Annotated in this window: 41 protein-coding genes and 4 pseudogenes (1 of these 45 running past the window's edge); 21 read left to right on the top strand and 24 right to left on the bottom strand. The window is 69.8% G+C overall.

The window, feature by feature from the left end:
• Positions 1–504, bottom strand: the 5' portion of a protein-coding gene (locus MTF65_RS22345) for a TIGR02678 family protein (RefSeq protein ID WP_243630682.1). Its footprint begins 822 nt before the window's first position; only the first 504 of its 1,326 coding nucleotides appear in the window; the start codon lies at positions 502–504; the stop codon falls past the left edge of the window.
• Positions 501–2,123 (bottom strand): TIGR02677 family protein, encoded by a 1,623-nt coding sequence (locus tag MTF65_RS22340; RefSeq protein WP_243630681.1) that lies wholly within the window; start codon positions 2,121–2,123, stop codon positions 501–503. Before MTF65_RS22340 ends, MTF65_RS22345 begins: the two co-directional genes overlap by 4 nt.
• 372 nt (positions 2,124–2,495) lie before the next feature.
• On the opposite strand from MTF65_RS22340, the gene MTF65_RS22335 reads away from it, so the two are divergent.
• Positions 2,496–4,781 (top strand): hypothetical protein, encoded by a 2,286-nt coding sequence (locus MTF65_RS22335; RefSeq protein WP_243630680.1) that lies wholly within the window; start codon positions 2,496–2,498, stop codon positions 4,779–4,781.
• Between the two features lie 107 nt (positions 4,782–4,888).
• Entirely contained in the window at positions 4,889–10,972 is a 6,084-nt protein-coding gene (locus tag MTF65_RS22330) for a hypothetical protein (protein ID WP_243630679.1), read from the top strand.
• Between the two features lie 109 nt (positions 10,973–11,081).
• On the opposite strand, the gene MTF65_RS22325 is transcribed toward MTF65_RS22330, so the two are convergent.
• Together MTF65_RS22325 and MTF65_RS22320 are read right to left on the bottom strand one after the other, a co-directional pair.
• Positions 11,082–11,891 (bottom strand): class I SAM-dependent methyltransferase, encoded by an 810-nt coding sequence (locus MTF65_RS22325; RefSeq protein ID WP_243630812.1) that lies wholly within the window; start codon positions 11,889–11,891, stop codon positions 11,082–11,084.
• A gap of 219 nt (positions 11,892–12,110) precedes the next feature.
• Positions 12,111–12,317, bottom strand: a pseudogene (locus tag MTF65_RS22320) (helix-turn-helix domain-containing protein); the annotation flags it as partial.
• A gap of 135 nt (positions 12,318–12,452) precedes the next feature.
• On the opposite strand from MTF65_RS22320, the pseudogene MTF65_RS22315 reads away from it, so the two are divergent.
• Positions 12,453–12,623: pseudogene (locus MTF65_RS22315) on the top strand (helix-turn-helix domain-containing protein); the annotation flags it as partial.
• 698 nt (positions 12,624–13,321) lie between these two features.
• Positions 13,322–14,440 carry a site-specific integrase gene (locus MTF65_RS22310; RefSeq protein WP_308407202.1) on the top strand — a complete coding sequence of 373 codons (1,119 nt, stop codon included), beginning with the start codon at positions 13,322–13,324 and terminating at the stop codon, positions 14,438–14,440.
• A gap of 280 nt (positions 14,441–14,720) precedes the next feature.
• Here MTF65_RS22310 and MTF65_RS22305 read toward each other — a convergent pair.
• Positions 14,721–15,340 (bottom strand): annotated as a pseudogene (locus MTF65_RS22305) (LysE family translocator).
• A 111-nt stretch (positions 15,341–15,451) separates the two neighbouring features.
• On the opposite strand from MTF65_RS22305, the gene MTF65_RS22300 reads away from it, so the two are divergent.
• Positions 15,452–15,865, top strand: coding sequence for an Lrp/AsnC family transcriptional regulator (locus MTF65_RS22300; RefSeq protein ID WP_243630676.1), 414 nt, complete (start codon positions 15,452–15,454; stop codon positions 15,863–15,865).
• A gap of 365 nt (positions 15,866–16,230) precedes the next feature.
• Positions 16,231–16,671, top strand: a complete 441-nt coding sequence (locus MTF65_RS22295) for a hypothetical protein (protein ID WP_243630675.1) — start codon at positions 16,231–16,233, stop codon at positions 16,669–16,671.
• A gap of 485 nt (positions 16,672–17,156) precedes the next feature.
• Here the strand turns inward: MTF65_RS22295 and MTF65_RS22285 are convergent, their stop codons facing one another.
• From MTF65_RS22285 to MTF65_RS22270, 4 genes are all read right to left on the bottom strand, one after another.
• Positions 17,157–17,684, bottom strand: a complete 528-nt coding sequence (locus MTF65_RS22285) for a 2'-5' RNA ligase family protein (RefSeq protein ID WP_243630674.1) — start codon at positions 17,682–17,684, stop codon at positions 17,157–17,159.
• 555 nt (positions 17,685–18,239) lie between these two features.
• Positions 18,240–19,391, bottom strand: coding sequence for a hypothetical protein (locus MTF65_RS22280; protein ID WP_243630673.1), 1,152 nt, complete (start codon positions 19,389–19,391; stop codon positions 18,240–18,242).
• Positions 19,392–20,354: 963 nt separating this feature from the next.
• Complete coding sequence (locus MTF65_RS22275; RefSeq protein ID WP_243630672.1) at positions 20,355–21,308, bottom strand: hypothetical protein; 954 nt, start codon at positions 21,306–21,308, stop codon at positions 20,355–20,357.
• 380 nt (positions 21,309–21,688) lie between these two features.
• Entirely contained in the window at positions 21,689–22,858 is a 1,170-nt protein-coding gene (locus MTF65_RS22270; RefSeq protein ID WP_243630671.1) for a magnesium and cobalt transport protein CorA, read from the bottom strand.
• A 152-nt stretch (positions 22,859–23,010) separates the two neighbouring features.
• On the opposite strand from MTF65_RS22270, the gene MTF65_RS22265 reads away from it, so the two are divergent.
• On the top strand, positions 23,011–24,201 hold the full coding sequence (locus tag MTF65_RS22265) for a winged helix DNA-binding domain-containing protein (RefSeq protein ID WP_243630670.1): 1,191 nt from the start codon (positions 23,011–23,013) through the stop codon (positions 24,199–24,201).
• A 45-nt stretch (positions 24,202–24,246) separates the two neighbouring features.
• Positions 24,247–25,926 carry an AMP-binding protein gene (locus MTF65_RS22260; RefSeq protein WP_243630669.1) on the top strand — a complete coding sequence of 560 codons (1,680 nt, stop codon included), beginning with the start codon at positions 24,247–24,249 and terminating at the stop codon, positions 25,924–25,926.
• Between the two features lie 7 nt (positions 25,927–25,933).
• Here MTF65_RS22260 and MTF65_RS22255 read toward each other — a convergent pair whose 3' ends face one another.
• Positions 25,934–26,422, bottom strand: coding sequence for a glutathione peroxidase (locus tag MTF65_RS22255; protein ID WP_243630810.1), 489 nt, complete (start codon positions 26,420–26,422; stop codon positions 25,934–25,936).
• Positions 26,423–26,646: 224 nt separating this feature from the next.
• On the opposite strand from MTF65_RS22255, the gene MTF65_RS22250 reads away from it, so the two are divergent.
• Positions 26,647–27,390: a hypothetical protein gene (locus MTF65_RS22250; protein WP_243630668.1), complete on the top strand. Its 744-nt coding sequence runs from the start codon at positions 26,647–26,649 to the stop codon at positions 27,388–27,390.
• A 37-nt stretch (positions 27,391–27,427) separates the two neighbouring features.
• Here MTF65_RS22250 and MTF65_RS22245 read toward each other — a convergent pair whose 3' ends face one another.
• Together MTF65_RS22245 and MTF65_RS22240 are read right to left on the bottom strand one after the other, a co-directional pair.
• A complete protein-coding gene (locus tag MTF65_RS22245; RefSeq protein ID WP_243630667.1) occupies positions 27,428–28,624 on the bottom strand; it encodes a tyrosine/phenylalanine carboxypeptidase domain-containing protein in 1,197 nt (398 codons plus the stop codon).
• The gene (locus tag MTF65_RS22240) at positions 28,624–29,520 is read right to left on the bottom strand and encodes a hypothetical protein (protein ID WP_243630666.1); all 897 of its coding nucleotides are present in this window, start codon (positions 29,518–29,520) and stop codon (positions 28,624–28,626) included. Before MTF65_RS22240 ends, MTF65_RS22245 begins: the two co-directional genes overlap by 1 nt.
• A gap of 258 nt (positions 29,521–29,778) precedes the next feature.
• On the opposite strand from MTF65_RS22240, the gene gcl reads away from it, so the two are divergent.
• Positions 29,779–31,566 (top strand): glyoxylate carboligase, encoded by a 1,788-nt coding sequence (gene gcl / locus MTF65_RS22235; protein ID WP_243630665.1) that lies wholly within the window; start codon positions 29,779–29,781, stop codon positions 31,564–31,566.
• Between the two features lie 96 nt (positions 31,567–31,662).
• On the opposite strand, the pseudogene MTF65_RS22230 reads toward gcl, so the two are convergent.
• The 5 genes and pseudogenes from MTF65_RS22230 to MTF65_RS22210 form a co-directional block, all read right to left on the bottom strand.
• Positions 31,663–33,330: pseudogene (locus tag MTF65_RS22230) on the bottom strand (IS1182 family transposase).
• Between the two features lie 140 nt (positions 33,331–33,470).
• A complete protein-coding gene (locus MTF65_RS22225) occupies positions 33,471–34,052 on the bottom strand; it encodes a TetR/AcrR family transcriptional regulator (RefSeq protein WP_374207281.1) in 582 nt (193 codons plus the stop codon).
• A gap of 615 nt (positions 34,053–34,667) precedes the next feature.
• Positions 34,668–36,125 carry a catalase gene (locus MTF65_RS22220; protein WP_243630809.1) on the bottom strand — a complete coding sequence of 486 codons (1,458 nt, stop codon included), beginning with the start codon at positions 36,123–36,125 and terminating at the stop codon, positions 34,668–34,670.
• Positions 36,126–36,339: 214 nt separating this feature from the next.
• A complete protein-coding gene (locus MTF65_RS22215) occupies positions 36,340–37,230 on the bottom strand; it encodes a 2-hydroxy-3-oxopropionate reductase (protein WP_243630663.1) in 891 nt (296 codons plus the stop codon).
• A gap of 75 nt (positions 37,231–37,305) precedes the next feature.
• On the bottom strand, positions 37,306–38,157 hold the full coding sequence (locus MTF65_RS22210) for a TIM barrel protein (RefSeq protein ID WP_243630662.1): 852 nt from the start codon (positions 38,155–38,157) through the stop codon (positions 37,306–37,308).
• 124 nt (positions 38,158–38,281) lie between these two features.
• On the opposite strand from MTF65_RS22210, the gene MTF65_RS22205 reads away from it, so the two are divergent.
• The 7 genes from MTF65_RS22205 to MTF65_RS22175 all read left to right on the top strand — a co-directional run bounded on the left by MTF65_RS22205 (position 38,282) and on the right by MTF65_RS22175 (position 44,338).
• Entirely contained in the window at positions 38,282–38,533 is a 252-nt protein-coding gene (locus MTF65_RS22205; RefSeq protein ID WP_243630661.1) for a hypothetical protein, read from the top strand.
• On the top strand, positions 38,530–38,928 hold the full coding sequence (locus MTF65_RS22200) for a helix-turn-helix domain-containing protein (protein ID WP_243630660.1): 399 nt from the start codon (positions 38,530–38,532) through the stop codon (positions 38,926–38,928). Before MTF65_RS22205 ends, MTF65_RS22200 begins: the two co-directional genes overlap by 4 nt.
• Before the next feature lie 155 nt (positions 38,929–39,083).
• Positions 39,084–39,590 (top strand): 2-oxo-4-hydroxy-4-carboxy-5-ureidoimidazoline decarboxylase, encoded by a 507-nt coding sequence (uraD, locus tag MTF65_RS22195; RefSeq protein ID WP_243630659.1) that lies wholly within the window; start codon positions 39,084–39,086, stop codon positions 39,588–39,590.
• Between the two features lie 9 nt (positions 39,591–39,599).
• Positions 39,600–40,004, top strand: coding sequence for a hydroxyisourate hydrolase (gene uraH, locus MTF65_RS22190; RefSeq protein ID WP_243630658.1), 405 nt, complete (start codon positions 39,600–39,602; stop codon positions 40,002–40,004).
• A gap of 1 nt (position 40,005) precedes the next feature.
• On the top strand, positions 40,006–40,929 hold the full coding sequence (gene pucL / locus MTF65_RS22185; protein WP_243630657.1) for a factor-independent urate hydroxylase: 924 nt from the start codon (positions 40,006–40,008) through the stop codon (positions 40,927–40,929).
• 214 nt (positions 40,930–41,143) lie between these two features.
• Positions 41,144–42,547, top strand: a complete 1,404-nt coding sequence (locus MTF65_RS22180) for an 8-oxoguanine deaminase (protein ID WP_243630656.1) — start codon at positions 41,144–41,146, stop codon at positions 42,545–42,547.
• A gap of 384 nt (positions 42,548–42,931) precedes the next feature.
• Positions 42,932–44,338 (top strand): nucleobase:cation symporter-2 family protein, encoded by a 1,407-nt coding sequence (locus MTF65_RS22175; RefSeq protein WP_374207285.1) that lies wholly within the window; start codon positions 42,932–42,934, stop codon positions 44,336–44,338.
• A gap of 135 nt (positions 44,339–44,473) precedes the next feature.
• On the opposite strand, the gene MTF65_RS22170 is transcribed toward MTF65_RS22175, so the two are convergent.
• A complete protein-coding gene (locus MTF65_RS22170; protein WP_243630654.1) occupies positions 44,474–45,664 on the bottom strand; it encodes a GDSL-type esterase/lipase family protein in 1,191 nt (396 codons plus the stop codon).
• A 295-nt stretch (positions 45,665–45,959) separates the two neighbouring features.
• Between MTF65_RS22170 and MTF65_RS22165 the strand changes: the two genes are divergently transcribed.
• Complete coding sequence (locus tag MTF65_RS22165) at positions 45,960–47,507, top strand: NnrS multi-domain protein (RefSeq protein ID WP_243630653.1); 1,548 nt, start codon at positions 45,960–45,962, stop codon at positions 47,505–47,507.
• A 112-nt stretch (positions 47,508–47,619) separates the two neighbouring features.
• On the opposite strand, the gene aceB is transcribed toward MTF65_RS22165, so the two are convergent.
• From aceB to MTF65_RS22150, 3 genes are all read right to left on the bottom strand, one after another.
• On the bottom strand, positions 47,620–49,239 hold the full coding sequence (aceB, locus tag MTF65_RS22160; protein WP_243630652.1) for a malate synthase A: 1,620 nt from the start codon (positions 49,237–49,239) through the stop codon (positions 47,620–47,622).
• 251 nt (positions 49,240–49,490) lie between these two features.
• Positions 49,491–50,120 carry an NTP transferase domain-containing protein gene (locus tag MTF65_RS22155; RefSeq protein WP_243630651.1) on the bottom strand — a complete coding sequence of 210 codons (630 nt, stop codon included), beginning with the start codon at positions 50,118–50,120 and terminating at the stop codon, positions 49,491–49,493.
• On the bottom strand, positions 50,069–50,299 hold the full coding sequence (locus MTF65_RS22150) for a hypothetical protein (protein ID WP_243630650.1): 231 nt from the start codon (positions 50,297–50,299) through the stop codon (positions 50,069–50,071). Before MTF65_RS22150 ends, MTF65_RS22155 begins: the two co-directional genes overlap by 52 nt.
• Before the next feature lie 88 nt (positions 50,300–50,387).
• On the opposite strand from MTF65_RS22150, the gene MTF65_RS22145 reads away from it, so the two are divergent.
• Positions 50,388–51,875, top strand: coding sequence for a PLP-dependent aminotransferase family protein (locus tag MTF65_RS22145; protein WP_243630649.1), 1,488 nt, complete (start codon positions 50,388–50,390; stop codon positions 51,873–51,875).
• Positions 51,876–51,954: 79 nt separating this feature from the next.
• Here the strand turns inward: MTF65_RS22145 and MTF65_RS22140 are convergent, their stop codons facing one another.
• Positions 51,955–52,584 (bottom strand): response regulator transcription factor, encoded by a 630-nt coding sequence (locus MTF65_RS22140; protein ID WP_243630648.1) that lies wholly within the window; start codon positions 52,582–52,584, stop codon positions 51,955–51,957.
• Entirely contained in the window at positions 52,584–53,894 is a 1,311-nt protein-coding gene (locus MTF65_RS22135; RefSeq protein ID WP_243630647.1) for a sensor histidine kinase, read from the bottom strand. Before MTF65_RS22135 ends, MTF65_RS22140 begins: the two co-directional genes overlap by 1 nt.
• Before the next feature lie 134 nt (positions 53,895–54,028).
• Between MTF65_RS22135 and MTF65_RS22130 the strand changes: the two genes are divergently transcribed.
• Complete coding sequence (locus MTF65_RS22130) at positions 54,029–55,117, top strand: ABC transporter permease (RefSeq protein ID WP_243630646.1); 1,089 nt, start codon at positions 54,029–54,031, stop codon at positions 55,115–55,117.
• Positions 55,114–55,818, top strand: a complete 705-nt coding sequence (locus MTF65_RS22125; protein ID WP_243630645.1) for an ABC transporter ATP-binding protein — start codon at positions 55,114–55,116, stop codon at positions 55,816–55,818. Before MTF65_RS22130 ends, MTF65_RS22125 begins: the two co-directional genes overlap by 4 nt.
• Before the next feature lies 1 nt (position 55,819).
• Here the strand turns inward: MTF65_RS22125 and MTF65_RS22120 are convergent, their stop codons facing one another.
• Positions 55,820–57,340 (bottom strand): hypothetical protein, encoded by a 1,521-nt coding sequence (locus tag MTF65_RS22120; protein ID WP_243630644.1) that lies wholly within the window; start codon positions 57,338–57,340, stop codon positions 55,820–55,822.
• Positions 57,341–57,671 lie beyond the last annotated feature (331 nt).

The raw sequence follows: 57,671 nt of genomic DNA, 5'->3' as shown, positions 1-57,671 counted from the left end.
CACGAGCGAGCCCACACTGCCGTGGGTTTCCGTCAGGACACCCCAGTTGATCAACTGGCGTAGGGCGGCGACCAGAGTCCGCTTCTCCACGGCCCGATTTGTTTCCTCCAGCATCACGCCTGCGTCGGCCGCTGCGGCCCTGATGTCGGCGACCAGGTGGGAAAGCAGCATCTGTTCCGGGGCGGTCACCAGCACGGAAAGCGCGAGCGCGAGACACGAGTAGGTACGTGGTGTGAAGGCGGTACCGGTGGATCGCTCCAGTCGGTGCCCTGCGCCGGCACCCAATCCGGCCTTGAACAGCCGGGCATAGGAGGTGTCGACCAGGAGCCGGTAGCCGAGCACCTGCTGGAACCGCTTAACCAACCAGTCGGCGTGCCGTCGTATCAGGGGGAACAAGTCTGCGTAGGGGCCGACCGACGTCACCAAAGGGTGGGAAAGTAGCAGCCGTCCAGCAGCACGGCGTTCGGTGGCCAGGGCCACGTCGTGTGCCGAAGGAAGCGTCACGACACACTCACCTCGACCTCACGTCCGGCCGTGCCGGCCGCACGTCCGATCTCCAGCTCCAGGTCGTCCAGCACGAGGTCGCCGTCGACGGAGTGCAGCACGGTCTTCGCACCGGAGGAACGACGTACGGTGAGTCGAATGCCGAGCTCGGCATCCTCGCTCTGTGCGGACTCCAGGCCGAACTCCTGTGCCTCGTCCAGGTCTCCAGCTCCAGTGCGCCGCAGCCGAGCGTTCCCCAGTGCTGTCGCCAGCAGTTCCAGTAGCAGGCCGAGGGCGGCCGAGGTGAGGCGTACGTCTGCGAAGCGATCCGCAGCGCTACGCAGTTCGTCTGCGGCCGCCCCTCTGGCCTCGGCCTGTGCACGGGCGACTTCCTGAAGGTGCCGCTTCTGCGCCGAGTGGTTCTCCATGGCCGACGCCCGGCCTCGCTGAGCGCGACTGCCCCGCTCGCGAAGCGCCACCGGCACCTCGACGACCGGGCCGTTCCACCAACTGGTGTACGCGGGAACCGCCTCGTCAGAGGCCGGCGGGACACCCAGGTGACGGGCGCCGTAGAGGCCGAAGGCAGCGACCGCGATGTCGTGTGCTTCTTCCGGAGCTGCCTCGTCGAACCATCGGGCGAGCCGAAGGAGGTCCTTGCGCCTCGACATCTCCCCCGAGGCCGAGCGCAGCATCCGCTTGGCGTTGGTCAGCAAGGACTGCAGCGCGCGCATGGTGGCATCACGCAGCTGATCGACCTGGCTTCCCTGCCCGTCGACGTCGGTGAACCAGCCGCGGAGCCCCTCCCAGTCGGCCTTCTCCCGGCCCCGGCTGCGCTGCACCCGGACCTGGGGTCGGCCACTGCCCCTCGGAACCCCTGACAAACCGAGGGCGTGGGCGTCGAGGCGTTCCAAGAGGCCAGGGAGGTGCGGCCACAGAAGGTCGAGGACCGATGCGATTCGAGGAGCGCGGAAGGCCACGTCCTCCCTGATCGCCTCGACGTAGTCAAGCAGCAGTTCCTTGAAGCCCTGGTACTCGGCGCTGTCCAGGTCGTAGCGCGCCAGTACCTGACCGAGGTAGGCGTAGAAGTCCCGCACGGAGTCCGCGAACTCGGTGAACTGAACGAACAGCGTGCTGACTCGTTCCAGCGCGTCCTGCGGCTCTACCCCTCCGGGTCGTTGGACCAGCTCGTTCAGTTCGCGCAGTCCGCGCTCAACCAGCGCCAGCAGCTCGCTGCTCACTTCGCGGGCCGCATCCGCCCCGGCCAGGACCTCGTCGGCGTCCCGCTGGATGCGCTCGCCCAGCTTCGACAGCTGGTACCGGGACCGGGATCGCTGGTACTCGGTGATGCTCGACGCCTTTACCGAGTGACTGCTTCGAAGCAGGGCACCCCAGTGCACCAGTCGCTCTAGCCGGGCGGTAAGCGTCTCCGCGTCTAACGGGGCTGCCGGCCCGCCGGATCCCGCCAGTTTCGCCAGTACGTCCGGCACCGCGAGGTCGGCGAGAAGGGTGCCGCAGAAGACGCGCATGACGGCGACGTACTCAAGTCGCTCCGGCGCACTGAGGTAGGCGTATGCGTTCAGCCGCTGCCACGCATCGTCACGGTCGGTCTCCGGTAATGATTCCTGTGCAGTTGCCCCCATGGCATCGAGGTTACGCAGTGACACCGACTGCTTGCGGGGGTTCGGCGATGTTCTGGAGGGACACGCGCCGCACAGAGTCGGGGCTGTGGCTCCGAACACGCCGGTCGGGATCGGCGACGCGCGTTGCGAGGCTCAAGCTGGTGATCTGCTGCTGAGTGGGATGAGGCAGGTGGCCGCGGCGAGGTCGTTGAGGCCTTCGGATGGTGCAACCGTAAGCGGCCAGGCTCTCGCGCTTACGCCGGATCGATCCCAGCTCTTCACTTTCCTCCAGTGCCACGTCAACATAGGCGACATATGCGATTGACGAATGACAGCGGAGCTTCCTCTCGGGTCTGGCGGCCATACGTGGATCCTCCTTTGCTCAGTCCCGAGATGATCCACACGTCGGACGTGTGCCCTCATCCGGACTTTGAACGGCTCCGCCGCTATCTGTCCGAGTTCGTCGAGCGCCGAATCGCGCCAGTGCACACCGCGGTTGCCTTCAATGCTGTCTACTTCGGCTTCGACACGGAAGCTGGCGGCTACGCCGGGGGACCCCTGGATATCGGGGAGTTTCCGTACGTCGCTCTCGGAGACCAGGTTGAGGCCCTTCCTGTTGGGGCCATGATCAACATCCGCACAGGGGGTGACCTGCTGCCGGCGGAGGTGGTCTACAAGGAAGGCGCTCATCCAGCCGTCGGGAGCACTGGAGACACCCCCGGGTGGCTGTCCGGCGCTCCGTTGGGTGCTCAAGGACCAGGAGAGCAGGTGTCGCTGGAAACGCCGAATCTCCGCGAGCGGCTGGTCTTCGACGCTCAGGCATTCGGCCAAGGGCTGGCCGCGACCAGCGAACGGCTCAGCAGACTGAGCCGTCGCGGAACGACAGACGCATACGGTCACTTGATCGTCGAGGCCCGGTACGCAGTGGCTGAAGGCGACTTGGACGACACGGCGTACTACGCCCGCTACCTGATGACGCGTGGCTGGGATCAGCTGGCCAGTTCCTTGGTGCCCATGCCGCTGCCGTTGATGTTGCCGCCTACCAGTGCCCCGAAGGAGACGGAAGCGGCACTGTTCAGGTTGATGTGCGTTGTCCGCCAGGCGCTGGCGTCCTCGCCCGAACTCCGGATGTGGGGTGACTATGCCTTCACCCGGACGTCAATGGCCGCCCGCCTGGCCGACCCAGGCCCTCTGGGGCGTGATGCCCTGGCGTCGCTGGCGCAGTCAGTCGGACGGTCGGCCGCGCCGATTGGTCACCGCCGGGCCGCTGCGCGGAACAAGGTGGTCTACACGGCCCTAGGTCCCGCGCTGCGAGCACTGCCGCGGTCCTCCGCATCACTTCGGGGCACGGCGTACCCCCTGGCCGTCAGTCATGCCAATGTCCTAATGGCCGACTACGTACGGGGCGAGGCTGACGAGCAGACCGGCCTCCTCCCCAACGGCGTGCACTTGGCCCAGGACGACCCCTGGCAGAGCGGCGGCGTGTGGCGGGCCGAGTACCGGGCCGACGAAAGTCCGGCGGCCACGTGCCCGGAAGTTCCCCAGACGCCATCCGGTCGCGGTTGGGCGGAAAGCCGATCTCCGGCCGCGCCGTCCCCGCAGCTGGAGTCCTCGGAGCCCGATACCGCCGTCGCGGCGGTGAGCGCACCCACGGCTGGCGACGGAGAGTTGTGGCCTGGCGATCACGGGCTGGGCGACCCTGTACGAGGACCCGTGCGGCGCGACCGCGCCTTGTGGACCCAGCCCATGCGGTCCCGCGACCTCTCGGGCGGATATCTGCCGCTGCCGCAGGACGTCCTGGCCGGACTCGCTCTCGTCGGCGCACCATCCGAGGCCCGGGGCGCCCACGTACAATTGTCGCTCACACATGATGGGCAGGACCTACCTCCCTTTCAGGCGACCCAGGACGCGTTGCTTGACGAGGAGGGCCGGCTCACGGGCCTGGAGTGGCCAGCGGACTTCTTCCCCGGCATCCTGCTCACGCTGACCTGGCCCCGTGCTGGTCGGGTCATACAGGCCCGGACCGTGTTGCTGCCCCTCCCGCAGACAGTCGACGGCGAGCCGGTGGCGCACCGTTACGACCGGCGAGTACGGACGCGGGACGGCGGGAGCCCAGCCCGGCAATACGCGGCGAACCGAACTATCCCTGGCGCCGCCCCCAACGCTGAGTCGCTCGTTATGACCGCCGTCCGGCGTCTCGGTCTGCTCGACGTGTACGGCCGCGCCCTGCTGGCCCGCGACAGGCTCCACGCCGCGATACACCTCGTGATGACGGACGTACCACTCCACCCAGCGGCTCCCCAGGTGGCGGCAGCTCTCGTGCGGCTGCTCGCCTCAGGCCACCTCACTCTCGCGCGCGGCAGCCGCAGTGGCAACGGCCGTACCCACTACCCGCAGAGGCCGCGCGAGGCCGCGATCGAACTAGTCTGCTACACCCCCCTGGTGGTTGAGGCGAGGCCACGCGGCTCTGACCACCCGGACTTGAACGTCCCGCCCAGCCGGGTGGTCAACGGTCACCACGTTCCCGGATTTCTTCGGTATATAGGCCATTTGGGGTACGAAGCGAGCGAAGAACAACGACGCTTGTTCCGACAGGACTTCCTGACCTTCGGCCTGGCCGGCACACCCGAGCTGCCCCAGGGCTACACCTACGTACGACCGCACCGTCGAGGCACCTGACGTATCGCGGTGGCGTGATCTATCCGCCCGCCATAGGCGGGAACCGAACCGGGCCTCGGGACAAAGCGCGCAGAACGACCAGTATCAACCAGTTCGCAGGAGACCGTGTGACCTCACCTCGCCGCCGGCGTACCCAGCCGTGCGAAGAGCTCGAAACACCCTTCACCGTGGGCGAAGGGCCGATGACCGCCCTGGAGCCCGCCCTCGCCGGCGCGTTGGAGGCCTGGGCGGAAGCCCTCAACGCCGTACCCTCGCCCGTCGGCTCTGCCGTGAGACTGCTTCAGCAGGCCGACGTGGAACACGCCCTGAACTCGATGCCGGTCCAGTGGCGCCGTCATCTCCTGGGCACTCTGCGCATCTCGGTCATGGGCACCAGGGTGAGCCCCGCGCTGTGCCGCGACGTCCTGGCCCGGATGGTGCGCGATCCCGACTCGGCCAAAGCGCGGCACGCAGCTGCCCACCTCACGCAGCCGCTCCTCCACGACCTGCTGACGGCCGGTGCCTCGACGGAGCCGCTGACCCGGCGCTGGAGTCCGGCGCTCCTGCGTCTGGCCGGGTGGTCTCTGTTGCGCGTTAGCAGGGAGGACGCACCGGTCTGGCTCTGGGCCCTGGACCAGCCCTGGATGACGGAGACACCCCCTCCGCTGGCTATCGGCGCCGTACGCGAAGCAGTCGAGCGACTGGTGGAGCTGCTCCAGGAGCCCCGATACGAACCCGAGGAGAAGGACATGGGACTCGACGAGGCTGGCGCCTCCTCCTATCGGGACGCGAAGACCCAGGGGCAAGATGCGGCGTCGGAGGACGAGCTGCTCACATCCGGTCTCGACCGTGTTGAGCGCGCGCTCGAGGCCGCAGCCGGGCCTGTGCAGCGCGTCGCCCAGGCGGTGGCCGAGCAGGCCAGGCCGGACGACGAGGACCTAGCCTCACTTACCGAGGTGGCGGTGTCTTTCGACGAGGCCCTGGCTGTGCTGCGCGCACACCGCCTGACCCCCGCGCGGACCGACCTGCCGAGCCTGCGGGAGCGGACAGCCCACGCGATAGAGGCACTGGGCCTGGGACAACTCCGCACGCACCTCGAGCTCGTGGCCGGCTTGGCCCGTACGGAGGGCTCCACACTGCCGGCCGAGGCACTGGTTCAGGCACAGGAGCGAGCGCGTGAGCTCTTGGCTCAGGGAGACTGGGACAAGCAAGACCGTGCCGACGCCGAAGCGCTCGGCATACTCCTCACCATGGTGGAGCTCGCGCAAGGTATCCAAGACCGGCCCGCGGAGATCCTTGAACTGCTCGGGGCGATGTCGGCCAAGGCGCCTGCTCCCGCCCTGGTGATGCTAGCCGCGCAACATGCTGGCCTCACCCTGGCATCCGGCCAGGAACCCGCAAGCGATGCGCAGGAGCGCCGAGCCTCCGACGCGGAGCCGCTCACCGGCCCCGTGCCACTGGACACGCAGCTTGTCCATGCTGTGCCGCTGGCGCCTGAGCCTGTGCTTGGCGGGGGCGAGTCTGAGTCGCCGCCCCAGGCGCCGGATACCCCGCGTGACGCCACCGCTCCGTCCGGGTCCCCGGCCACCGTGCCCGTCGAAGGCGCCCAGCCGGACACGGTGGCGACCGTCACGACGGTCGCGGCCGCGTTGATTCCGCCACAGTCGACCCCCGATGTTCTGACTGCGGTAGCTCCCGTGGCGGCCGACGCTTACGTACCCGACGCCGTACGGGACCAGACGACGCAGCCGCTGGACACTTCCGTGGTCGGCACCCCCCGGGCAGCAGAGCTCGCCCCTCTTCTGGAAGCTCAGCGCTACGGCACGGCGGCGGCGCTGGCCGATCAAGGCGGCCACCCCTCCTTCCGCCTCTCGGCGTTGCGGCTGTCCGCCTACGCCCACGGGCTGCGGTCGGCCAGTGGTGAGTGTGCCTCCCGGGTCCGAGAGGAACTGTCCGAGATGGACATCGACGGGCTAGTCGACAGTCAGCCAGACGCTGCGCTGGTCACCGCTGCCCTGCTGCGCACCGTTTTGGTCACCGGCGATCCCGAGACCAGCGCCCCACTGGAGCGTGTTGCTTCCGCCCTGCCCCAGAGCCTCACCTCCATCGCGAGCGAGGTCGCACTCCGCGCCCTGCGGTCGACGCTGCTCCACTCGCCTCCGCTCGCCCTGGCTCAGGGAGCGGCCGAACTTGAGAGGAGCATGCAGGAGGCCCGTGAGGAGTGTAGGCAGGGTCTCGAGCAGATCCCGCGGATTCGGTTCAACCGGGCCACTGAGATCACGCGGCTCTGGCTCGCCCCGGACGGGCTCGTCGGCCGGCTGCTCCAGAGCGCTGCGGACGACGATAGGGCGGTGCTCGACGAGGTTGCCGAGCATGTACGCGTGCTGAGCGTCGACGCCACGCTCCAGGCCCAGCTCAACGAGGTCGACCGCCAGCTGATGAAGTCCAGCAGCAGCCGCCTGGAAGGCCCTGCCCGACAGAACCTGTTGCGGTCGGTGCGTGAGCGCCTGCGGTGGGTCGAGAAGTGGGTTGTTGCTGCCCGTGCGCTCAACGCGGGGGCGCAGGATTGGAGCGTCGACCAAGTCCAGGAAATGCGTGCCAACGTACTGGGGCTACGGCACGCAGCGCTTTCTGACCTCGAGGAGCAGGCCCGCACTGAGGACCCGTACACCGCCTCCGCCATGCGATCCGCCGCCGAATCCCTGAGCCTGACCTTCGAGCTCCTCGCCGGTGACGCCCGGCTTGATCCCACAGAGCCCCCGGCAGAAATCGTGCTCGGGGCGGACCTGCTGAAGCTGGCGGGTGTGTCGGTGGACGAGATGACCGGGCACATCGTCCCGCCGCGTCTGTCGGCTGACACCATCGCCGCTGCTGCGGGGAGGACATGGGCGGAGGCTGTCAGCAGCCATGCGGCTGCTGAGCGGTTCGACGTCGCCACCCGTCTGACCGAACTCTCCGAGCAGCGCCACCTGCCCGGTTTGGCGGGCAGTGACAAACTCATCGAGGAATCGGTGCAGTTGGGGGTAGCTGAGGCGGCCAAGCGCACGGTGGCCGAGCTGGAGATGATGCGCCGGGTATTGGAGGACGCGCTGCGACGCACGCGGGTCAACGGGGTGTTCAAGGAGGAAGAGGAGCGCGACTTCGAGCACCGACTCAAGGCCTTCGCCCTTACCTCAACGTCCAACCTCGCCTCGGCACGGGAGCGGCTGGATGCACTCTCCGAGGAGCTTGAGCGGGCACATGCGAAGGCCACGGCCACTCTGCGAGCTCGGCTCATGGAAATCCCCGACCTGAAGCCTGAGAACGTCGCCCGGGTCACGCCCCTCCTTGACGACGGCGACCTGCTGACTGCTGAGGAGCTGATCTCCCACCTCTCCAACGGCGAGAGCATTCCGGACACCCGCCAGGCGGACCACCCGCTGGATGCCTTCTTCCCCGTGGTGCCGGACGCACTACCCCACGGGATTACTGAGGAACTCATCCAGGCGGTGCGGGACCGCAAGCGGTTCCTGGATCTCGACGCATTGGATTTCTCCACGATGTCGGAGGAGTTCACGGAGCAGGCGGCTCAAGGCCTCGCCGGGTGGCGAGAGATGGCCTCCCGCCGGGGAGCGCGCCGGCTGGAGGGGCTGAGCGAGGAGAACCTGCTCATGCCCGCCTTGCGACTCATCGGCTACCGCAGTTTGCGTAGGCCGCAGCGGGACCGGCAGCGGAGCACGACACCGGAGCACCGGTTCCTCGACCTGGTCGAGGTGGGATATACGGGCAACGCGCTCGTTCCGTCATTTGGTTCGGCGCTGCGCGGCAGGCTCCGAGTGATGCTCGCGTGGGGGCAGCCAAAGCCAGAGGCGCTGATGGCTCGCGTCCAACAGGACCCGAGCCAGGAGAGCCTGCTGGTTGCCTACTTCGGAACCCTCTCCGCGCAGGACCGCACGGCACTCGCGGTACTGAGTGTCGGTCGCCGTCCGATGGTCGTTCTCGACGACGCGGCGCTGGCTCATCTCGCCGCCTGTGGAAACCAATTGCTGGATCGCGCCATGCAGGTGCTCCTGCCCTTCTCGGCTGTCAACCCGTACGTCAGCGAGAAGCGGGGCCGGGTGGCACAGGAGATGTTCTTTGGCCGGCTGGAAGAGCTCGGCTCGGTACAGAATCCGGCGGGCAACCAGGTCGTCTTTGGCGGTAGGGGTCTCGGCAAGTCTGCTCTGCTCAAGGAAGCGGGCAGGAACTTCACCGCTCAGGCACCCGCGGCGCACGTCAGTCTGGCACTGAGCCTCGACTCCACGTACAACGGCACCAGTGCGCAGGCCGCAGCCGTATGGAACATCATCGGACGAAGGCTGCTGGAGGAGGACGCGCTGATCCTGCCCAAGAGGGTGCGGCCGGACGCGGTCCTGACGGCAGACGCCGTAGTGGCCGGAATCAGGGCGTGGCTGAAGCAGGACAGCAGCCGGCGGATGCTCATCATGCTGGATGAGGCGGACGGCTTCTTCGAGTCGGATTCCCCGCGGTTCACCGAGACCCGGCGTCTTCGGGACCTCAGCTCGGATACGAACGACGGTGTCAAGATCGTGTTTGCCGGTCTGCACTCGGTGCAGCGGTACGCGACTCTCGCGGTGAACAACCCGTTCAGCCATCTGTCACAGCATCCGACGGTCATCGGTCCGTTGCAGCCGCAGGACGCAGCCAACCTGCTACTGAAGCCGCTGGCGGCGCTGGGCTATCGGTTCAACGAACCGCCGTTGGTCCACCGGATTCTCGGGCACTGTTCCTACCAGCCCTTCCTTCTGCAGATGTTCGCGCACCGGCTCGTGCAGGCCATGCACACGAGGAGGGAGGAGGGGTGCGGGCCGCTGTACTCCATTACCCGTGGGGACGTGGAGAGGGTCCAGTCGGACAAGGATCTGCAGCGCAGCATTACGGCGGCCTTCCACGACACGCTGCGGCTCGATTCCCGGTACAACATGATCGCCAACGTCGTTGCGCACCATGCCCACCACAATGGGATCGACGCCAGGATGACCCATGCGGAGCTGCGCGAGGAGTGCACGTACTGGTGGGCCGAGGGGTTTCGGGACTTGGACCCCGATCAGTTCCGTGCCTACCTAACCGAGATGGAGGGGCTCGGGGTGCTCGCCCCGGATCCCGACTATCGGGGCTGGCACCTGCGGAGCGCGAACGCGCTGAGCATGATCGGCACGCTTGAGGACGTGGACGCGCAGCTCCAGAACACCTCGAGTCGGGAGGTGACTGAGCGGCTCACGGCCATGGAGACCCGCCACAGGTCCGCCCACTCGCACGCACACTGCCCGCTCACCGCGGCGCAGATCGCGGACGTCCTGCCGGGAAGGCAGGTCGCGGGCAGCGAGCAAGGCCGTCGGAACCTCGCCCGTGTGGTCATCGGCTCGCCTGCTACGGGGATCGACCGGGTCAGCTCGGGACTGCGTGAGGTCGCGGAAGCGACGGGCTGGAAAATGCCCTACATCAACCGGCGTGCTGATTTCGAGCGTGAACTCGTCGGTGGCGCGGCGGGTACGAGTCGTCTCGTCCTCTCCGACCTGACTGTGAAATTGCCCGGGGAGCAGACGTGTCTCGACTCGCTGGACATGGCTGCCACGTGGCTCCCCGAGGCGCCGGGGGTCACCCGTTCCGCGGTGGTGGTTGCCGGCTTGGAGCAAATCACGCTGTGGGGGGACCTGTTGTCCGACCAGCAGCGGCGTGAGATGGGCATCGTGACCCTGCGGCGCTTTACTCGCCACGGACTGCGTACCTGGGCTCTGGATCAGAAGAGCGCCTTTGCCTCCGAGTCGGCGCTCACGCGTCTGGGAGCGATCACGGGCGGCTGGCCGCTGCTCGTCGACCGTCTCTCGGAACAGCTGGCTCGTGGCGTGCCGGAGGGTGCAGCCCTCCGGTCGCTCCACGAATGGCTGGACGACCCGGAGGGTGCGAGTGAATTCCTGGCCCTGGCGGGCCTCGTGCCGAAGACAGCCCTGTGGTCGGCCTTCGCGGTGGTGCAGGAGTTCATGACGGAGGAAGGGCTGCCTCTCGAAGACCTCGAGGCGGCCGTGGAAAGCGGGAGGTACGACTCGACTGTGGCGGCGGCTGACATGGTCCGAACCTTGAGGGCTCTCCAGGTGTTCGACGTGGACCTGAACGGCCTTCACCGCCCCGAAGCCGTCCTACTCTCCTGCTGGAGGCGTGTTTCGGCTGCGTGATCCGGCAATCGCGACGGTCTCGGGTCACCGACTCGGGGCCGCAGCGGTGAACCGAGCGGGTTCGAGTCCTCTTCGGCACGGATGCGGTTGCTTAGGCGCTACTTGCTACTCATCGACAGACGAGGATGCCGCCGAGGCAGGTGACGCGGAATGCGCCCTCGGCGTGGATGGTCTCTTCCACTCCTTCCCGGGCACGCTCGACCGTCTCGTTGAAAGGGACGCCCATTTGGTCGGCCCATGCTTCGTACGAGGCCAGGTGGGCGACCACAGGCGCTGGGTCGGTCACCTCGATCACCCCTGGGAGGGGAATCGTCCGTACGTCAGCGAAGACGGCACCCAAGATTGCGGGGGCGTCCTCCAGGGTGAAGCGGGCGGAGAGCTGGACGCGTGCGGGGCCCTCGGGGATGCCGAGGACGTCGCCGGCGGCTCGTCGCCAGAGGTCTTCCAGTTCGCGTTTGTCGGTGCGGCTGTTGGTGGATGCGATGGCGATGCCGCCCTTGGCCAGGACTCGGCCCAGCTCCCGGACGGCGCGTGCCTGGTCCTCCACGTGGTACAGCATGTGCATGGCCAAGGCGGCGCCCAAGGACCCGTTCGCGATGGGGAGCTGCTGGACGTCCGCGGCCACGGCGCCGGCGATGCCTGCCAGGATGCCGGGGGAGACGTCCATGGGGAGAACGGTCAGGTCCGGCCGCTGGGTGCGTATCCGCTGCACGAACTTGCCGTTTCCGCAGCCCACGTCAGCTACCGCGCCGCGTACGCCGGCCAGCTCCTCCACGACGAGGCCGGGTAAGTCGTGCCGCGGGGTCTGCCACTGGTAGAGGGACTGGCGGGCTGCCAGGTGCCGGCCGGTGCCGTACGCCTGAGTGGAGAGGAGGTGCCGGTCGGTGACCGAGGGCTCGTTCGTGGGCTGGGTGCTCATCGCGGCGAGGCGTCCTAAATCGGAGTCGAGCTGCTCCAGCACCAGGGCGTTGACGTTGGTAGCGGCAGCGTGTCGAGCGAGCCGGGCTGAGAGCTCCGCGTCCGCGATCATGCTGTCCGCATCGTCTGCGGGCGCTGCGGAGGTTTCGGTTGTGGATGGTGTTCCTGAGTACGGGGTCGCCCCCTTCGGGTGCAAACCCAGCACTGCCTCGTTGTCGACTTGGAACACCGCGCACAGAGCCGCCCGGTAGTCGCCGGAGGGCCAGGTGATCGCTCCGCGCTCCAGCCGGGAGATCCAGTTCGCATCGAGCTCGAGCTCAGGGTCGCGGCCGGTGGTCGCTCGGACTTGGGCACAGACCCGCTCCGCTGCCTGCGCCTGAGTCCACCGGCGCTCGTTTCTGAACCTGCGCAGGGCCTCGTTCGCCATCATCCCGCCGTCCGCTGGTCGAATCGGGCGCCCGGAATCCTAGCGGGAATCTGCCTAGTCCGTGCCTACAACGCGCCTACAGGAATGCCCTGTCCGGGGCCCTGGCGGCGGAGTTGACTGTGATCACCCACGCAACTCCGGTCGCGTGAGCTCGCTGCCCGTGTCACCGAGCTCGGCCACCCCATGACCAACACCATGCTGTCCCGCATCGAACGTACTCGCCGGCGCTGCGACGTGGATGACCTCGTCGCCATTGCGGCCGCCCTGGGAGTCTCCCCACTCGCCCTGCTCCAGCCCGTGACGTAGGGGCCCGGGTGGGTGTGCGGTGACGCCGCCCCGGCTTGTACCCGACGATCCCCGGTCAGCCAAACCGGGGATTCTCCAGACCATAGAAATAGTCAGCTCCACCTGCCTGGCAGCAAGCGGGGAGCGGACTCGTCATGCCCGATTTCCGTCGCCTCAGATTGTCGACGGAAGAGCCCGAAAGTTTTCGATAAGTGCGAAGTGTTGCTTGTGGCAGTGAATTGCTGGCGAATGTCCGTATGTCTCCCCGGGTGTCGCCGCTCGGGAGGGGTTTCCTGAACGTACGCGAAGCTGCCGAATACCTGGGGCTGTCGCCCGACACCCTTTACGTGTTGGCGGCACCGTCGCCAAGGTCCGCCGAGTTTTCGGATGGGGCGACGCGGGCGGGTGATGTACCGGATCGAGGCACTTGACGCGTGGATCCGGGAACAGGAGCAGGCGGACTCCCGTAGCAATACCTCCCTGAGCCCGGTGAATGCCGCCCCGCAGCGCCGTGCCGGGTATCCGGCCACCGCCTGACCGATCTGACCGGCCTTACCGCCCTACGTCTAACCCCTACCCAGAGGAATTCTTTGGCTGGCTATATCGAAGACCGTTGGATCAAGAAGAAGAAGGATCCCGTCACCGGGAAGCGTGAGCGCACGACCCGTTACGGCAAGGGGTCCCGATATCGTGTCGCTGGAATCCCGGGCGTCCGAGACATGTCGTTCGACGCGCTGGAGGACGCCAAGGGGTGGCTCCGGCGGTCCGGCACCGACAGCGAACGAGGCGAGTTCGTCGACCCGCGCGACGGCTCCATCACCTTGGCTGACTTCGTCACGCGCCACTGGCGCGCCGGCGTTCGCGGCGCACCCGGCACGATCAAGCGGATTGACGAGCGGGTACGACTCCACATCCTTCCGTACCTCGGTGCGGTGGCGCTGCGCGACGTGTCGGCGACCGTCCTGCGCGGCTACATCGCCACGCTCGAAGGCGAGTGCTCTCCGCGGTACGCCCGGCAGATCCTGACCTCGCTGTCGAACATATTCGAGACCGCGATCGACGACAAGCGCCTAGTGCGCAATCCGATGCGGGCCAAGACGGTGCGCTGGCCGAAGGCGCCTGACGAGGATCGTGACGTGTGGCCACTGGCAACGGCGCAGAGGGTGCGGGACGTGATCAACCCTCGCTATCGGATCGCGGTCGTCGTCGCGCTGGGGTGTGGGCTGCGCCAGGGCGAGGTGTTCGGGCTCTCGCCGAAGGACATCGACTTCGAACGCGGCGTCATCCGGGTGCGCAGGCAGGTGCAACTCCTCTCCAGGCGCCTCTACTTCGCCCTGCCCAAGGGGGGCAAGACGCGCATCGTCGACATGCCCCGGTCGGTCGCCACGGAACTGGCCGCGTACTTCCTCGACCATCCGGCCGTCGACGTCGAGCTCCCCTGGGGCGGACCGGAACCCGACCGGGAGAAGCAGAGCTTCCCGCTCATCTTGACGACGACCTACGGGAACGCCATCCGCGCCAACATCTTCAACGATGAGGCCTGGAAGCCGGCCTTCGCAGCGGCCGGAGTCATTCCCGTACGGGAGAGGGGCACCCGGTGGAAGGCCTCCCGCAAGGACGGCTTCCACGTGCTCCGGCACACTTACGCCTCGGTCCTCCTCGAAGCGGGCGAGTCCATCGTGACGCTCGCGCGGTGGCTCGGTCACTCAAGTCCGACCATCACCCTCGACCACTACGCCCACTTCATGCCGGAGGCTGGCGGCAAGGGACGTGCGGCGATCGACGCGCTGCTCGGAACGGTGCCCGAGTACGTGCCTGAGGGCCTGATCACGGCGTGATCAACGGGTGGCTGGCTGGCGAATGTCAGTGGGTGTTGGCAGCGCTTCCAACACGACAGGGCTGGAGACGTTGGTGAGAAGCGGGAACCGCTGGAGGCTGCTCCAGGCCTAACCGCAACTGACCGCGATCGCCTCGGCACACCACACGGCGGCCTCATGACCGGTTCGGGTCGGGTTCAGGACTCTGACCGTGCTTCCGTGACGACTATGCCAGAGCGACGGGGTCTTCCCCGTACATGCTCTCCTGCGGACCAGTGCCGGGTGGAGCGCGACGGGTTCCTCACCCAGCCAGGCGTTCCACCAACAGGAAGGCGCCGATGGCGAGCATCATGGCACCGCTGATGCGCGTGACGACACGGGCGGCCGAGGGCCGGGATTTCAGGACCGTGCGGGCCAAGAACGCCGACGGCGAGGTAGACCACGGAGCACGCGGTCAGGTGCAGCATGCTGAGCAGCCCGGCCTGCGCGGCGACCGGCCAGCCGTCGGCGGAGTCTATGAACTGCGGGAACAGCGCGAAGTACAGCAGTAGCGCCTTCGGGTTCAGGCCGCTGATCCCAGCCCCCTTGAGCATGACCTGCACGCGGGAGGCGTCCGAGCTCTCCCCAGCGGCCGCCGGTACGGCCGGCTGCCTCAGAACGCCCCAGCCCAGCCACAGCAGGTAGCCGGCGCCCGCCACGGTCAGAGCGGTGAGCGCCGCCGGGGAGCTCGCCACGATCACTGCCAGGCCCGCGACGGCCACCAGGGCGTAGGCCGCGTGTCCGGCGATCAAGCCCGTTACGGCCGGGACGACCGAGCGTTCCCGAAGTCCGGCGGAGATCACGAAGGCCCAGTCCGCGCCGGGGGGTGAACACCAGGAGCAGGCCCACCGCCAGGAAGGCCGCCAGCGCCGTCGTATCCATCGATCGTTCCCTCTCACATTTCTTGCCCTGGAGGGAAGGCTAGGCCGGATTTGCCCGAAGACGCTTGCGTCTTTACCCCATGATCGCGCGATGCGAGGGAGAATCTTCCCCGTGGATGCCCTGGACCGGAAGATTCTTACCGAGCTACAGCTCGACGGCCTGACCATCACCGAGCTGGCCGCTCGCGTGAAGCTCAGCGTCTCGCCCTGTCACCGGCGGCTGCGCGACCTTGAACGCGAGGGCGCGATCCGCGGCTACCGCGCCGTCGTCGACCCGGCCGCCGTCGGCCTGAACTTCGAGGCGCTCGTCTTCGCCACCCTGCGCTGGGAGAACCCCGACACCGTCACCGTCTTCGAAGAGGCCGTGGCCGCCGTCCCGCACGTGCTTCAGGCGCAGCGCCTGTTCGGCGAGCCCGACTACCTCCTGCGGGTCGCCACCACCGACCTGGCAGCGTTCCAGGAGCTGTACGACCAGCAGCTCGCACGCCTGCCTGGGGTCCAGCGCCTGACCCCGGCGCTTCGCTGAGCATCTATCTGTCCAGACTGGCCAACTACAGGATTCTGACCGCGTTTCCGGATGCTGTTGGTGATCTTCAGGTGGAACCACGGTGCGTGCGAATAGCCGCTGGTCGCGTGACGCGCGGTTGAGCCGGGCTGTTGGCCGGGGGGCAGCCGAGAGCACGTCCATCAGCTGCAAATCCGGCAGTCCCAGGGGGTGCAACACCTCCGTGCCAACAGGCCGCGACAAGATCACCAACGACATCCGGAATGTGTGCCAGAACCACTTGGCGTCTATAGAGCCAGCCTGGTGTCGCAGCGCTGTTGGCCGGTGTTGAGACGTTGCCGGGGCCCTGGTGCGCGGGTGGCGGCCGGGCAGGCTAGTTTGCTTGGATGAGTCTTCTTGATGATGTGGCCGAGCGCGACGGCTGGCGGTGCTGGGTGTGTGACGAACCGGTCGACCCCGACGAGTCGGTGAACGACCCGCGGGGGCCCAGTGTCGACAGCCGGACCGCCGACCGGAAGGCCAAGGTCGCCGAGCGGCTCGCGCACCGCGGGTGCAATAGCCGCAAGGGTGCGGTCAAGGTGGTCATCGCCTGGCCGGATCGCCTGTACGTAGTCGAACCCGCGCCGCTGATCGCCGTTGCCGACAGGCTGGAGCGCAAGGGGGGCCGCGAGATGGTGGGCCGTTGTCCGACCAGGAAGGACGCCCAAGAGGCGGCGGATTGGCTGGTGGACCGGTTCTCCCGACTGCTACCGGGGCTGCCGGTGACCGCCGACATCGAGGCGGGCGGCGGCCAGTTCCTCGTCATCCTGGCCACCGGCCGCCGCTGATCGGGGATCACCCTCAGCCAAAGACGGCCGACGGCGGGGCGCAGTAGCCGGAGAAGGCGAACGGGCCTGCGATGCCCCGCTAACAGCAGTAGCGCAGCAGTGCGGGCCGCCGCCCTCGCCGGGTGGCGGCCCGCACTGCTGTGTTCACTCCTCGGAGGGATCGGGGCTCCAGACGGCTGGCCCGCCGCCGCGCCACTCGATGAGCAGCGGGTCGTCCAGGCGGACGTTTTCCGGGTCCAGTTCTGCCCGCCGCAGGAACTCCAGGAGGTCGCGGGGGCCCAGGGCGCGGCCGAGGATCTTGCCGTGGCAGCGGACGCGGCGTCCGCCCTCGGCGTCGGGCGGGTAGACGACTACGCGCAGAGGTGTGGCTGTGCAGGTTGTTTGGTCGTGTGCGCAGGTCGACTGGTCCTCGGGATGCGGCCGAGGATGGGGTGCCGGCCTCGGGCTGTGCTCGCGGCCAGGGTCGAGGGACTGGCGGGCGGTGTTTACGGCCCGTCGGGGACGCCGAGCGGCACGGTGAACCGCGGCTGCCAGCCTTCCTCCGTCAGCACCACCAGCTGGACCGCCGCCGCACGGGTGCGCAGCGGCAGCAGGCTGCCGATCGCAGCGCGGACATGGGCGGCAGCTGTCGGGTTGTCCGCGCCCATGGCGACCGTGACATGGGCGGCGGGCCGCGCCCCGAAGCGGCCCTTGTACGGGCGCAACCCGGGCCACTGGGCGCGGAACGCATCGACGATCGTTTGGAGTCCCGGAACGGTGACGGCGACGAAGCCGGACGCCGTAACGACCTCCTCCAAGAGCAGATCAGCTGCCGGAAAACTCGCAGCCAGGGAACGCACGCCCTTCTCGTCCTGATCTGTCAGCGCCGATTCCGGCACGAACGGGTAGAGGAGCGAGACGTGCGCCGGCACCCCACGACGCACCAGAGCCGGGTCGATACGCCACGCCGCCTCGAGGAGCGGGGCGGCATCGGGCAAGACAATGACGACGGCAGTGGTCCCTGGCTCTGGCACGCCGTCATCATCGCAGGCCAGTCCGCTACTGCGCCCGTTGCACTGGGAGGTGGGCGAGGGCAACGAGTTGGGCGTGGTCGAGGCGGTCGCGGCCGACGTGTTGGCTGGTGATCCACGCCCCGTACGATGCCCGCTTCCGTCCGGGACGTGCTCGATGTCGGGCTCGTCCGGCGATGCCGCCCTCGCGTGTGGCTCCGGATGCTGTTGGTGATCTCAGTCGCCGGCGCGGTTGCGTTCCAAGGAGGCCCGGTTCGCCTGCCGCAGCCTGGCAATCCAGGGTGCCGGTCCGGCGCTACACAAGAGGCGCTTACGGGCTGACCGACCCGCGGCGCCCAATAGGCACCGAGCGCGGCGCGGGAGCTTCAGCTGATGGACGTGCTCTCGGCTGCCCCCGGCCAACAGCCCGGCTCAACCGCGCGTCACGCGACCAGCGGCTGTTCGCACGCACCGTGGTTCCACCTGAAGATCACCAACCATCCGGAATGTGTGCCAGAACCTGAAACTCACCTACAGAGCCGACCCTCCCCCCGATCCGCTGACCGTGCTGTCGGCGCCTCACTCCGGCTTGCGTTCTGGGCCCGCGAAGTCGGGGCTGGTGTAGCTCGGGCGGGGGCCCGGAGCGGGATTGGGGCTGGAGCTGGGGGAAGTGAAGTCCGGACGGGTGTAGCCGAGGTCCGGTATGCGGCCGGGGGCGCGGGAAGAGGCGTCCGAGCGCGGAGGGGCCGGGTCAGCGAGGGCATCCCTCAGGAAGGGCATGATGCCCCTTTCCAGCAGGGCATTCCGCCAGGCTTCTCTGGCCCGGGCCACCTGCTCCTCGCTCGGTTCGTGGTCGCGCGCGGCCTCCGGCGCGGGTTGGTCGCGGCTGCTGCGCAGAGCAGTAACCAGCAGGCCGACCACACAGACGGCGATCGCGCCCACGGCCACGGCTACGAACAGCCATCCAGCGGCGAACATGGTCCGGCCGGACCCCGACTCGGCGCTGAACATCTCGAGGACGAGGCCGATGAGGAAGAACAACGCGGCGGCGGTTCCTGAGAGGACGGGGGCGAGGACGGCGACGACGGTGAACAACCCGGCTCCGGCCGCCTCGGTCGTTTCCAGAGCCGGTGTTTCGCTGCTGGTCGGGCGCGTGCGGGCGGCCGCCGGCGGCGGCTCGGGCGTACGCGGTGACCGCCCCCCCGCCGCCGACGGTACCGCTGGGCGTACGCGCAGGCCCAGCAGCGCTGCCAGCAGACGGCGGCTGTAGGACATCCTGGCCCACCGTGGCGCAGCGACTCCGTCGCTGATCCGGCGGCCGCCTGGTTGTCCGGCACCCAGGACGGCCACGCCGAACCGCCGGCCCAGACCTGCCCATGCGCGGTGGTTGGTGGCCGCCGGGCGGGTGCCGGAGCGGGAAGGGGTGGGGGCCGACGGGGCGGGGGCGGCCGCCGAACGCCGGGACGAGTACACCGTGTCCGAGGACTTGTGCGGGTACAACGCCGAATAACGGCGTTCTTCGCGGACCTTCACATAGTGGTCGTACTCGGCCGCTGCGGCCGCCGTGAGGAGTGCACTGGCGCCGAGTGCCATGGTGCGCAGTTGCTCGGCCGTGAGCCGTTCGCCCATGGCAGCCAGTTCCGGGCGGTCGGGGGCTGTACGCAATGCCTCGTCGAGGATCCGCTCGTACTCCGGGCGGTCCTCGGTCAGCAGGTGTGGAGCGCTTGTCACAGCCCCTCCTCCCCGATCGCCGGTCCTTGCCGCAATCGTGGCGCGCCTCGACCGTCGAAGCCAGATCCCGTTCCGTCGACAGGGTCCGCGGGAACGGGCATGTCCCCGGGGCGCGTGGGATCGGGAATCTGTGTCCGGCCCGTGGGGATCTCGCCGGGTGTGGGACTCGGCGTGCGAGCTTCCGCGGCCGCGGAAGCCGGCCTGGGGGGAGGCATCGGTCGCGCGCGGAGCGGCCGACCTTCAGCGGAGAGGGGAGGCTGGGCCTGGGCGGCGGGGGACACGGAGGGCGGGGGCTCCGTTCGGGGCGGAACAGCGGACGGCGCTGCGGCAACAGCGGGGCCGTCCACACCGGGGCCGTCCGCACCGCCGACGCTCACGGCACCGGCAGTCGAAGGTGCTCCGGCCTCCGTGGCTGCCTCCGCCGTCCCAGCCGGTTGCCGCTCGCCCGTCAGCGCCTCGTTCACCGTCTGGATACGACTGAGTTGGGTGAGCAGTATGGGCGCCGACATTCCGACCACGAGGGCGGCGTACTCACCGCTGATCTGTCCCGTGGTGCCGAACAGCACCGCGGCCCCGGCACCCATCACGCTGTGCAGGACAGCCGCGACGATGTCGACGGCGGGGTCGAAGTACGTTCGGAACTGCGGTGGTACCCCTTGTGCCGTCCCTTCGGCGGTCAACTGCCGATGGACGCGGCGATCGGCCTGCCAGGACACGAACCGGGTGTACAGGTCCAAGAGACCGCGCAGCAGGCCACCCGCCGCCCCCAAGAGAATCAACGTCGGGACGTCCACGCTCTCCCCTGGTAACGGCGCTACAGCCTGACTGTGAACCTCCGGACACCGGTCGAGCGTAGAGCCGTGTGCAAGCCGCGGCAAAGGGACTGACCCGATTCGGCCAGAGCCTATCCACCTAAAGATCACCAACAGCGTCTATTCCGCGGAAAGTGAGTCAGAACCGGGTTCAGCAGTCGTAGCGGTGGGTGTAGGGGGTGTTTGGGCAGGTGCGGCAGACGAAGAAGTACATGCCGCCGAGGTCGCCCAGGCCCATGTGGTGTCCGAATGTGTCGAGGGTGGCGGGGTCCGCCTCGGCTCGCCAGGACGGGGTCGCGGTCTGGTCCTGGCTGGGGTTCCGCTCGTCCAAGGGGAGCCAACGGCCCATGCCCGCCTCGGTTGCGGTGATGCTGAGGAGGTGCTCCATGCGCGTGCCGCAGCCCGCGCAGTCGGGCCAGTTCGGCGGCTGGGTCCAGCTCGGGTAGCCGCCGACCTTGCTCTGCTGGGTGGTGGCCACCTCGAAGAAGTCGAAGCCGCGTTCCTCCTGCAGGGCTTCGAAGCGCTCGCCGAGCTGCTCGCTGAGTTCGTCCGGCAGGTCCCAGTTCGGGTATTCCACGGCTGGTGTGGGGGACACCGTGCACGGCCGGGGCAGGTAGTCCTCCTCCGCGGTGTGCGGGCGGGGAGGCTTGCCGGCAGAGGCGTCGGCGGCTGTCAGCGCCGTGTTGCGCCAGTGGAGGCGGGGGTTGGCAGCGTACTGGTCGTCCTCGTGCACGAGCGGGCACCACAGGATCTGCAACAGGTCGGTGCCGGCAGGGAAGGCGAGGCCGGGCACATCCCGTGCGTACAGCTGGACGACCGGGACCATCGCGACTGGCTCGGGTCCGACGGGCGCGTCGAGCGGCTTGTAGTGGTCCGGTTCGGCGCACATCGGCCAGGGTTCGCCAGCCGGCCACAGCAGGGGCCCGCCGATGGAGCTGTAGCCGGGGCCCGGTTGCCCGGCCCGGGGGTAGAGAAGGGTGACCTCGCGTGCCGTACCGGCCAGCTCCGGAAAGACCGACTCGACCTCGAAGGGGATCGGCGCCAGCGGCCGCGGCCCGGCCGGCCGAGACTGAGCGGTGTCCTGCTGTATGTGCCCTGACGGCATGGAGTCTCCTGCTGCTGGTGGTCGTACGCCGCCGACCCTAGCCCCCGCCCCCGACAGCGGTCCCGCCCGTCTCTCCCGCCCTGCATCCGGCCAGTGGGCGACGGGCTGCATACACTCTGGCTTCGAGAGCCCGACGCGATTCGTACGGCGGACATGCCGCTCCTGGCACCACGGCCGGTCGCCGGCTGTCCGTCGACTCGTTACCCTCCGCAGGCGCGCGCTGCCGAGGGCGGCCGGCGGCACCAGAGGGTCAGCGCCAGGTGCGGGGGAGGGTCCTGTCGGATTGCCGCGCATTCTCCCCAGATTCTCCCCAGGGAGCCCGGCGGGCTACTTCTGGACGTTCGTGATAGCTAAGTCGATCAACCGTAGCGATGTGCCGTCTAGAGCCAGTCGCGCTTCTTGAAGATGACGTACAGGCTCACGCAGACCACTGCCATCAGGAGAATTGCGAAGGGGTAGCCGCCGGCCCACTTCAGCTCCGGCATGGTTTCGAAGTTCATGCCGTAGATGGTTCCCACCAGCGTGGGGGCGAAGAGGATGGCGGCCCACGAGGAGATCTTTTTGATTTCCTCGTTCTGTTCGAAGCCGGCTTCGGCCAAGGCGCGCATTTCGGCGCTCTGTTGTTGGGAGAGGAGGGTGGCGTTGACCGTAAGGATTTCTGTCAGGGCCTGGCGGAAGCCGTCGACGCGTTCGCTGGTGTGGGTGACGTGGTCGGCGACGTCGCGGAGGTAGCGCTGGAGTTCCTCGTCCGTGCCGTACTTGGCGAAGCCCGCCATCAGGCTGTGGAGCATGCCGACCAGGGGGCGGGTGGCGCGTTGGAACTCCACCATTTCGCGGGAGAGTTCGTAGATGCGGCGGGAGACCTCGGGGGCGCCGCGGAAGACCTCGGTCTCGATTTCGTCCATGTCGTTCTGGACGCCCTCGACGACCGGGACGTAGCCGTCCACCACCGCGTCGAGGATGGCGTACAGGGCGGCCTCCGGGCCGAGGGAGAGGAGTTCGGGGGCCCCCTCCATGCGGCGGCGGACGGCGGAGAGGTCGGGGGCGGCGCCGTGGCGGACCGTGATCAGGAAGTCCGGGCCGACGAAGATGTGGAGTTCGCCGAACTCGACCTCCTCCGGGGCGTCCAGGTAGCGCGCCGCGCGCAGGACGACGAAGAGGGTGTCCCCGTAGCGCTCCAGCTTGGGGCGCTGGTGGGCCTCCAGAGCGTCCTCGACGGCGAGCGGGTGGAGATTGAACTCGGCGGCCAGGGAGTGGAGCTCTTCCTCGCTCGGGCGGTACAGACCGATCCAGGCCATGCCGTCGTGCTCTTCGCGCAGCCGGCGGAAGGTGTCGGCGAGGCTGGCGGGGGAGGCGACGCGGCGGCCGTCGCGGTAGACGGCGGAGTCGATCACGCTGCGGTGGTCGGCGGGAGGGGGCGTCGGCGGGCCGGGCTGTGGAGCGGGCGGCGGGGCGGAGGGGGGCGTCCCGGTCGGGGAGGCGGGGCGGCGCCAGCCCGGGCGCTTCGCGGCCGGGGAGGGGCGGCGGTCTGGGCTTGGGCGCTCCGTCATCGCAGGTCAGCTCCCGGTCGAGCGAAAGTTTGTGGGCTAGGGGAAGGATATATGGGGTGAAAGGGTGCGTGTCGCGGTGTGCCGCACTGCCCGTCGCGGTGTGCGGTCGGATGCGGACAGAAGGTGTCCGCAAGGAGGGATAGCTTGCTGTCATGGCCTCCAGGACGACGCATCCCGTACTCGATACCCGTTCGCTGAACCGTGCCACGCTGGCCCGCCAGCTCCTGCTGAGCCGCGCCGAGATGTCCGCGCGGGACGCCGTGGCGCACCTCGTCGGGCTCCAGGCGCAGAACGTGAAGCCGCCTTATTACCAGCTGCACGCGCGGCTGGCCGGATTCCGGCCCGCCGAGCTGGCCGCGCTGATGGAGTCCCGTGAGGTGGTCCGGATGGTCACGATGCGCTCCACCATCCACACGCACACCGCGCAGGACGCCCTGACCCTGCGGCCGCTCGTGCAGCCCGCGCGGGACCGGGAGGTGAACTACTTCCGCAAGGGGCTCGTCGGGGTGGATCTGGAGCGTCTCGCCGCGCACGCCCGGCGCTTCGTCGAGGCCGAGCCGCGCACCATGGCGGAGATCCGCGAGGAGCTGCTCAAGGAGTGGCCGGACGCCGATCCGCAGGCCCTGTCCGTCGCCGCGCGCTGCCGGCTGCCGCTCGTGCAGGTCACCCCGCGCGGGGTGTGGGGGCGCAGCGGGCAGGTACGGCTGACCACGGTGGAGCGGTGGCTCGGCAAGGCCGCCGGGGGTGGCGGAGGGGATGTCGGAGGAGATGTGGGAGGGGACATCGGCGGCGACGTTGGCGGGGACGTCGGCGGAGACGTTGGTGGGGACGTGTCGGCCGTGGACGACGTGGTGCTGCGCTACCTCCGCGCCTTCGGCCCCGCCTCCGTCAAGGACATGCAGACCTGGGCAGGCCTCACCCGCCTGCGCGAGGCCTTCCAGCGGCTGCGCCCCCGGCTCGCCACCTTCCGCGACGAGAACGGTGTCGAGCTCTTCGACCTGCCCGACGCGCCCAGGCCGGACGCCGACACCCCCGCCCCGCCGCGCTTCCTCCCCGAGTTCGACAACCTGCTGCTCTCCCACGCCGACCGCACCCGGGTGATCGCCCCCGAGGCCAAGGGGCGGAGCTGGGTGGGCAACCAGGCCTACCGCACTCTCCTCCTCGACGGATTCCTCGCCGGGCTCTGGAAGGCCGACGCGGGCGTGCTGACCGTCGAGCTGTTCGGCACGGCCTCGCCCACGACCAAGGAGGAGATCGCCGCCGAAGGGGAGCGGCTCCTCGCGGACATGGACGAGACCACCGCCGGGCGGGGCTCCGTACGCTTCGGGTCAATCCACGGCTGACACCGCTCTGGTGATCCCCCTGTTCCGCGCGGCACGATGCCTCCCATGACGGAGTACAGCGCCACCGAACAGTTCCTGGCCGCACGGGACTTCCTGCTGGAACACCGCGGGGACTACGACGCCGCCCGCGCCGGATTCACCTGGCCCCGCCCCGAGCGCTTCAACTGGGCCCTCGACTGGTTCGACCACATCGCCGCCGGGAACGGGGCCGACGCCCTGCGGATCGTCGAGGAGGACGGCACCAGCCGGGGCGTCTCCTTCGGGGAGATGAGCGTACGGTCGGACTCGGCCGCCAACTGGCTGCGCACCCAGGGAGTCGCGGCCGGCGACCGGATCCTCGTCATGCTCGGCAACCAGCGCGAGCTGTGGGAGGTGATGCTCGGCGCGATGAAGCTGCGCGCCGTCGTCATCCCCGCCACCCCGCTGCTCGGCCCGGCCGACCTGCGCGACCGCATCGAGCGCGGGCACGTCCGCCATGTCATCGCGCGCACCGAGGACGCCGCGAAGTTCGACGAGGTGCCCGGCGCCTACACCCGGATCGCCGCCGGAGCGGAGGTTCCGACCGGGTGGCGGCGGCTGGAGGACATGTACGAAGCTGACCGAAATTTCAGTCCGGACGGCGAGACCCTCGCCACCGAGCCGCTGATGCTGTACTTCACGTCGGGCACCACGGCCCGGCCCAAGCTCGTCGAGCACACCCACGCCTCGTACCCGATCGGGCACCTCTCCACCATGTACTGGCTCGGGCTGCGACCCGGCGACGTCCACCTCAACATCGCCTCGCCCGGCTGGGCCAAGCACGCCTGGTCCAACCTCTTCGCCCCGTGGAACGCCGGCGCCACCGTCTTCGTGCACAACTACACCCGCTTCGACGCCGAGCGCCTGATGGCCGAGATGGACCGCGGCGCGGTCACCACCTTCTGCGCCCCGCCCACCGTGTGGCGGATGCTGATCCAGTCCGACCTCACCAAGCTCCGCACCCCTCCGCGCGAGGCCGTCGCCGCCGGCGAGCCGCTCAATCCGGAGGTCATCGAGAAGGTCCGCCAGGCCTGGGGGGTCACCATCCGCGACGGCTTCGGCCAGACCGAGACCACCCTCCAGGCGGGCAATTTCCCGGGCGTCCCCGTCAAGCCCGGCTCGATGGGCCGCCCCGCGCCCGGGTACGAGATCGTCCTCCTCGACCCGGTCACCGGCAAGGAATCCCCGGACGAGGGCGAACTCTGCGTGGACCTGCGCCCCCGGCCCGCCGGGGTCATGACCGGCTACCGCGACGACCCCGAACGCACCGCCGAGGCCATGGCGGACGGGCTGTACCGCACGGGCGACGTCGCCTCGCGCGACGCCGACGGGCACCTCACCTACATCGGGCGCTCCGACGACGTCTTCAAGGCCTCCGACTACAAGATCTCCCCGTTCGAGCTGGAGAGTGCCCTGCTGGAGCACGAGGCCGTCGCCGAGGCGGCCGTCGTGCCCGCGCCGGATCCGCTGCGGCTCGCCGTACCGAAGGCGTACATCACCCTCGCCGCCGGCTGGGAGCCCGGGAAGGAGACCGCGCGAGCGCTGTTCGAGCACTCCCGCGCGGTTCTCTCCCCGTACAAGAGGATCCGGCGCATCGAGTTCGGCGAACTCCCGAAGACCGTGTCGGGCAAGATCCGCCGGGTGGAGCTGCGGGACCTCACCGCGGCCGGGTCCGCGGGGGAGTACGACGAAGCCGACCTGAGCTGAACCCGCGTTACGCGGGCAGGTGCGCCTCGATCGCGGCGATGAGCTCCGGGGACTCGGGCTCGGTGCGCGGACGGAACCGGCCGACGACCTCACCGGCGGGGGAGATCAGGAACTTCTCGAAGTTCCACTGGATGTCCCCCGCCTCGCCCTCCGCGTCCGGGGTCTTCACCAGCTCCTGGTACAGCGGGTGCCGGTTGTCGCCGTTGACCTCGGACTTCTCCAGCATCGGGAAGGTGACGCCGAAGCCGGCCGCGCAGAAGGTCTGGATGTCGTCCGCGGTGCCCGGCTCCTGGCCGCCGAACTGGTTGCAGGGCACGCCGAGGACGGTGAAGCCCTTCTCCTCGTACGCGAACTGCAGACGGGCCAGCCCGGAGTACTGCGGCGTCAGCCCGCACTGCGAGGCGGTGTTGACCACCAGGATCGCCTTGCCCTTGAAGGGGGCGAGGCTGGTGGGCTCGTCGGACAGCGTGGTCAGCGGAATGTCGTACAGGCTCAAGGTGCTCTCCTCGGCAGGGAAGGTGACGCGTTCGAGCTTAGGGGGTGCCCCCACGGGCCGGGGATGAGCCCCTGATGCCTCCTTTCAGCCATCCATGACCGGGATCCGGCCAAGTGGCCGGAGTGCCCCCCTGCCCAGGTCTCTCCCTTTGGGAAGCTGCTTCAGCTAAATGAGTCAGCGGAATGATCAAAAGACCGGGTCGGTTCGGCGGTCGGGAAAGGTCCGTGAATGCTCAAGTGGACTTGTTGATCAGCATTGCCGAAAAAGTTGTCGTCGCCGTTTCGGCATCTGGGCTCTCACTGGTGGGGATGCGTCTCTTCAGGCCCCGCATCAAACTCTCCCCCGACATCGCGGTCCGGTGGTCCGAACACCGCCAGGGCCTGCGGTACAACCTGAAGCTGGTGAACAAGAGCCGACGCGTGCTGGTGGATCTGAGATTCGAACTGGTCTTCGTTTACGAGAATTCCGAAGGCAGGCACAAAACCAAGCTGATCGCGCGTGCCCGGCCGGACCCGATGTCCATCAAGGGCCGCAGCTGGAAGAAGCAGACCACGAACGTTTCGGGTGCCTACACCGTCGCGTACAGCGAAGACATCATCGCGGTCATCGCTGAGCGGACGCTGGCGGGCACCCGTGCGGCCCATCTCCGCTTCCGGTGTTTCGCGCGGGACGGGATGTCGGGCATCGGGAGGCAATTCGAAATGAAGTACGAGCCGCCCCTCGCGAGCCTCGTCTACGGAAACTTCGAAAAGGTGAAGAGCCGGAAGGTGATCCGCGAGGAACCGCACGACGGCTGGACGGCGAAGCTGGCCGACCTCTTCGGGCCGGGCGGGCCGGGCGGGCCGGGAGGGGTGGGAGAGGTGGGCGGGGTGGTTCCCGGGGCGCGACGGGACGGTGGCACGGCCTCGGACGCAGGCGCGCACGATTCCGGCTCCGGCACGAGCGGCGACAAGGAGCTTGGGCGCTGATCAACCCGGGGATGAACGAAGGCACGCGCGCCCGCGCTCAGCCCCGTCTGGTCGGACCCCTCCGCCGTTTCCGTACGAGCACCCGCGCGCGTTCCACGAACGCCTCGTCGGGCCGCCTGAGATCCTCGCCGAGCTGGGCGGGGATCTCGGCGTCCCGGAGGAGATCCAGGCGGTGGAGCGGCCATTTCGAACTCATCAGGAGGTCGTGGTCGCCCGGGCGGAGGTTCAAGTGTTTCTCGAGCATGCGGAAGCCCGCCAGATATACGTGGTCCTTGACGAACCCTCCCGGCACCGACGTGTCGACAAGGCCTCGTTTCACCCGTACCGCCACATCGAATGCCGTGCCGACCGAGGTGTACGGCGTGAGTGCCCGAACCACGTCGGTGAAACTCCCCTGCAGAGCCGCGTCCACGGCGACCACGCGCAGGGCGAACCTCCGGTCGAGGCCGTTGCCGTCGGCCGCCCGCTGTTCGTTCCAGACGGCGAACCCCTCTTCGGTGGCCGTGTGCCCGGAAAGCTGCAGGCCCAGTATCTGAGCTCCTCGCAAGGCGTTCACCCACCGGAAGACGTGCGTGCCTATCTCGTGGACGATCAGCCGCACGAGTTCATCCTCCGACAGCTGTATGCCCGCCCGGATCCGCACCGATCGATCAGCCGTGGACACACTCATCCGGGCAGCCGCACCCAGCCTGATCCGTACGGTCCAATCCGCCAGCCGCTCCTGGGCGAGTACGTCCGCGATCGCGGCGGCGGCGTCATCGGCGCTCAGCTCCGGCGCCTGTCCCTGTTCCGCCGCCTGCCCCTGCCCCTGCCCCTCCTCCGCAGGGCCTTTCCGCAGGAGTCCGAGCGCGTCGGCGAGGAGGCCCTCATCCGGCGTCCCGTTCTCCCGCGACGTGGCTTCCGTGATCCTCGCGGCATCGTGGCTCGCGCAAGCGCGGTACCTGTCCAGGTACCGCGCGGCCTCGTCCGCGATCAACCGGTGCCAGGGGTCATCGTGGGACGCGGTCTCCTCGCAGATCCGGCGCAAGGGCTGGGACGTACCGTCATCGATCTCGCGGTACGTGAACCGGGGGTTGTCCCACCTCCCCCGCTCCGCGGCGCGCAGAAACCGCTCGCGGTGACCTTCGAGGTCGTCGGGGAGCACCAGTCCCAGCAGCGACAAGCCTGCCGTGGCGGCCTTGTACCGGGCGACCGCTGAGTCGGCGCGCCGCATGCGGTCGATCTCAGGGTTCACTAGGCCCCCGTCCCGATCAGTTCGTCCGCCGGATTGTTGACCGGCTGCGGCATGCCGGTGAGGTCCATGACGAACAGTGGTATCCCCAGGTCGTCCGCGCGGGTCCGGGCGTCCTCGGTGTATCCGGCGAGCGCGAAGTAGACGCTGGTCGCGGAGGCCGTCAATCCGTTCAGCCATACGCACTCCACCGCGCGCACCCCGGCCGGCGCGGTGGTCGGGTCCACCTGGGCGACCAGCCCGGGTGCGCGCAGGTCCACCGCCGCCGAGGGGATCGGCCTCCCGTCGGGCTGCCGTACGTCCCGGAAGCCGAGCCAGCGCAGGTACAGCGCGGCCGTGGCCACCGCGTCGCGGGCCGTACGGATGGTCACCGGCCGGAACGCGGGGCGCGGCACCGGCGCGGTCGGCGGCAGGGGTGAGCCGGCCGGGTTTACGGCGGACGGCTTCGGCCGCCGCTGGGACTTGTCCGAATCTGGCGCACGCCCGCGTTCCGCCGCCGCTCCCGTTCCCGCTCCCGTGCCCGGCGCAGCGCCCGCCCCCGGCGTCTCACGCGGCTTCGTCGGCCCGGCCGCATCGGGCCGGGGACCGCCTGCGCCCGCGTCGGCTCGCGCGCCCGGTGCGGGCTCGGCCCCCTCCACCGGGTGCACCGGAATCCGCACCACCGTTCCGCACGAGCCGCACCCCACCTCCGGGTGCGGCCACTCGCTCTCCCGCCCGCAGGCCGTGCACCGCACCGCCACCCAGGTTTCCGACCAGTTCCGATGGGTCAGCGGAAGGGGCGGCGCCGTCAGGTCCAGCGGCGGCGTGACCGGGCTCCCGCAGGCGCACGGGAAGACCGGGGCGGTGTAGTCGTTCTCGCGCAGGCACGCCGGGCAGCGCACCGGTACCGCTTCCGCCATGAGACCTGGACCCCCTCCGTCGCTGTGCGTACGTACATGCTCCACCACCGGCGACCGCCGAGGCGAGGACGACCTCGATTTTTCCCCCGAGGCCTGGTCCTTCGTACAAGTCACCGAGCGAGACGCGGCTTTTGGTGGGTTCCGCGCTGCCGAAGCGCCTTGACGCACTGCGGAGTCGCCGCTTAGCTTGTTCCGTATAGCAGAACAAAAATTCCGTATGACGGAAAAGCCTGACCGCCACACCCGCAGGAGAACTCGATGCCTCGTATGACAGCCGCCGCCGCAGCAGTGGAGATCCTCAAGCGCGAGGGTGTCGATCAAGCGTTCGGCGTGCCCGGCGCTGCGATCAACCCGTTCTACCGCGAGCTCAAGAACGTGGGAGGCATCAAGCACACGCTCGCCCGTCACGTCGAGGGCGCCTCGCACATGGCCGAGGGCTACACCCGCGCCAAGGCGGGCAACATCGGCGTCTGCATCGGTACCTCCGGCCCCGCCGGCACCGACATGATCACCGGCCTGTACTCGGCGATCGCGGACTCCATCCCGATCCTCTGCATCACCGGTCAGGCTCCGGTCTCGAAGCTCCACAAGGAGGACTTCCAGGCCGTCGACATCGCCTCGATCGCCAAGCCGGTCACCAAGGCCGCGACGACCGTCCTGGAGGCCGCGCAGGTCCCGGGCGTCTTCCAGCAGGCCTTCCACCTGATGCGCTCCGGCCGCCCCGGCCCGGTCCTCATCGACCTGCCGATCGACGTCCAGCTGACCGAGATCGAGTTCGACCCGGAGACCTACGAGCCGCTGCCGGTCTACAAGCCGCGCGCCACCCGTGCCCAGGCCGCCAAGGCCGTCCAGTTCCTGCTGGAGTCCGAGCGCCCGCTGATCGTCGCCGGTGGCGGCATCATCAACGCCGACGCCACCGACCTGCTGGTCGAGTTCGCCGAGCTGACCGGCGTCCCGGTCATCTCCACCCTGATGGGCTGGGGCACCATCCCGGACGACCACGAGCTGAGCGCCGGCATGGTCGGTGTCCAGACCTCGCACCGCTACGGCAACGCGACCTTCCTGGAGTCGGACTTCGTCTTCGGCATCGGCAACCGCTGGGCCAACCGTCACACCGGCTACAACCTGGACGCCTACACCAAGGGCCGCAAGTTCGTCCACGTCGACATCGAGCCCACCCAGATCGGCAGGATCTTCGCCCCGGACTTCGGCATCGCCTCCGACGCCAAGGCCGCGCTGGAGCTCTTCATCGAGATCGCCAAGGAGCTCAAGGCCGAGGGCAAGCTGCCGGACTTCTCCGCCTGGGCCGCCTCCGCCCAGGAGCGCAAGGCCACCCTGCAGCGCCGCACGCACTTCGACAACATCCCGATGAAGCCGCAGCGCGTGTACGAGGAGATGAACAAGGCCTTCGGCCCGGAGACGCGCTACGTCACCACCATCGGCCTCTCCCAGATCGCCGGCGCGCAGATGCTGCACGTCTACAAGCCGCGCAACTGGATCAACTGCGGTCAGGCCGGCCCGCTCGGCTGGACCATCCCGGCCGCGATCGGCGCCGCCACCGCCGACCCGGAGACCCCGATCGTCGCGCTCTCGGGCGACTACGACTTCCAGTTCATGATCGAGGAGCTGGCGGTCGCCGCCCAGCACAAGGTCCCCTACGTCCACGTCCTGGTGAACAACGCCTACCTGGGTCTGATCCGTCAGGCGCAGGGCAATCTCGGCATCAACTTCGAGGTCAACCTCGAGTTCGAGAACATCAACACCCCCGAGCTGGGTGTCTACGGCGTCGACCACGTCAAGGTCGCCGAGGGCCTGGGCGTCAAGGCCATCCGCGTCACCGACCCGAACGAGCTGGGCGCCGCCTTCGAGCAGGCCAAGAAGCTCGCCCAGGAGTTCCGGGTCCCGGTCGTCGTCGAGGCCATCCTGGAGCGCGTCACCAACATCTCGATGAGCAAGACGGTGGACATGAGCGACGTCACCGAGTTCGAGGAGCTGGCGACCGAGCCGGGTCACGCCCCGACCGCCATCCGCCCGCTGTCCGTCTGATCAGCCGGACGCACCTGGGTCTGGCAGTCAACGAAGCGGCTACGAAGCGGCCCCCGTTCCCTCCGTCAGGAGGATGCCGTTGGTTAATTCGGGGGTCTACTTCGCCCCGTCGAGCTTCGGCTCGGCGGGGCGAAGTGCTGCGAAGTGGCTGGTGCGGGTTCGGGCCCTGCGTGTGTCGGTGAGGTGGGCGTCGAGGCGGGCGAGATTGATCGCGGCGCCGGTCAGCTGGTGCTGGAGGCTCGTCTTCGCGAGACCGCGGTAGCGGGATCTGCGCAGGCCGCAGCGCTGGGCGGCCTGGGAGATGGTGCCCTCGACTCCGGCGCGGGTCTTGTATCGCTCCTTCCAGGTGTCGGTGTCCTAGTCGGCGCGGGCCTGGCGGAGGGCTTCGTGTTCCTCGCGGGGCCGCAGGGTCAGGCGCCGGCCGACGCTGGAGGTGGTGCACTGCTCGCGGACCGGGCAGGGCCGGCAGTCCCCGCTGTTGAACCGGACCCGGATGACCGGGGTGCCGGCCTGGGAGCGGTCGGGGTTCCAGCGGGTGGTGGCCTTGCCGCCGGGGCAGGTGACCCGTTCGCCCGCCCAGTCGATGGTGAAGTCGTCGCCGGTGAAAGCGCCACCCGAGGCTGCCTGGTGGCTGATGACGGCGGCGGCCGGGCCAGTGAGCGTGATGCCGTACTGGCGGCGGGTACTGACCAGCAGATGCGCGTCGACATATCCGGCGTCGACCAGATGCTCACCGGGCAGACGGCCCGCTTCGGCGAGCTGGGCGTGCACCGTCTCGGTCATCGACATGTCGGAAACCGTCGCCACGGTGGTGGCCACGTTCGTGATCAGGTTCGGGGTGTCCGGCTCACACGTTTCGGTGAGGTGGACCTTGTATCCGTCCCACATGGTGTCCCGTTTGACGCCGACGCGCGCTTCCGTGTCATAGGGCGTGACCAGGCGCAATGCGCCTGGCGGGCGGTCTTTTGGGTCCCGGCGCCTCACCTCGCCCTCCACCAGGTGGAAGTGCTGAACCCACACCTGGCGCAGGATTTCCACCTGCTCAAGCGTCCACAGCCCTTCTGGTGCCGCAGGTGACCGGACGGCCTCAAGTAGCCGCATCCCGTCAGCCCCGATCCGCAGACCGACCTCGTCCCGCTTGGTGCGGGACTTGGGAAACCGGGAGTCCTCGGCCCTGGTCGCGTAGTGCTTGAACCAGTCCGGCTCCGCAGCCTCGCCCAGCCAGTCGGGAGCCGCCTGCGCGAGCGCGTTCAACGCTGAGCGCAGGGTCTCCGCGACCAGCTCCAGCCAGCCCAGCTCACGTGCCGCGGACTGCACGTGCGTGGAGTCGGTCCTTGCCCTGCCCGCCGTCTTGAGCAGCCCGTTCTCCTGGGCCCTGGCCAGGATGCCGTCCATCACCCGCCGCCCGGCATCCGCCTCAACCAGACGGTCCCGGAACTCCGAGAGCACCGAGAAGTCGAACCCCGGATCGCCCAGCTCCAGCGCGAGCGCGTACTTGAAGTCGATCCTGGCCCGGACCGCCTCGGCGGCCTGCCGGTCGGTGAGTCCCTCCACGAACTGCAACACCAGCACGAGCGCCAACCGGCCCGGCGACCAGGCGGGCTTCCCCCGCGCTGGGAACAGATCCGCGAACTGACCGTCACTGAACAGGCCCCCCAGCTCGTCCCGGATCCGGATCGCCAGACTGCCCTTCGGAAAGGCTGCCCGCGCCACCCGCACTGTCTCTACCGGAACCTCACCAGGATCCTTCGGACGCATCGACATCGACACCCTCCCCATACGACAACGTCGGCTCCCAAGACCACAACCAGGTCTTGGGAACCGACGTCACGCCAGGCCCCGAATTAACCAACGGCATCCCTCCGTCAGGAGGGGCGGGGGCCGCTTCGCGTGTGCGCGGCACGCTACTCGTCGTCCGGCCCGAGCTCGGCCTCGACCGCGCCGGCCAGCAGCTCGCGGGCCCGCTCCAGCGTCAGCGAACCGCTCAGCCAGCGCTCGCTGAGGCCCTCCACCAGGGCGGTGAGCCGCTCCGCGGCGTCCAGGGTTGATACGGACAGGTCGGCCCGGCCGGCCGCTTTGGCATCCGCGATGGCATCGGCGGTGTCCTGGGTCCAGCTGCGGGTGGACTCCGCCAGGGGCTCCCGCAGATCGGTGTCGAAGATGGCGCTGGCCCGCAGCTCACCCCAGGCGATGCTGTTCTCGCGGACCCGGTCGGTGTCCTGGAGCTCGCTCAGCAGCAGCTGGAGCAGGGTGGCGCGGGCGTTCTCCGCACCTGACACCGCCTCGTCGGTGTAGCCGGTGGCGCGGTCGCTGATGAAGGCCAGGGTGCGTTGGATCAGGCCCGCACGGTCCTTGAAGTGGTAGTAGATCAGCGCGGTGGAGACCCCTGCCTCGGCCGCCAGCTCCTCGACGCGCAGGCCTCTGACGCCGGTGCGCGCGATGACGCGTACGGCGGCTTCCAGGATCAACGCTTGGCGATCGGCCACTCTTGCCACACCTTTCGGGACGGACATGTCTTGACTGAGCTTTCAGTCAGGCCCCAGGTTAGCCCTCACCCACGAGCTCTCCGGCCGGGCATGACAAAGCGCCGAGTCACGGGACCGTCCGTGACTCGGCGCTTTGAGTGTGACCGCCCGACGGTGCGAGGCTGGCGCGACAGGACGTTCGCACCACCGGGCGGAGATTTGGGGCTGCTGCGACTCCGACGGACGGAGTCCGGCGCAGCCGGACCGATGCCCGCGAAGCGGTGCGAGGACGGCGTCCAGAAGAGGTCGTTCGCACAACCGGGCGGAGATTTGGGTTGCTGCGACTCCGACGGGCGGAGTTGGTGGGGAGGTAGCTCCCTCCATACAGGGGACTCTGTGCGTGGCCCCTGTATATAAGGAGTGGCTGGGACCGTGGCGGGCGGCGACGAGAACTTCGGCGTCGTCTCCCTCAGGTCAAGAGACGGGCCTCGGAACCCATTACCACCGCACTGGCTCGCACGCCCGCCACGGCCCTCGTCCCGCCCTCACCGCGTACCACCCCTCATCCGGGTCCGCGGCTCGGGCTCAGCACCCGGGGCCTGACCTCCCGTCAGGCCCCCGGTACAGCTGTGTGGCTCAGGCGTCGCGCAGGGCGCGAACGGCCTCCTCGACGCGCTTGCCGTAGTCGGCGTCGGCGGCGTGGAAGTGAGCCAGGTTCTTCTCGATGACGTCTTCCAGGGTGACCTGAGACAGACCGCCGGCGATGTTCGCCACCAGACGCTGCTTCTCGGCCTCCGACATCAGGCGGTAGAGCTCACCGGCCTGGAAGAAGTCGTCGTCCTTGGTGTGGGCCGGGGCCTCGTGGGTGCCCGTGTAGCCGGAGACGGCCTTCGGGGCGCCCAGCGCCAGGCCGGTCTCGGCCGGACCCTGGTACGAGTTGGGCTCGTAGTTCTTGTCGTGGCGCGAGCCGTTGCGCAGCGCCATGACACCGTCGCGGCCGTAGTTGTCGGCCTTCGTCGCCTTCGGGGCGTTGACCGGCAGCAGGGTGTGGTTCACACCGAGGCGGTAGCGCTGGGCGTCGGCGTACGCGAAGAGACGGCCCTGGAGCATCTTGTCCGGCGAGGCGGTGATGCCCGGGACGAAGTTGTTCGGGGAGAAGGCGGCCTGCTCGACCTCGGCGAAGACGTTGTCCGGGTTGCGGTCGAGGACCAGGCGGCCCACGCGCTGCAGCGGGTAGTCGCTGTGCGGCCACACCTTGGTGAGGTCGAACGGGTTGAAGCGGTAGTCCGCGGCCTCGGCGGCCGGCATGATCTGGACGTAGAGGGTCCAGCTCGGGTTCACACCGCGCTCGATCGCCTGGAGCAGGTCGGTCTGGTGCGAGTTCGCGTCCTTGCCGACGAGCTCGGCGGCCTGCTCGCCCGACAGGCAGCGGACGCCCTGGTTCGTCTTGAAGTGGTACTTGACGAAGAAGGCCTCGCCCTGCTCGTTCGTCCACTGGTACGTGTGGGAGCCGTAGCCGTTCATGTGACGGTACGACGCCGGGATACCGCGGTCACCCATCAGCCAGGTGATCTGGTGCGTCGCCTCGGGGGCGTGCGCCCAGAAGTCCCAGACGTTGTCCGGCTCCTGCTTGCCCGTGAAGGGGTCACGCTTCTGGGAGTGGATGAAGTCGGGGAACTTGATCGGGTCCTTGATGAAGAACACCGGGGTGTTGTTGCCGACGAGGTCGTAGTTGCCCTCTTCGGTGTAGAACTTCAGCGCGAAGCCGCGCGGGTCGCGGACCGCGTCCGCGCCGCCGAGCGAGTCGGCGACGGTGGAGAACCGCAGGAAGGTCTCGGTCTTCTTGCCGACCGTGTTCAGGAACGCGGCGCTGGTGTACGCGGTGACGTCGTCGGTCACCTCGAAGTAGCCGTACGCGGCCGAGCCGCGGGCGTGCACCACACGCTCCGGGATGCGCTCACGGTTGAAGCGGGCGAGCTTCTCAAGGAGCTGCTGGTCCTGGACCAGGAGCGGGCCACCGACGCCGGCGGTGGCGGAGTTCTGGTTGTCGGCGACCGGGGCGCCGGACTCGGTCGTCAGCGTGCGCTTCGACATGGTGACCTTCCGTACGGGAACCTGCTGACGAAAAGCGTCTTCCGTCATGCGGAACAGCCTAATTTCAGGCCGAACTCAGCGTCAACAGTTTGTTGAACAAAGATGGAGAGAGGTGATCCGGACGGTGCCGGCGCTTGGGCGCGACAGGACAGGTGTCAGCACCGGCACCATCCGGAAACTCAGAGCCCCTTGCGGGGGAAGGCGCTCGGCCCGGTCAGATCTGGGCGCCGGAGAGGCGCTCGACCGCGCGGAGCAGGGCGGAGTGGTCCAGGCCGCCGTCACCCTGGGCGCGCAGCGAGGCGACCAGCTGGGCCACGACCGCGCCGACCGGGAGGGCGGCGCCGACGTTGCGGGCGGCGTCGGTGACGATGCCCATGTCCTTGTGGTGCAGGTCGATCCGGAAACCGGGCTTGAAGTCGCGGTTCAGGAAGTTGTCCTTCTTGCGGGTCAGGACCGTGGAGCCGGCCAGACCGCCGTTGAGGACGTCCAGGGCGGCCTGGAGGTTCACGCCCGACTTCTCCAGGAAGACGACGGCCTCGGCGCACGCCTGGATGTTCACCGCCACGATGAGCTGGTTGGCGGCCTTCACCGTCTGGCCGGAGCCGTGCGGGCCGCACAGGACGATGGTCTTGCCGAGGGTCTCCAGGACCGGCAGGGCCTCGTCGAAGTCGGCCTGCTCGCCACCCACCATGATCGACAGGACGGCCTCGATGGCGCCGGCCTCGCCGCCGGACACCGGGGCGTCGATGACGCGGATGCCCTTCTCGGAGGCGTTCTTCGCCAGGTCGATGGAGGTCTGCGGGGTGATCGACGACATGTCGATGACCAGCGCGCCGGACTTGGCGTTCTCCAGGATGCCCTCGGGGCCGTAGGAGATGGCCTCGACCTGCGGGGAGGCGGGCACCATCGTGATGATGACGTCGGCGTCCTTGACGGCCTCGGCGATCGAGCCGGCCGCGGTGCCGCCGGCGGCGGCCAGGCGGTCCAGCTTGTCCTGCTCCAGGGTGAAGCCGGTGACCGAGTAGCCGGCCTTCAGGAGGTTCTCGGCCATGGGGGAGCCCATGATTCCGAGACCGATCCAGGCAATCTTGGGGAGGGTGCTCATGAGGGAGGTCCTTCTCTTAAAGCTTCGTACGAAAAGTGCGTGGGGTGCCCGGCTGATCGCCTGGACTTTGCCCGCCTACTTGGCGGCGCGGGCCTCGGCCGGCAGCCACTCGAAGGAGGCGGCAGCGTCGGCGGCCTTGTACTCCAGGCCTACGTAGCCCTCGTATCCGGCCTTCTTCAGCTGGCCGAGCAGCTCCTCCAGGGGCAGCTCGCCGGTGCCGGGGGCACCGCGTCCCGGCTTGTCCGCGATCTGGACGTGTCCGGTCTTGGCGGCGTACTTTTCGATGACCTCGGAGAGGTCCTCGTCGTTCATCGCCAGGTGGTACAGGTCGAGCAGGAACTTGGCGTTGCCGAGGCCGGTGGCCGCGTTCACCTTGTCCACGACCTCGATGCCGGCCGGGGCGCTCACCAGCGGGTAGAGCGGCGACTCGGGCTTGTTGAGGGTCTCGATCAGGAGGATCGCACCGACGCGGTCCGCGGCCTGAGCCGCCACGACCAGGTTCTTCAGGGCGAGCTCGTCCTGAACGGCCGGGTCCACACCCTCGACGCGGTTGCCGTAGAGGGCGTTCAGCGCCTTGCAGCCGACCGAGGCGGCGAAGTCCGCGGCCACGTTGATGTTGGCGTTGAAGCGGTCCGACTCCTCACCGGGAACCGATACCGCGCCGCGGTCCGGGCCCGGCAGCCGGCCGGCGTAGAAGTTCAGGCCCACCAGCTGAGTGCCGGCGTCCTCAAGAGCCTTCTTGAGGGCGTCGAGCTCCTCCTGTGCGGGGGTGGGGGTCTCGATCCAGGGCCACCACAGCTCGACCGCCGTGAAGCCGGCCGCGGCGGCAGCCGCGGGACGCTCCAGGAGCGGGAGTTCCGTGAAGAGGATCGAAAGGTTTACATCGAAGCGCTGGTCCGTGACTGCGCCGTCTGAGAAGCGGGCCATGAGGGCGGGCGCTCCTTCCGTATTGCGGAAGTTAGTTTCTGCTTGATGGAAGACTGCATCGGGCTTGTCGCAGATGTCAAGTACGGACTGCCGAAAAATCGTGACCGCGGGGTAGCTTGACGGCGTGCGATTGAGAGTGGAGTTCACGACCGAGCCCTTCGACCTCGAAGAGGCCCCTGCCCATGCCGTCGCCGCTCGCGAGGTCATCCAGAAGGCCCAGCTGGACGCGGTGGACGTCGGCCCGTTCGGCAACACGGCGGAAGGCGAGGCCGACGCGGTGCTCGTCGCGGTGGCCGCGCTGCTGCGCGACTCGCTGGAAGCCGGAGCCACCCGCGTGTCGCTCCAGGTCAACGTGATCGGGGAGGAGAGGCCGTGACCGAGCCCCGTGACCACCCGTTCGTCGCCGCGGTCAAACCGCTGGTGGACGCCATGGGCGGCGAGCTGATGGATCCGGCCCTCGCCACGCCCGACGACGTCGTGCTCACGTGGGAGGGCCAGGACCTGCTGGCCGTACGCCTGCCGCAGCTCTCGGACTCGCTGGACCGCATCCTGGCGGCGCTGGAGCGCCGGCACGGCGTACCGTTGTCCCAGCTCGACCGGAAGACCAAGCAGGACGTCGTACGGATACTGGAGGCGCGAGGCGCCTTCTCCGTACGGCACGGCGTCGAGACGGTGGCGGGCGCCCTGGGCGTAAGCCGCTTCACCGTTTACAACTACCTGAACAGGGACTCGAACACTCCCAAAGGGCCCAGCAAGGCCGCCGGCGAGTGAACGCCCTCTGACTCACGGTGACGAGCCGCCGCCCCGATTCATCCGGGCGGCGGCTTTTGTGTACGGGAAGTTTCAACAAAGTGTTGACGCCGTGTTGTCCAGGGCGTTAGCTATGCGCAGCCCGTCAAAGCAACAACAGGCCACGGAGGCCTACCGTGACTTCGAGTCCGACCCCGGGTCTCACCCGGTTCAACGCCTTGGACGACAGCGCGGCCACGGCCGAGCTCCACGAGGTGTGCGCCAGCTCGGCATGGGGGAGCAAGCTGCTCGCCCAGCGCCCCTTCGCCGACGCGGACGCCCTGTTCGCCGCGAACGAGTCCGCCATGGCGGAGCTCACCGCGGAGGACCTGGCCGAAGCGATGGGAGGCCACGCGCCGATCGGCCGGCCGAAGCCGGGAGACCCGACCTCCGCCCGCGAGCAGCGCGGCATGGCCGGTGCCTCGGAGGAGCTCAAGAACGAACTCCTCGAACTGAACCTGGCGTACCAGGAGAAGTTCGGCCACGTCTTCCTCATCTGCGCCACCGGTGCGACCGGTGAGTTCATGCGGGACGCGGTCAAGGTCCGGATCGAGAATTCGCCGGAGCAGGAGCGGGAAATCGCCCGCGGCGAGCTCGTCAAGATCAACCGGATCCGCCTGACCCGTCTCGTAGAAGGAGAGTGAGACCGAAGTATGAGCACTGAGACCACCGCGTCGGTGTCCACGCACATCCTGGACACCAGCATCGGCAAGCCCGCCGAGGGCGTCGCCATCTCCCTGTCGGCCCGCGCCGGCCTCGACGGTGAATGGGCGGCCCTGGGCGGCTCCGCCACCGATGCGGACGGGCGCTGCAAGGACCTGCCGGCGCTGCCGGAGGGCACCACCCACGTGCGTCTCGACTTCGAGACCGAGACGTACTTTTTGAATAAGCACAGTTCTATGAAGCAAGCCGAGGCGCAGCAGGACGCCCCCCGCGTAAGGGACAGCGGTGCGTTCTTCCCCGAGGTCACCATCACCTTCGCGGTGAACCCGGGCGAGCATTACCACGTACCGCTGCTGCTCAACCCGTTCGGCTACTCCGTTTACCGAGGGAGCTAGCATGGCCACGATTCTGGGCCAGAACCAGTACGGCAAAGCAGAGAACCGCGTCGTCAAGATCACGCGGGACGGCGACACGCACCACATCAAGGACCTGAACGTCTCGGTCGCCCTTTCGGGTGACATGGACGACGTCCACTACTCCGGCTCGAACGCCAACGTCCTGCCGACGGACACCACCAAGAACACGGTGTACGCGTTCGCCAAGGAGCACGGCATCGAGTCCGCCGAGCAGTTCGGCATCCACCTGGCGCGCTGGTTCGTCAACAGCCAGGAGCCGATCCAGAAGGCGCGCATCCGGATCGAGGAGTACGCCTGGGACCGGATCGCCACCTCGGACGCAAACTCCAAGTTCATCGGCTCCGACGAGGTGAACCACTCCTTCGTCCGCCAGGGCATGGAGACCCGCGTCACCCAGATCACGTACGACGGTACGAACTGGGAGGTCATCTCCGGCCTCAAGGACCTGGTCGTCATGAACTCCACGAACTCCGAGTTCTGGGGTTATGTGAAGGACAAGTACACGACCCTGAAGGAGGCCTACGACCGCATCCTGGCCACCCAGGTGTCGGCCCGCTGGCGCTTCAACTGGTCGGACGACGAGCAGCGGATGCCCAACTGGGAGAAGTCGTACGCCGAGACCAGGAAGCACATGCTTCAGGCCTTCGCGGAGACCTACTCCCTGTCGCTGCAGCAGACCCTGTACCAGATGGGTTCGCGCATCATCAACCACCGTTCGGAGATCGACGAGGTCCGCTTCTCGCTCCCGAACAAGCACCACTTCCTCGTCGACCTGGAGCCCTTCGGCCTCAAGAACGACAACGAGGTCTACTTCGCCGCGGACCGCCCGTACGGTCTGATCGAGGCGACGGTCCTCCGCGACGGCGTAGACGCCCGTATCCCCGTGGACATGACCAACCTTTGATGCGACACGCGCGTCCCGGGGCACCGCAGTGGCCCCGGGACCGCGGCAGCACCCCCCCGCGACACCCCGCGACACCCTTCAACTTCCTGAATCGGCACCCGGACGCACCACACGGGGCGGCAGTACTGTCAGCTGTCAAGGCCCCCGGCTCCGGCACTCAAATCCCCTGGGTTTTGCCGTGCCCTCACCGCCACTGAAAGCACGAGGAAGTCCCATGGCAGCATCGGCAGCCCATGACAGCGCCGTAGAGCGCATCGTCATCGAGAACTGTGCGATTGCAACCGTCGACGCGAACGACACCGAGTACGCCTCGGGCTACATCGTCGTCGCCGGCAACAAGATCGAGTCGATCGGTGCGGGCAAGGCCCCCGAGAACCTCGACAATGTGGTCCGCCGCATCGACGGCACGGGTCACCTCGTCACCCCGGGTCTGGTCAACACCCACCACCACTTCTACCAGTGGATCACCCGTGGTCTGGCCACCGACCACAACCTGTTCAACTGGCTCGTCGCGCTGTACCCGACGTGGGCGCGCATCGACGAGCAGATGACGTACACGGCCGCGCAGGGCTCCCTCGCCGCGATGGCCAAGGGCGGCGTCACCACCGCCATGGACCACCACTACGTGTTCCCCAAGGGCTCCGGCGACCTGTCCGGCTCGATCATCCGCGCCGCCTCCGAGATGGGCGTACGCTTCACCCTCGCCCGCGGTTCCATGGACCGCAGCGAGAAGGACGGCGGCCTGCCGCCGGACCACGCGGTCGAGACCCTCGAAGGCGCGCTCGCCGACACCGAGGCGACCGTCAAGAAGCACCACGACGCCTCCTTCGACGCGATGACCCAGGTCGCCGTCGCCCCCTGCTCCCCCTTCTCGGTCTCCACCGAGCTGCTGAAGCAGGGTGCCGAGATGGCCCGCCGGCTGGGTGTGCGCATGCACACGCACGGCTCGGAGACCGTCGAGGAAGAGCAGTTCTGCAAGGAACTGTTCGGCATGGGCCCGACCGACTACTTCGAGTCGACCGGCTGGCTCGGCGAGGACGTGTGGATGGCGCACAGCGTCCACATGAACGACTCCGACATCGCCGCGTTCGCCCGTACCAAGACCGGTGTCGCGCACTGCCCGTCCTCCAACGCCCGTCTGGCCGCCGGCATCGCCCGCGTCCCGGACATGCTCGCCGCCGGTGTCCCGGTCGGCCTCGGCGTGGACGGCACCGCCTCGAACGAGTCCGGCGAGCTGCACACCGAGCTGCGCAACGCGCTGCTCATCAACCGCCTGAACCCGGTCCACCGCGAGCGCGCCCTCAACGCGCGCCAGGCCCTGCGCCTCGGTACGTACGGTGGCGCCCAGGTCCTCGGCCGCGCCGACAACATCGGCTCGCTGGAGGTCGGCAAGTGCGCCGACCTGGTGATGTGGAACCTGAGCACGCTCCTGCACTCCTCCATCGCCGACCCGGTCACCGCCCTGGTCTTCGGTGCGGCGGCTCCCGTGACCCTCTCGCTGGTCAACGGCAAGCAGATCGTCGAGAACAACCGTCTTCTCTTCGCCGACGAGGACGCGATCGCCGTGTCCACCCGGGAAGAGGCCCAGCGCCTCGCGCGGATCTCCGCGCAGGCCTGATCCCACGGAGTCCGGCCGGGGGGGACGGCCCCCGGCCGGCGGCCGCGGACCCGAGCGGGGTCCGCGGCAGCCGTTCCCGGGAGCGCCCTAGGATTTTTCCGAGGGCGTCCCCGGGGGCGGTGACTCTTGCCACGGGTTCCATCCGTGGCTCACATCCATGGCCCCGCCACTCTCTTCACCACGCTGCGTCACCGGCGGCTTCGCCATGCGCGAAATCAGCTGCGGGACGGTTTGGGCGAATCGTTTCCGTGGACGTTTCCGCATCCCTTGGGACAGGCATTCGCACCACCCACAACTCCATACAGGCTCGACTCGCACAGCTTTCGCATCACCTCCCAGACACATCACGTCCCTGCCGACGTGTTAAACAGTTCGGAGGAAGCCGTGGCCCAGGTGCCCAGGTTTCGCAAAGACGCAGTCGCAGTACCGCAGGTCTCAGGCGACTCAGGGGAGAAGCACCCGGTCGACGAGACCTTGCCTCCGCTGAAAATGTTCACGAGCGGTCTGCAGCACGTGGCCGCCATGTACGCGGGTGTAGTCGCCCCGCCCATGATCGTCGGCCCCGCCGTCGGCCTGTCCGCCACCGAGACCGCCTTCCTGATGGGCGCCTCGCTCTTCACCGCGGGAATCGCCACCCTCCTCCAGACCCTCGGCTTCTGGAAGATCGGCGCCAAACTGCCCTTCGTCAACGGCGTTTCGTTCGCCGGCGTCACCCCGATGATCGCCATCGGCAAGGGGGAGGGCGACAACGCCCTTCCGATCATCTTCGGCGCGATCATCGTCGCCGGAGTCCTCGGCTTCTTCGCCGCCCCCTACTTCGGCAAACTCGTCCGGTTCTTCCCACCGGTCGTCACCGGTACGGTCATCACCCTGATCGGCGTCTCGCTGCTCCCGGTGGCCTTCAACTGGTCGCAGGGCGGGAACAGCACCGCCACCGACTACGGCTCGATGAAGAACATCGCCATGGCCGCCGTCACCCTCGCGATCGTCCTGCTGATGCGCAAGTTCCTGCGCGGCTTCCTCCAGCAGATCTCCATCCTCCTCGGCCTGGTCGCGGGCACGCTCATCGCGCTGCCGCTGGGCATGACGAGCTTCGCCGCCGTGCAGAACGCCGACTTGGTCGGCTTCCCGACGCCGTTCCACTTCGGGGCCCCGCAGTTCCAGGTCGCCGCGATCATCTCCATGTGCATCGTGATGCTGGTGTGCATGACCGAGTCCACCGCCGACATCCTGGCGCTGGGCAAGATCGTCGGCCGCCCGGCGGACGCGAAGACCATTGAGGGCGGCCTGCGCGCCGACGCCCTCGGCAGCGCGGTCAGCCCGCTGTTCAACGGGTTCATGTGTAGCGCCTTCGCGCAGAACATCGGCCTGGTCGCCATGACCAAGGTGCGCAGCCGGTTCGTCGTCGCGGCCGGCGGCGGCATCCTGATCCTGCTGGGCCTGTGTCCGATCGCCGCCTCCGTCATCGGAGTCGTACCGCTGCCGGTCCTCGGCGGCGCGGGGGTCGTCCTCTTCGGCTCGGTGGCCGCCAGCGGCATCCAGACCCTGGCCGGCGCGGCGATGGAGAAGGGCGAGAACGCCCTGATCGTCGCCGCCGCGCTCGGCATCGGCCTGATCCCGATCGCGGCCCCGGGCTTCTACCACGCCTTCCCGAAGGACCTGCTGGTCGTCCTCGACTCCGGCATCAGCACCGGCTGCGTCGTGGCCATCGCGCTGAACCTGGCCTTCAACCACCTCGGCGCCAGGAAGGGCGCGGCCTCACCGGCTGCCGAACCCGTACCGGCGCACTGAGCCCCGCTCCACCGAGGCCGGTGCGTCGCCGACCAGCGTGCGGCGGTGCGTACGTCACCCACTGCGGGTGTGACGTACGCACCGCCGCCGGCCGCGTTTCCCGGCCACACCGCGCCGCGCCGCGCCGTACTGCCGCTACGAGAGCGGGGAGAGGTACATCCCGCTCTGATCGGCCCCGGCGGTGTTCTTGCAGCCGACGTTGGAGGTGGCCGGCTGCGCGACGGTCAGGGCGAGGCAGCGCCCGGCGGCCAGCTGCCCGAAGTAGTTCGGGTGCATGGACTCCTGGATGAGCCCCTGCGTCTCACTGCTGTCGATCCAGCGCGCCCACTCGCTCGTCTTCGCCGACGCGGGCACCGTGGAGGTCACCTGCTTGCTGGCCGTCGCGCACACCTCGCGGCCCTGGAGCATGTCCCGCAGGTCCAGGAACTGCACGCCCTTGGCGGCCGCGACTCCCTTGAGGCGATTGGCTATCTGCGGTACGAGGGAGTCGCGCGCCCAGTCCGAGTCCCGGTTCCAGAACGGGCAGCCGCCGGTGTTGAGCCGGCTCCAGTCGCTCTGGGTGTACCGGTTCTCCGCGCCGCGCGGGATGGGTGACGGGTACGACTGGAGCACGATCCGGTACGAGGAGTCGGAGTAACCGGCCCCGCTCATCACGGCGCGGATCTCGTCCACGGACTTCCCGACGTTCGCCATCACCCCGTCGATCCTCTGATCGACCCCGGCCTGCTGGTCGTCGTAGCAGTACGAGTTCCAGATGATGAAGTCGTACGCGCAGTCCTTGATGATGTCGGCGAAGCCGAGGTCGTTCCCGCCGATGGAGAGGGCGATGACCTTGACGTTGTGGCTGGCGGCCACGGCGGCGAGCTGATCGGCCTGCGGGGCCTCGCCCTTGTAGGCGACGCCGCCGTTGGACGCCCGGAACACGTTCTCCGAAGTGGCCCCGGAGCAGGCCAGGTTCACGGCGACGTCAGCGACGGCCCCGGCGCTCCTCACCTCGGCGGAATCCGAGCGGTGACATCCGCCGGCGGTCGTTCCGTATACCTTCGCGGGGTCGTAGGTGCTCCCGGTGACCCATGCGCGGTCGGTCCCGGTGCGGTTCCCGCTGTTGGTCAGGCTGTTGCCCTTCCAGCGCCCGGCCTCGCCGGAGATGTAGCTGTCGCCCAGGGAGACCACGGCGGTGGGTCCCGTCCCGGGGCTGGCGACCGAGGTCCCGGCCCCGCCGGCCACCAGTGCGCCGACGGCGAGCGGCAGAACCATCCCTGCTCCGGCCAGTCGTCGCACCCGACCGCGGGTCCGGTTCTTGCTGTCGTTGCGGAATCCGATCACGGCGGAACTCCTGCGCTCGGCCATGCCGAAGTCGGCGACAACTCCGTGGCATGGCTGGGGAAGTGGGGGTACCGCCGGCCGGTGGCAAGCAGAAAGGTGACATGCCGCACGTTGTTACCGCCAGGTAGCGGGAGATTACGATGATGTAACGACCGACCGGTCGTTCGGCCGCCGCCGAACTCCCCGGGCTCCTGGCCGAATCCGGTTGCCGCCCCGACGGTGCCCGCCTAAGGTCACCGGACCGGTCCGGGGACGCGCGGATGCGCGGAGGGGGATGCGCGGAGGGGGAGGGGCGATGACCCGAAAGCGGTACGACCAGCGCGTCCTCGCGCTGGTCGAAGTGCGGGGAGAGCCGCGGGACTTCGAGCAGGCCAGGGCGGAGTTCGCACAGCTGGGCTGGCCCGTCGTGGACGAGTTCGGCCGGGGCGAGGGACCGTCGGCCGGCGTGCTGACCGCAGATCCCCGCTCGCGGCTGTTCTGCGTGGAGGTGCGGTTCTTCGGGGCGCGGAACCAGCGGACCGAGCGCGCCGCGGGCTGGCGGGTCCGAAGGCTGGCGAAGACCGCCGTCCTGGAGATGTACGTACGCCGCACCGAGCTGGTCGACGCGGACCGGGAGCAGCTGGAGGAGTACCGCTCCCACACGGTGGCCCACCGTCCGGATCCCCGGCGCGCGGGCGGCGCCCGCGCCCGTGCCGCGGAGGGGAGCGGCAAGTACGACACCGGGTCGATCGCGCTCGGGACGCCGTCCGAGGCCAGACGCCTCGCCCGGATGGGCCTGCCGGGAGGATCCGCCGCCCGCACGGACCTCGACGTACGGATGTCCCCCCGGCGCGGGCGGCGCGACATGGACCTGCTGCGCGAGGACGAGTTCGGGCGCCGTGCGGCGCGGGCCGTCGGGTGGCTGGTCGGCATGGCCTTCGCCGCCGTCTTCTTCAAGGAGGCCGACGGTCCGGCGCGCGGTCTGTGGGTCGCCGTCGCCTCCGCGTGCCTGGTGCGGGGACTGCTGTGCGCGAGCCGGCTCCACGCCTCGGGCGGGCGCCGTCACCGGCTGTGGGGGGCTGCCGGCGGATGCCTCGCGGCGGCCGTCCTGCTGCTGCTCGCCCTCGGGGTGCCCGCCTCGCAGACGTCGGGCTGGACCTCCCGCCAGGTTCTGTTCGCCGTCGTGGTGCCGGTGACCGTCGTAGGCATCTGGCTGCTGGTGCGCCAGTGGACCACCTGGTCGGAGTGGCTCACGGCCACGGTCCCGCTGGCGGTGACGCTGGCGACCGGGCTGGTCGTCGCCTCCGGTTCGGTCCTGCACGGCATGTACGGGGACGCGTTCGACATCACCCCGGAGGAGCTCGACGTCCCGGGACTGTGGCAGGTGGCGGCCGGGGCGAAGCTGCTCGGCTACCTCAGCGTGGGGCTCCTGGGCCCGGCCCTGTGGGGGATCGCCAAGCACCTCCACTTCGCCTTCACCCGGCCCGGCGAGTACCTGAACGCGGCCATGTACGTCCTGCTCTACATCGCCGTCGTCGCCTCGGTGGCGGGCCTCGCCCTCGACAACGCCTCGCGGGCCGTCGCGCGGACGAAGGCCGCCGCCGAACACCGCCGCGCGGCACCCCCGTACTTCGGGGTGGAGCCGGAGTGGATGTGCGTGCAGCCGACCGTGCCCCTCGCCGAGCTCAACGCCGAGGGAGGCCTGCTCGACCCGGGCCGGGCGTACCTGTTCTTCGGCGTGGCCGATGACGTGGCCCTGCTCTGGAACACCGGCACCGACGCCCTGCTGAAGGAGCGGACGGACCAGGTGCGGCTCGTACCGGCCGGGGATCCCGCGAGGCCCTGCCCGGCCGCCGGCGCCTGACGGGCATCTCGCACGAAACAGCTCCGCCCCCGGGCCGTTGCGGGCCAGGGGGCGGAGCTGTGTTCGCCGCGGGTGTTCGGCTGCTGTGCGTTTCAGCCGAAGACGGGGTGTGTCAGCCGACGAGCTGGTCGTACGCGGGCAGCGTGAGGAAGTCGGCGTAGTCGGCGTCGAGCGAGACCTGGAGCAGGAGGTCGTGGGCCTGCTGCCACTTGCCGGCCGCGAAGGCCTCCTCGCCGACCTCGGCGCGGATGGCGGCCAGTTCCTCGGCGGCGATCTCGCGGGTCAGCTCGGCGGTGGCCCGCAGGCCGTTCTCGAAGACGACACCGGCGTTGATCCACTGCCAGATCTGCGAGCGCGAGATCTCGGCGGTGGCCGCGTCCTCCATCAGGCCGAAGATGCCGACGGCGCCCAGGCCGCGCAGCCAGGCCTCGATGTAGCGGATGCCGACCTGGACCGCGTTGCGCAGGCCCTCGTAGGTCGGCTTCGCGTCCAGGGAGTCGATCGCGATCAGGTCGCCCGGGGCCACGGAGACGTCCTCGCGGAGCCGGTCCTTCTGGTTCGGCTTGTCGCCGAGCACCGCGTCGAAGGAGGCCATCGCGATCGGGACCAGGTCGGGGTGGGCGACCCAGGAGCCGTCGAACCCGTCGCCGGCCTCGCGGTCCTTGTCGGCCTTGACCTTCTCGAACGCCACCTTGTTGGCCTCGGCGTCCTTGCGGGACGGGATGAAGGCCGCCATGCCGCCGATGGCGTGCGCGCCGCGCTTGTGGCAGGTGCGGACGAGGAGTTCGGTGTACGCCCGCATGAACGGGGCGGTCATCGTGACCGCGTTGCGGTCCGGCAGGACGAACTTCTCGCCGCCGTCACGGAAGTTCTTGACGATGGAGAACAGGTAGTCCCAGCGCCCGGCGTTCAGGCCCGCCGCGTGGTCGCGCAGCTCGTAGAGGATCTCCTCCATCTCGTACGCGGCGGTGATGGTCTCGATGAGGACCGTCGCGCGGACCGTGCCCTGCGGGATGCCGACGTAGTCCTGGGCGAAGACGAAGATGTCGTTCCAGAGGCGCGCCTCCAGGTGCGACTCCGTCTTCGGCAGGTAGAAGTACGGGCCCTTGCCGAGGTCGATCAGGCGCCGCGCGTTGTGGAAGAAGTACAGGCCGAAGTCCACGAGCGAGCCGGAGGCCGGGCCGCCGTCGATCCGGAGGTGGCGCTCCTCCAGGTGCCAGCCGCGGGGCCGCATCACGACGGTGGCGAGCTGGTCGGCGGGCTTCAGGGCGTACGCCTTGCCCGTGCGCGGGTCGGTGAAGTCGATGCGGCGCTCGTAGGCGTCGATCAGGTTGAGCTGGCCGAGGACTACGTTCTCCCAGGTGGGAGCGGAGGCGTCCTCGAAGTCGGCGAGCCAGACCTTGGCGCCCGAGTTCAGGGCGTTGATGGTCATCTTGCGGTCCGTCGGACCGGTGATCTCCACGCGGCGGTCCAGCAGTGCGGCCGGGGCCGGGGCCACCTTCCACTCGCCCTCGCGGACCTGTGCGGTGTCCGGGAGGAAGTCGAGGTGGGAGGTGCGGGCGATCTCGGCGCGCCGCTCGGAGCGGCGGGCGAGGAGTTCGGCCCGGCGGGGGCCGAACCGCCGGTGGAGTTCCGTCACGAAGGCGAGAGCCGCTTCGGTGAGGACTTCGTCCTGCCGCGGCAGGGGCTCGGCGTCGACGATGGCCAGCGGGGACGGCGCTGGTGCGGACATATCTGTCACTCCTTCAGCGGCGGTGCCTGGCGGCCGCGGGGGAATGCTCGCGCGAGACGGCACGCAGTGCCGTCGGGTGTGGAGAGTTCCGGAATACGGTCGCGGGCGCCGTCTGTGGTTCAGGGCGCTTCTGACCAGTGGATAGTAATTTCCTCATGGTGGAAGTTCAATGGTTTGTTGATGTCGAGATTCTCCGAGTCAACAGATTTTGACGTCCGGTGGCCCTCAGTGCCATGGCCGTCACGCCCCGCTCAGGCAAGGCGTGCCAGGTCGGCGGGGGTGTCGATGTCGAAGGCCTCCGCGATGTCCCCGCACTCCACCAGCATCAGATCGGCGGCGTGGCGTGTCAGGTGCACCCGCGCGCCCTTGTCCCCGGTCGCCGTCGCCGCGATGTCGGCCCAGCGGTCCGCGCCGAACAGCACCGGATGCCCGCGCTCCCCGTCGTACGAGGCCGCCACCAGGCTCGCGGGGGAGCGGTACGCCTCGCGGACCCGGGCCACCGCCGCAGGCCCGATGCCCGGCTGGTCCACCAGGGAGACCAGGGCCGCGTGGGCCTCCGTACCGGCCAGCGAGGCGAGGCCGACGCGCAGTGAGGAGCCCATGCCCTCGGCCCAGTCCGGGTTGTCCACGACCACGCAGCCCGTGAGGTCGGCGCGCTCGCGGACCTCGGCGGCCGAGGCGCCGAGCACCACGTGCAGCGGGCCGCATCCGGCCTCGCGCAGCACCCGTACGGCGTTCTCGACGAGGGGGCGGCCCCGGTAGGGGAGCAGGGCCTTGGGGCGTCCGCCGAGCCGGCGGCCGCCCCCGGCCGCGAGGAGCAGGCCCGCGATCACTGGGGCAGCGGGGCGGCGGGCGTGGTCTGTGGTGGCTGCTGCTGACATGACACCGATTCTCGCCCGTCCTGTTCCCGCCCGTGCGGTTCCCGCCCGTCCGCCGCCCGGGCGGGCCGCCGCGCCAGAGCGCGCCGTACGGCCGCCAGCGCGGCCCCGATCCGCAGCGGCTCGGAGATCCGGTTCTCGGCGGCAGCCAGCAGTGCGCGTTCGTCGCGGTCGGTCAACATCTCGGCGTCTCCTTGCCAATCGGGGGCCAATACCGCGAGTCTGGTCCCTGATTGGCCTGGCAGGCAGAGCCAATCAGGGGAGGTTGGCATGGCAAACGGGCGAGTGGTCCAGACAGCGGACAGAATCATCGGCAGCCGCCAGCTCGCGGCCATGCTGCCCGCCGAGGTGCTGGCCCGCCCCGGCTACCGGACGCTCGCCGACGCCGTCCGGACCCTGATCCTCGACGGCCGGATCGCCCTGCACGTACGGCTGCCCGCCGAGCGCGAGCTCGCCGAGGCGGTCGGCGCCAGCCGGGCCACCGTCACCGGGGCGTACGACCTACTGCGCGAGAGCGGGTACGTGCGCAGCCGGCGCGGCTCCGGCACCTGGACCGAACTCCCCGACGGCCACGCCCCCGTCGGCACGCACATGCTCGTCGGCGCCGGAGGCTACCGCGCCGACGGGGAGCCGGGGATCGACCTCGCCATCGCCGCCATGGGGGCGCCGGACGGGAGCCTCACCGACGCGTTGGCCTGGGCCGCGCCCCGGCTGCCCGGGCTGGCGCGGAACCCCGGCTACCTCCCGTTCGGGCTGCCGGACCTGCGCACCGCCATCGCCGACCGGTTCACCCGGCGCGGGCTGCCGACGCGGCCCGAGCAGATCCTGGTCACGGCGGGCGCCCAGCAGGCGTTCGCGCTGGTCGTGAGCCTGCTGTGCCGGCCGGGGGACCGGGTGGTCACCGAGAACCCCACCTACGCCAACGCCCTGGACGCGCTGCGCCACGCCAGGCTGCGCGCCGGGTCGATCGCCGTCTCCGACGCCGGCTGGGACATGGAGATAGCCGAGTCCACCCTGCGGCAGACCGTGCCGAGGCTGGCCTACGTGATCCCCGACTTCCACAACCCCACCGGGGCGCTGATGCCGCGGGAGCAGCGGCTGCGGCTGCTGGCGGCGACCCGCCGGACCGGGACGTGGCTGGTCGTGGACGAGACCATCGCCGACATCGCGCTGGACGTGCCGCCCCCGGCGCCGCTGGCCTCGCTGGCCCCGAGGGGCGGCGCGGACCACGTGGTGACCATCGGGTCGCTGAGCAAGACCCACTGGGGCGGGCTGAGGGTGGGGTGGATCCGGGCCACCGCCAAGATGATCACGGAGCTGACGTCGGTCCGGGTGGCGGCGGACATGACAGGGTCGGTCCTGGACCAGCTGGTGGCCCTCCCGCTGCTGGACGGGCTGGACCGCTCGCTCCCCGTGCGGCTGGAGCAGCTGCGGGGCCGGCGGGAGGCGCTGGTACGGGCGCTCCAGCGGTACACCCCCGAATGGTCCTGGCAGCTTCCGCCGGGCGGGCTCTCGCTCTGGGTGGACCTCGGGGAGCCGGTCAGCTCCGCGCTCGCGGAACGGGCGGCGGCGGCCGGGGTGAACATCGGCCGGGGGGCCCGGTTCGGCGTGGACCCGGGGACGTTCGAACACCGGCTGCGGATCCCGTACACGCTGGGCGCGGACGTGCTGGACGACGCGGTCCGGCGGCTCGCGGCCGCCTTCCACGACGGCGTACCGCTGACCCCGGCGGTCGAGCGGCCGCACTGGGTGGCGTAGGCGCTGTCCAGGCGTACCTACCCGCCTACCCGGCCCGGCGGTGCATCCGTACGGGGGCCGGCCCCACCCCTCGCGGCGGCTACGGCGTGCGGATCAGGCGGCGGGTGGCGGCGGCGGCGACCGCGGCGGTGCGGGAGTCGACGCCGAGCTTCGCGTAGACGTGCACCAGGTGGGACTTCACCGTGGCCTGGCTGAGGAAGAGCTTCTTCGAGATCTGCTGGTTCGACAGCCCGTCCGCGACCAGCTGGAGCACCTCCAGCTCCCGCTTGGTCAGCGCCGCCGCCGGGGTCCGCATCCGGTCCATCAGGCGCAGCGCGACCGCCGGGGCCAGCGCCGACTGCCCGGCGGCCGCCGTCCGGACCGCGGCCGCCAGCTCCTCCGGCGGGGCGTCCTTCAGCAAGTAGCCCGAGGCCCCCGCCTCGACCGCCGCCAGGATGTCCGCGTCCGTGTCGTACGTGGTCAGGACCAGGACCCGGGGCGCCCGCGGCAGGTCCGTGATCAGCCGCGTCGCCGCCGAGCCGTGCATGCCCGGCCCGAACTGGAGGTCCATCAGCACCACGTCCACCGGCTCCGACGCGGCCAGCTCGACCGCCCGCTCGGCGGTCGCGGCCTCCGCGACCACCGCGAAGTCCGGTTCGGTGTCCAGCACCGCGCGCAGCCCCGCCCGGACCACCGGATGGTCGTCGGCCAGCAGCAGCCGGATCGTCATCAGGGGGCCTCCACGGGCAACGGCAGGGCGACGGCCACGGCGGTGCCCTGGCCCTGGGCGGATTCGACGGTGAACAGCCCGCCCAGACTCTCGGCCCGCGAGCGCATCGCCGGCAGGCCGAACCCGCCCTCCCGCCCTTCCCGCGCGGGAAGGGCGGGGAGGACGAAGCCCTTCCCGTCGTCCATGATGTCCAGCGTGACCGAGGAGTCCATGAAGGTCAGCGTGATCTCGGCGCGCTCCGCCGCCGCGTGCCGCACCACATTGGCCAGCGCCGACTGGGCGATCCGCAGCAGGGCCACCTCGTAGGGGGTGGGCAGCGCGCACGGGGTGCCGCTCAGCGAGAAGCGGACCCTCGGCCCCCGCACCCCCGCGCACAGCCGTTCCAGTGCCGCCGCGAGCGATCCGTGTTCCAGGTCCGGCGGCGTGAGGGCCCGTACGAAGCGCCGTGCCTCGGCGAGGTTCTCCTGCGCGGCCTCGCGGGCCCGGGCGATGTGGGGCAGGGCCGGCGCGTCCCGCGCGAGCGTCCGCTCCGCCGCCCGCAGCAGCAGCTGGATCGACGAGAGCCCCTGGGCCAGGGTGTCGTGGATCTCGCGCGCCAACCGCTCCCGCTCCGCCAGGATCCCGGCGCCGTGCTCGACGGCGGCCAGCTCGGCCCGCGTCGCGATGAGCTCCTCGATCAGCTCCCGGCGGCGCTCGCTCTCCCGGTACAGCGCCTCGTACCCCAGTACGGTCGCCACCGCCACGGCCCCGCCGAGCAGCGGCCCCAGGAACGGGCCCGGGGTCACCGCGCCGCTGTGCGCCGGGCCGCTGTGTTCGAAGAAGCTGTGTCCGAAGAAGCTGTGTCCGAAGAAGGCGCCGATCGCCGCGCACGCGGTCACCGCGACGGCCGGGACGGCCCAGCGCGGCCGCAGCAGGCGCAGCTCCAGGAAGTACAGCGGGAAGGCGAGCCACAGCCCGTCGGAGGAGAGCGCGAGCAGCCCCGCCCAGGCCGCGCCGAGCCCCGCCAGCCAGAGCGCCCCGGCGCGCGGCGAACGGCGCACGGCGGGTGTCAGCACCCCGCCCAGGTACCCGGCGGCCAGGACCGCGCACACGGCGACGACCCACCCGGCGCGCGGCGCGGAGTCGGCGACGGCCCGGCCGGCGGCCAGCGCGAGCAGCCCGAGGAACAGCGCGTGCAGGCACAGGCGCAGCACGCGCGAGACGGGCGTCAACGGACGGGTCAGGCCGGTGGGGCGGGTGGGGCCGGTGGGGTGGGTGGGGCGGGACGGGCCGGAGGGACGCGAGCGGAGGGATTCCGGGAGAACAGACATGGCCTGACCAGCGTAAGTGGGTCCCGGTCGGCCCCGGTCAACCAAAAGTTTGATCTCGGGCTGCGTCCTTCGATACCAGGATCGCTCCCGTGGCGCGATGTCCAGGGCCCGCGCGGAAGGCCAAGGTGAGGGACATGTTCGTCGCATGGAGAGATCTACGGTTCGCCAAAGGCCGGTTCGCCCTCATGGGCTCGGTCGTCCTGCTGATCACGCTGCTGGTCGGCCTACTGTCCGGGCTCACTTCCGGACTGGCCCGGGAGAACATCTCGGCCATCACCGGACTGCCCGCCACGCATCTGGCCTTCGCCGCGCCGGCCGGGGACCAGAAGGTGTCGTTCACCAACTCCCAGGTACCCGAGGCCGCCTGGCGGGCCTGGCGCGAGCGGTCCGGGGTGAAGGCGGCGGAGCCGCTCGGCATCCGCACCACCAACGCCGTCGCCGGTGAGCGCACCGCCGCCGTCTCCGTGTTCGGCGTGGAGCCGTCCGGGACGCTGGAGCCGCGCGGCGGCGGCCTCGCCCAGGGCCGGGTGGTCCTCACCGAGAAGGCCGCCGCGGAACTCGGCGGGCTCACGGCGGGCGGCACGCTCCGGGTCGGGTCCCTGGAACTGGAGGTGGCCGCCGTCTCCGGCACCGCCGCCTACAGCCACACCCCGGTCGTCTGGATGGACCTGAACGACTGGCAGCGGATCGGCAACCCCGGTACCTCCACCGACACCCTCGCCACCGTGATCGCCCTGGACGCGACCGGCTCCGCCGACCTCGCCGCCGGTGACGAGGCCGCCGCCACCAAGGCCCGGACCGTCGAGGAGGCCCTCGGCGCCATAGGGTCGTACCAGGCTGAGAACGGCTCGCTCCAGCTGATGCGCGGGTTCCTGTTCGTCATCTCCGCGCTGGTCATAGGGGCCTTCTTCACGGTGTGGACGATCCAGCGGAGCGGTGACATCGCCGTCCTCAAGGCACTGGGTGCCTCCACTCCGTATCTCCTGGGGGATGCCCTCGGCCAGGCCGTGGTGATGCTCGCCCTCGGCGCCGGACTCGGCACGGCCCTCGCCGCCGGCTTCGGCGCGCTGATCAGCGGCGGCGACGTGCCCTTCGTACTCGACGCCGCCACCGTGCTCGTCCCCGCCGCGATCATGATCGTGCTCGGCGCGCTGGGCGCGGCCCTGTCCATCCGGCGGATCACCGCCGTCGATCCCCTGACCGCCCTCGGGAGCGCTCGATGACCCTGCTCGTGCACGACGTCACGCTCACCTACCCGGACGGCGACACCCGGCTCACCGCGCTGGACGCGGTCAGTCTGGAGGTGCCCGCGGGCACCCTGACGGCGGTGATCGGACCCTCCGGTTCCGGCAAATCCAGCCTGCTCGCCGTCGCCGCCACCCTCGTCACGCCCGACTCCGGGCAGGTGGTGGTGGCCGGCCGGGCCACCTCGGAGCTCAGCGCCGCCGAGAAGTCGGCCCTGCGCCGCGAGAAGATCGGCATCGTCTTCCAGCAGCCGAACCTGCTGGCCTCCCTCACCGCCGCCGAACAGCTCCAGGTCATGGCCCACGTCTGCGGCCGCCCCTCCGGGCGGCTACGCCGCCGCGCGCTGGAGCTGCTGGACGCGGTGGGTCTGGCCGACAAGGCCGACAAACGCCCGCACCAGCTCTCCGGCGGCCAGCGCCAGCGCGTGAACATCGCCCGCGCCCTGATGAACGAGCCCGCCGTGCTGCTCGTCGACGAGCCGACCAGCGCCCTCGACCACGAGCGCGGCGCCGCCGTACTCGACCTCCTGGTCACCCTGACCCGCGAGCGCTCCACGGCCACCGTGCTGGTCACCCACGACCACGCCCACCTGGAGCGGATGGACCGTACGGCGACCATGACGGACGGCCGGCTCACCGAGGCCGTCACGGCGACGTCGACGGCACGGGCCTCGGCATAGGTCATGGACCCCCGGGCCGCGCCGTGGGCGCCAGGTAGGCGCGGCAGCCGGGCAGGCCCGGCAGATCCGGCAGGGGGTGGAGCCGCCAGTCGCGGGCCCAGGGCGGGGGAGCGGCGTTCCCCGCCACCAGTACCGCCACCGGCCGGGTCCCCGCGAGGGCGACGAGTCCGGCGGGGGTGATGCTGCCGTCGTGGCCGCCGTAGACCTGGCGGGAGGCGCATCCCGCCCGGAACGCGACGCGGACGGCCTCCTCCCCGCTGACCACGCACGGCGGGCGCACCCCCTGGCGGCGCAGCTCCTCGGTCACGGCGGTGAAGGCGGTACGGGTGGCCCGGCCACGGGCCGCCACCGTGGCGGTGATCAGCAGCTGCAGCACGAGGTGCCCGGCCAGCGCCAGGCAGAGCGCGGTGAGGGCGAGGGGGCGGGCGCGGGCCGCGGCGAACAGCCGGGACAGGCACAGCGCCACCGGCAGCGCGAGCAGCGCGTACGCGGGCAGCAGGAAGCGCGGTGCGGCGTACCCGACCAGCAGCAGGTACGGCGCCGCCAGCGCCGTCCCGGCCACCGTGGCCAGGAGCAGGGGGCGCAGCAGCCGACGCTCGCCGCGGTACGCGACGATCAGACCGCCCGCGGTGAGCAGCGGCAGCGCCAGCCACCACAGCCCGGTGACCGGGGTGGTGGTGGTCCAGGGGACGTCGCAGGGGCGGCAGAGGGTACGGCCGGCGAGGGCGCGCAGGTGGTCGCCGAAGGCGGGATTCCAGCCCAGGCCGCCCTGGATCTCGCCGGCGCGGTGCAGCCGGGTGAACAGGCCGCCGTAGCGGACGTGGGCCTCGACGGCCCACTCGGCGCCGCCGATCACGGCGCCGACGACGGGCGCCACGGCGAGCGCGGGCCGCCGCCAGTCCGGAACCACCGCCACCGCGCACGCCAGGACCACGACGAGCCAGACCGCGTCGGAGGGCCGCATGAGCGCGGCCAGGCACACACCGGCGGCGAGGCCGGCGAGCGCGGTGCGGTCGCCCGGGTCGCGGGCGGCCCGCAGGAAGCAGCCGACGGCGAAGAGCGCCCCGAAGGCCACCCAGAGGTTGGGCATGGCCTGCGGCCCGTAGAAGAGGGTCGTCCACAGACCGGCGAAGAGGGCTCCGGCGAGCGCGGGCACCGGCGCGGGGAGCAGCCGCCGCCACACCCACAGGCAGAGCAGGAGAGCGGCCGCCGCCAGCAGGGCCAGGTAGATCCGCAGGACCGGTACGGACGAGGTCAGCGCCGCGACGGGGGCGACGAGGAAGGTGATCCCGCGTGCGCGGGGGGCGCTGAAGAACGCGGGGGGCGCGTCGCGGGAGACCTGGCTGACGTACACGGTCTCGTCCCAGCCGAGCCCGGTGCCCACCGTTGGCACGAGCTGTGCGAGGGCGTACGCGGCGGCCACTGGTACGAGCCGCAGGAGATCCGGCCGGCGCCCCGCGCCAGCGGCGGGCTGGTGCGGGGCATCGGGCGGGCTCGGCGCCGCGACGGGGTTCGGGGCCATGGGCGGACCTCGGGGCGGGGAGACGGGGCAGTTGCCCACCACGCTGCTCCGCCGGGGCGGGCGCCGCCATCGGGGGTCGGCACTCGGCCCATACCCTGGCCGGGCGTAAATGCAGCCCCGCCGGGGCCCCGCCGGGCAACTTTAGCCTCGCCGGCGTTTGAGGCCCCGCCGGGGCACACCCAGCCTCGCCGGCGTTTGAGGCGCGGGGTCTGGGGCGGCGCCCCAGGAAACCCGGCTCCGCCGGGCACCGGGGGCAGCCCCGGCCCGCGCGGCACAAGCCGCCGACGCGGGGAGTGGCCGGGGCGGGGGGGGATCGGTGGGGGTACCCGGG

Origin of the sequence: Streptomyces sp. APSN-46.1, assembly GCF_022815725.1 — a bacterium.
Classification (GTDB): Bacteria; Actinomycetota; Actinomycetes; order Streptomycetales; family Streptomycetaceae; genus Streptomyces.
The sequence above is the reverse complement of the archived record's forward strand: the minus strand, read 5'-3'. Positions and strand labels throughout refer to the sequence as shown.

What these genes read in the sequence shown, in the direction of transcription:
- MTF65_RS22340 (WP_243630681.1), bottom strand. Translation starts at nt 2,123, where the DNA reads ATGGGGGCAACTGCACAGGAATCATTACCGGAGACCGACCGTGACGAT.
- MTF65_RS22335 (WP_243630680.1), top strand. Translation starts at nt 2,496, where the DNA reads ATGATCCACACGTCGGACGTGTGCCCTCATCCGGACTTTGAACGGCTC.
- MTF65_RS22325 (WP_243630812.1), bottom strand. Translation starts at nt 11,891, where the DNA reads ATGAGCACCCAGCCCACGAACGAGCCCTCGGTCACCGACCGGCACCTC.
- MTF65_RS22310 (WP_308407202.1), top strand. Translation starts at nt 13,322, where the DNA reads ATGTCGTTCGACGCGCTGGAGGACGCCAAGGGGTGGCTCCGGCGGTCC.
- MTF65_RS22295 (WP_243630675.1), top strand. Translation starts at nt 16,231, where the DNA reads ATGAGTCTTCTTGATGATGTGGCCGAGCGCGACGGCTGGCGGTGCTGG.
- MTF65_RS22275 (WP_243630672.1), bottom strand. Translation starts at nt 21,308, where the DNA reads ATGCCGTCAGGGCACATACAGCAGGACACCGCTCAGTCTCGGCCGGCC.
- MTF65_RS22270 (WP_243630671.1), bottom strand. Translation starts at nt 22,858, where the DNA reads ATGACGGAGCGCCCAAGCCCAGACCGCCGCCCCTCCCCGGCCGCGAAG.
- MTF65_RS22265 (WP_243630670.1), top strand. Translation starts at nt 23,011, where the DNA reads ATGGCCTCCAGGACGACGCATCCCGTACTCGATACCCGTTCGCTGAAC.
- MTF65_RS22260 (WP_243630669.1), top strand. Translation starts at nt 24,247, where the DNA reads ATGACGGAGTACAGCGCCACCGAACAGTTCCTGGCCGCACGGGACTTC.
- MTF65_RS22240 (WP_243630666.1), bottom strand. Translation starts at nt 29,520, where the DNA reads ATGGCGGAAGCGGTACCGGTGCGCTGCCCGGCGTGCCTGCGCGAGAAC.
- gcl (WP_243630665.1), top strand. Translation starts at nt 29,779, where the DNA reads ATGCCTCGTATGACAGCCGCCGCCGCAGCAGTGGAGATCCTCAAGCGC.
- MTF65_RS22220 (WP_243630809.1), bottom strand. Translation starts at nt 36,125, where the DNA reads ATGTCGAAGCGCACGCTGACGACCGAGTCCGGCGCCCCGGTCGCCGAC.
- MTF65_RS22215 (WP_243630663.1), bottom strand. Translation starts at nt 37,230, where the DNA reads ATGAGCACCCTCCCCAAGATTGCCTGGATCGGTCTCGGAATCATGGGC.
- MTF65_RS22210 (WP_243630662.1), bottom strand. Translation starts at nt 38,157, where the DNA reads ATGGCCCGCTTCTCAGACGGCGCAGTCACGGACCAGCGCTTCGATGTA.
- uraH (WP_243630658.1), top strand. Translation starts at nt 39,600, where the DNA reads ATGAGCACTGAGACCACCGCGTCGGTGTCCACGCACATCCTGGACACC.
- pucL (WP_243630657.1), top strand. Translation starts at nt 40,006, where the DNA reads ATGGCCACGATTCTGGGCCAGAACCAGTACGGCAAAGCAGAGAACCGC.
- MTF65_RS22180 (WP_243630656.1), top strand. Translation starts at nt 41,144, where the DNA reads ATGGCAGCATCGGCAGCCCATGACAGCGCCGTAGAGCGCATCGTCATC.
- MTF65_RS22165 (WP_243630653.1), top strand. Translation starts at nt 45,960, where the DNA reads ATGACCCGAAAGCGGTACGACCAGCGCGTCCTCGCGCTGGTCGAAGTG.
- aceB (WP_243630652.1), bottom strand. Translation starts at nt 49,239, where the DNA reads ATGTCCGCACCAGCGCCGTCCCCGCTGGCCATCGTCGACGCCGAGCCC.
- MTF65_RS22155 (WP_243630651.1), bottom strand. Translation starts at nt 50,120, where the DNA reads ATGTCAGCAGCAGCCACCACAGACCACGCCCGCCGCCCCGCTGCCCCA.
- MTF65_RS22150 (WP_243630650.1), bottom strand. Translation starts at nt 50,299, where the DNA reads ATGTTGACCGACCGCGACGAACGCGCACTGCTGGCTGCCGCCGAGAAC.
- MTF65_RS22145 (WP_243630649.1), top strand. Translation starts at nt 50,388, where the DNA reads ATGGCAAACGGGCGAGTGGTCCAGACAGCGGACAGAATCATCGGCAGC.
- MTF65_RS22140 (WP_243630648.1), bottom strand. Translation starts at nt 52,584, where the DNA reads ATGACGATCCGGCTGCTGCTGGCCGACGACCATCCGGTGGTCCGGGCG.
- MTF65_RS22135 (WP_243630647.1), bottom strand. Translation starts at nt 53,894, where the DNA reads ATGTCTGTTCTCCCGGAATCCCTCCGCTCGCGTCCCTCCGGCCCGTCC.
- MTF65_RS22130 (WP_243630646.1), top strand. Translation starts at nt 54,029, where the DNA reads ATGTTCGTCGCATGGAGAGATCTACGGTTCGCCAAAGGCCGGTTCGCC.
- MTF65_RS22125 (WP_243630645.1), top strand. Translation starts at nt 55,114, where the DNA reads ATGACCCTGCTCGTGCACGACGTCACGCTCACCTACCCGGACGGCGAC.
- MTF65_RS22120 (WP_243630644.1), bottom strand. Translation starts at nt 57,340, where the DNA reads ATGGCCCCGAACCCCGTCGCGGCGCCGAGCCCGCCCGATGCCCCGCAC.